At 63.3% G+C, this 57,671-nt stretch carries 53 protein-coding genes and 1 tRNA gene (2 of these 54 cut by a window edge); 37 read left to right on the top strand and 17 right to left on the bottom strand.

Translation table 11 applies throughout. From position 1 onward, the window contains the following. Positions 1–797, top strand: the 3' portion of a protein-coding gene (locus tag WC704_RS00565) for an NAD-dependent succinate-semialdehyde dehydrogenase (protein ID WP_372888058.1). It extends 550 nt beyond the left edge of the window; 797 of the gene's 1,347 nt are visible here — the last part of the coding sequence; its start codon lies off the left edge, out of view; it ends in the stop codon at positions 795–797. A 26-nt stretch (positions 798–823) separates the two neighbouring features. Here WC704_RS00565 and WC704_RS00560 read toward each other — a convergent pair whose 3' ends face one another. Then, positions 824–1,825, bottom strand: a complete 1,002-nt coding sequence (locus tag WC704_RS00560) for an NAD(P)H-quinone oxidoreductase (RefSeq protein ID WP_372888057.1) — start codon at positions 1,823–1,825, stop codon at positions 824–826. A gap of 70 nt (positions 1,826–1,895) precedes the next feature. Between WC704_RS00560 and WC704_RS00555 the strand changes: the two genes are divergently transcribed. Continuing rightward, complete coding sequence (locus tag WC704_RS00555; RefSeq protein WP_372888056.1) at positions 1,896–2,093, top strand: DUF1192 domain-containing protein; 198 nt, start codon at positions 1,896–1,898, stop codon at positions 2,091–2,093. 125 nt (positions 2,094–2,218) lie between these two features. Then, positions 2,219–4,549 (top strand): ATP-dependent Clp protease ATP-binding subunit ClpA, encoded by a 2,331-nt coding sequence (clpA, locus tag WC704_RS00550; RefSeq protein ID WP_372888055.1) that lies wholly within the window; start codon positions 2,219–2,221, stop codon positions 4,547–4,549. Between the two features lie 72 nt (positions 4,550–4,621). Here clpA and WC704_RS00545 read toward each other — a convergent pair whose 3' ends face one another. Genes WC704_RS00545 through WC704_RS00535 form a run of 3 tightly spaced genes read right to left on the bottom strand, consistent with a single transcriptional unit; the run spans position 4,622 to position 5,945 of the window. After that, complete coding sequence (locus tag WC704_RS00545) at positions 4,622–4,864, bottom strand: hypothetical protein (RefSeq protein WP_372888054.1); 243 nt, start codon at positions 4,862–4,864, stop codon at positions 4,622–4,624. Between the two features lie 14 nt (positions 4,865–4,878). Then, positions 4,879–5,652 (bottom strand): hypothetical protein, encoded by a 774-nt coding sequence (locus WC704_RS00540; RefSeq protein ID WP_372888053.1) that lies wholly within the window; start codon positions 5,650–5,652, stop codon positions 4,879–4,881. Then, positions 5,613–5,945, bottom strand: coding sequence for a hypothetical protein (locus WC704_RS00535; protein WP_372888052.1), 333 nt, complete (start codon positions 5,943–5,945; stop codon positions 5,613–5,615). The genes WC704_RS00540 and WC704_RS00535 overlap by 40 nt, the downstream gene beginning before the upstream one ends. A 316-nt stretch (positions 5,946–6,261) precedes the next feature. Between WC704_RS00535 and WC704_RS00530 the strand changes: the two genes are divergently transcribed. The 11 genes from WC704_RS00530 to WC704_RS00480 all read left to right on the top strand — a co-directional run bounded on the left by WC704_RS00530 (position 6,262) and on the right by WC704_RS00480 (position 19,058). Further along, on the top strand, positions 6,262–7,926 hold the full coding sequence (locus WC704_RS00530; protein WP_372888051.1) for a diguanylate cyclase domain-containing protein: 1,665 nt from the start codon (positions 6,262–6,264) through the stop codon (positions 7,924–7,926). Between the two features lie 77 nt (positions 7,927–8,003). Beyond that, entirely contained in the window at positions 8,004–8,201 is a 198-nt protein-coding gene (locus WC704_RS00525; protein ID WP_372888050.1) for a hypothetical protein, read from the top strand. 39 nt (positions 8,202–8,240) lie between these two features. Further along, on the top strand, positions 8,241–9,950 hold the full coding sequence (locus WC704_RS00520) for a long-chain fatty acid--CoA ligase (RefSeq protein WP_372888049.1): 1,710 nt from the start codon (positions 8,241–8,243) through the stop codon (positions 9,948–9,950). A 71-nt stretch (positions 9,951–10,021) separates the two neighbouring features. Continuing rightward, a complete protein-coding gene (locus WC704_RS00515; RefSeq protein WP_372888048.1) occupies positions 10,022–10,633 on the top strand; it encodes a glutathione S-transferase family protein in 612 nt (203 codons plus the stop codon). Between the two features lie 88 nt (positions 10,634–10,721). Then, the gene (locus tag WC704_RS00510) at positions 10,722–11,621 is read left to right on the top strand and encodes a UDP-2,3-diacylglucosamine diphosphatase (protein WP_372888047.1); all 900 of its coding nucleotides are present in this window, start codon (positions 10,722–10,724) and stop codon (positions 11,619–11,621) included. A 5-nt stretch (positions 11,622–11,626) separates the two neighbouring features. Then, complete coding sequence (locus WC704_RS00505) at positions 11,627–12,664, top strand: glycosyltransferase family 4 protein (protein ID WP_372888046.1); 1,038 nt, start codon at positions 11,627–11,629, stop codon at positions 12,662–12,664. Between the two features lie 109 nt (positions 12,665–12,773). Continuing rightward, positions 12,774–13,454, top strand: a complete 681-nt coding sequence (locus tag WC704_RS00500; protein ID WP_372888045.1) for a cell cycle transcriptional regulator TrcR — start codon at positions 12,774–12,776, stop codon at positions 13,452–13,454. Positions 13,455–13,636: 182 nt separating this feature from the next. Further along, a complete protein-coding gene (gene tgt, locus WC704_RS00495) occupies positions 13,637–14,785 on the top strand; it encodes a tRNA guanosine(34) transglycosylase Tgt (RefSeq protein ID WP_372888044.1) in 1,149 nt (382 codons plus the stop codon). Beyond that, complete coding sequence (locus WC704_RS00490) at positions 14,782–14,958, top strand: hypothetical protein (protein ID WP_372888043.1); 177 nt, start codon at positions 14,782–14,784, stop codon at positions 14,956–14,958. The genes tgt and WC704_RS00490 overlap by 4 nt, the downstream gene beginning before the upstream one ends. Before the next feature lie 136 nt (positions 14,959–15,094). After that, positions 15,095–17,929: a M16 family metallopeptidase gene (locus tag WC704_RS00485; RefSeq protein WP_372888042.1), complete on the top strand. Its 2,835-nt coding sequence runs from the start codon at positions 15,095–15,097 to the stop codon at positions 17,927–17,929. 103 nt (positions 17,930–18,032) lie between these two features. Beyond that, positions 18,033–19,058, top strand: a complete 1,026-nt coding sequence (locus WC704_RS00480; protein WP_372888041.1) for a cell wall hydrolase — start codon at positions 18,033–18,035, stop codon at positions 19,056–19,058. 27 nt (positions 19,059–19,085) lie between these two features. Here WC704_RS00480 and WC704_RS00475 read toward each other — a convergent pair whose 3' ends face one another. From WC704_RS00475 to WC704_RS00460, 4 genes are all read right to left on the bottom strand, one after another. After that, a complete protein-coding gene (locus WC704_RS00475; protein WP_372888040.1) occupies positions 19,086–20,993 on the bottom strand; it encodes a prolyl oligopeptidase family serine peptidase in 1,908 nt (635 codons plus the stop codon). Between the two features lie 108 nt (positions 20,994–21,101). Continuing rightward, on the bottom strand, positions 21,102–21,515 hold the full coding sequence (locus WC704_RS00470) for a holin family protein (protein ID WP_372888039.1): 414 nt from the start codon (positions 21,513–21,515) through the stop codon (positions 21,102–21,104). A 95-nt stretch (positions 21,516–21,610) separates the two neighbouring features. Then, a complete protein-coding gene (locus WC704_RS00465; RefSeq protein WP_372888038.1) occupies positions 21,611–22,129 on the bottom strand; it encodes a glycoside hydrolase family 108 protein in 519 nt (172 codons plus the stop codon). 188 nt (positions 22,130–22,317) lie between these two features. Further along, the gene (locus WC704_RS00460) at positions 22,318–25,575 is read right to left on the bottom strand and encodes a S41 family peptidase (protein ID WP_372888037.1); all 3,258 of its coding nucleotides are present in this window, start codon (positions 25,573–25,575) and stop codon (positions 22,318–22,320) included. A 132-nt stretch (positions 25,576–25,707) separates the two neighbouring features. On the opposite strand from WC704_RS00460, the gene WC704_RS00455 reads away from it, so the two are divergent. After that, positions 25,708–29,637 carry a PAS domain S-box protein gene (locus WC704_RS00455; RefSeq protein WP_372888036.1) on the top strand — a complete coding sequence of 1,310 codons (3,930 nt, stop codon included), beginning with the start codon at positions 25,708–25,710 and terminating at the stop codon, positions 29,635–29,637. A gap of 1 nt (position 29,638) precedes the next feature. Beyond that, the gene (locus tag WC704_RS00450; RefSeq protein ID WP_372888035.1) at positions 29,639–30,358 is read left to right on the top strand and encodes a response regulator; all 720 of its coding nucleotides are present in this window, start codon (positions 29,639–29,641) and stop codon (positions 30,356–30,358) included. Here the strand turns inward: WC704_RS00450 and WC704_RS00445 are convergent. Then, positions 30,334–30,957, bottom strand: a complete 624-nt coding sequence (locus WC704_RS00445) for a response regulator (RefSeq protein ID WP_372888034.1) — start codon at positions 30,955–30,957, stop codon at positions 30,334–30,336. The two genes, WC704_RS00450 and WC704_RS00445, sit on opposite strands and share 25 nt — an antisense overlap. A 267-nt stretch (positions 30,958–31,224) precedes the next feature. On the opposite strand from WC704_RS00445, the gene WC704_RS00440 reads away from it, so the two are divergent. Beyond that, positions 31,225–32,565 (top strand): hypothetical protein, encoded by a 1,341-nt coding sequence (locus tag WC704_RS00440; protein ID WP_372888691.1) that lies wholly within the window; start codon positions 31,225–31,227, stop codon positions 32,563–32,565. A 125-nt stretch (positions 32,566–32,690) separates the two neighbouring features. Beyond that, positions 32,691–32,882 (top strand): hypothetical protein, encoded by a 192-nt coding sequence (locus WC704_RS00435; protein WP_372888033.1) that lies wholly within the window; start codon positions 32,691–32,693, stop codon positions 32,880–32,882. Between the two features lie 5 nt (positions 32,883–32,887). Here the strand turns inward: WC704_RS00435 and WC704_RS00430 are convergent, their stop codons facing one another. From WC704_RS00430 to WC704_RS00420, 3 genes are read right to left on the bottom strand one after another with little or no spacing between them, the layout of a single operon-like run. After that, positions 32,888–33,250: a hypothetical protein gene (locus WC704_RS00430; RefSeq protein ID WP_372888032.1), complete on the bottom strand. Its 363-nt coding sequence runs from the start codon at positions 33,248–33,250 to the stop codon at positions 32,888–32,890. Then, complete coding sequence (locus WC704_RS00425) at positions 33,240–33,599, bottom strand: hypothetical protein (RefSeq protein WP_372888031.1); 360 nt, start codon at positions 33,597–33,599, stop codon at positions 33,240–33,242. The genes WC704_RS00430 and WC704_RS00425 overlap by 11 nt, the downstream gene beginning before the upstream one ends. Continuing rightward, on the bottom strand, positions 33,596–34,264 hold the full coding sequence (locus WC704_RS00420) for a hypothetical protein (RefSeq protein ID WP_372888030.1): 669 nt from the start codon (positions 34,262–34,264) through the stop codon (positions 33,596–33,598). Before WC704_RS00420 ends, WC704_RS00425 begins: the two co-directional genes overlap by 4 nt. A 372-nt stretch (positions 34,265–34,636) precedes the next feature. On the opposite strand from WC704_RS00420, the gene WC704_RS00415 reads away from it, so the two are divergent. From WC704_RS00415 to WC704_RS00380, 8 genes are all read left to right on the top strand, one after another. Next, the gene (locus WC704_RS00415; protein ID WP_372888029.1) at positions 34,637–35,896 is read left to right on the top strand and encodes a tyrosine-type recombinase/integrase; all 1,260 of its coding nucleotides are present in this window, start codon (positions 34,637–34,639) and stop codon (positions 35,894–35,896) included. A 342-nt stretch (positions 35,897–36,238) separates the two neighbouring features. After that, positions 36,239–36,544 (top strand): helix-turn-helix transcriptional regulator, encoded by a 306-nt coding sequence (locus WC704_RS00410; protein ID WP_372888028.1) that lies wholly within the window; start codon positions 36,239–36,241, stop codon positions 36,542–36,544. Positions 36,545–36,757: 213 nt separating this feature from the next. After that, positions 36,758–38,272: a DUF3987 domain-containing protein gene (locus WC704_RS00405; RefSeq protein WP_372888027.1), complete on the top strand. Its 1,515-nt coding sequence runs from the start codon at positions 36,758–36,760 to the stop codon at positions 38,270–38,272. A gap of 330 nt (positions 38,273–38,602) precedes the next feature. Next, a complete protein-coding gene (locus tag WC704_RS00400) occupies positions 38,603–39,310 on the top strand; it encodes a hypothetical protein (RefSeq protein WP_372888026.1) in 708 nt (235 codons plus the stop codon). Between the two features lie 253 nt (positions 39,311–39,563). Next, complete coding sequence (locus tag WC704_RS00395) at positions 39,564–40,316, top strand: hypothetical protein (RefSeq protein WP_372888025.1); 753 nt, start codon at positions 39,564–39,566, stop codon at positions 40,314–40,316. 186 nt (positions 40,317–40,502) lie between these two features. After that, a complete protein-coding gene (locus WC704_RS00390; RefSeq protein ID WP_372888024.1) occupies positions 40,503–40,844 on the top strand; it encodes a hypothetical protein in 342 nt (113 codons plus the stop codon). 82 nt (positions 40,845–40,926) lie between these two features. Next, complete coding sequence (locus WC704_RS00385; protein WP_372888023.1) at positions 40,927–41,346, top strand: hypothetical protein; 420 nt, start codon at positions 40,927–40,929, stop codon at positions 41,344–41,346. Beyond that, positions 41,339–41,491 carry a hypothetical protein gene (locus tag WC704_RS00380; protein ID WP_372888022.1) on the top strand — a complete coding sequence of 51 codons (153 nt, stop codon included), beginning with the start codon at positions 41,339–41,341 and terminating at the stop codon, positions 41,489–41,491. Before WC704_RS00385 ends, WC704_RS00380 begins: the two co-directional genes overlap by 8 nt. A 1,312-nt stretch (positions 41,492–42,803) precedes the next feature. Here WC704_RS00380 and WC704_RS00375 read toward each other — a convergent pair. Together WC704_RS00375 and WC704_RS00370 are read right to left on the bottom strand one after the other, a co-directional pair. Beyond that, positions 42,804–42,880 (bottom strand) — tRNA-Pro (locus WC704_RS00375). Between the two features lie 172 nt (positions 42,881–43,052). Next, complete coding sequence (locus tag WC704_RS00370; RefSeq protein WP_372888021.1) at positions 43,053–43,364, bottom strand: putative quinol monooxygenase; 312 nt, start codon at positions 43,362–43,364, stop codon at positions 43,053–43,055. A 135-nt stretch (positions 43,365–43,499) separates the two neighbouring features. Here WC704_RS00370 and yajC point away from each other — a divergent pair, with 135 nt between their 5' ends. Genes yajC through WC704_RS00345 form a run of 5 tightly spaced genes read left to right on the top strand, consistent with a single transcriptional unit; the run spans position 43,500 to position 48,026 of the window. After that, positions 43,500–43,844 (top strand): preprotein translocase subunit YajC, encoded by a 345-nt coding sequence (yajC, locus tag WC704_RS00365; RefSeq protein ID WP_372888020.1) that lies wholly within the window; start codon positions 43,500–43,502, stop codon positions 43,842–43,844. 4 nt (positions 43,845–43,848) lie between these two features. Beyond that, complete coding sequence (gene secD, locus WC704_RS00360; protein ID WP_372888019.1) at positions 43,849–45,438, top strand: protein translocase subunit SecD; 1,590 nt, start codon at positions 43,849–43,851, stop codon at positions 45,436–45,438. A 12-nt stretch (positions 45,439–45,450) separates the two neighbouring features. Continuing rightward, on the top strand, positions 45,451–46,404 hold the full coding sequence (gene secF, locus WC704_RS00355; protein WP_372888018.1) for a protein translocase subunit SecF: 954 nt from the start codon (positions 45,451–45,453) through the stop codon (positions 46,402–46,404). Next, positions 46,404–46,784: an Mth938-like domain-containing protein gene (locus WC704_RS00350; RefSeq protein WP_372888017.1), complete on the top strand. Its 381-nt coding sequence runs from the start codon at positions 46,404–46,406 to the stop codon at positions 46,782–46,784. The genes secF and WC704_RS00350 overlap by 1 nt, the downstream gene beginning before the upstream one ends. A gap of 54 nt (positions 46,785–46,838) precedes the next feature. Further along, complete coding sequence (locus WC704_RS00345; RefSeq protein ID WP_372888016.1) at positions 46,839–48,026, top strand: DUF3089 domain-containing protein; 1,188 nt, start codon at positions 46,839–46,841, stop codon at positions 48,024–48,026. Here WC704_RS00345 and WC704_RS00340 read toward each other — a convergent pair. Beyond that, positions 48,012–49,184: a glycosyltransferase gene (locus WC704_RS00340; RefSeq protein ID WP_372888015.1), complete on the bottom strand. Its 1,173-nt coding sequence runs from the start codon at positions 49,182–49,184 to the stop codon at positions 48,012–48,014. The two genes, WC704_RS00345 and WC704_RS00340, sit on opposite strands and share 15 nt — an antisense overlap. A gap of 63 nt (positions 49,185–49,247) precedes the next feature. Further along, entirely contained in the window at positions 49,248–50,072 is an 825-nt protein-coding gene (locus WC704_RS00335; protein WP_372888014.1) for a class I mannose-6-phosphate isomerase, read from the bottom strand. Positions 50,073–50,223: 151 nt separating this feature from the next. Between WC704_RS00335 and WC704_RS00330 the strand changes: the two genes are divergently transcribed. Both WC704_RS00330 and recN read left to right on the top strand, forming a co-directional pair. Then, positions 50,224–51,177 (top strand): outer membrane protein assembly factor BamD, encoded by a 954-nt coding sequence (locus WC704_RS00330; RefSeq protein ID WP_372888013.1) that lies wholly within the window; start codon positions 50,224–50,226, stop codon positions 51,175–51,177. A 64-nt stretch (positions 51,178–51,241) separates the two neighbouring features. After that, complete coding sequence (gene recN, locus WC704_RS00325; RefSeq protein WP_372888012.1) at positions 51,242–52,906, top strand: DNA repair protein RecN; 1,665 nt, start codon at positions 51,242–51,244, stop codon at positions 52,904–52,906. Between the two features lie 301 nt (positions 52,907–53,207). Here recN and WC704_RS00320 read toward each other — a convergent pair whose 3' ends face one another. Next, positions 53,208–53,537, bottom strand: coding sequence for a hypothetical protein (locus WC704_RS00320; RefSeq protein WP_372888011.1), 330 nt, complete (start codon positions 53,535–53,537; stop codon positions 53,208–53,210). A gap of 370 nt (positions 53,538–53,907) precedes the next feature. Between WC704_RS00320 and WC704_RS00315 the strand changes: the two genes are divergently transcribed. The 4 genes from WC704_RS00315 to WC704_RS00300 all read left to right on the top strand — a co-directional run. Continuing rightward, positions 53,908–54,114 carry a cold-shock protein gene (locus WC704_RS00315; RefSeq protein ID WP_010164742.1) on the top strand — a complete coding sequence of 69 codons (207 nt, stop codon included), beginning with the start codon at positions 53,908–53,910 and terminating at the stop codon, positions 54,112–54,114. A 50-nt stretch (positions 54,115–54,164) separates the two neighbouring features. After that, on the top strand, positions 54,165–54,392 hold the full coding sequence (locus tag WC704_RS00310) for a hypothetical protein (RefSeq protein ID WP_372888010.1): 228 nt from the start codon (positions 54,165–54,167) through the stop codon (positions 54,390–54,392). A 165-nt stretch (positions 54,393–54,557) separates the two neighbouring features. Beyond that, entirely contained in the window at positions 54,558–56,693 is a 2,136-nt protein-coding gene (gene ligA, locus WC704_RS00305; RefSeq protein ID WP_372888009.1) for an NAD-dependent DNA ligase LigA, read from the top strand. A gap of 176 nt (positions 56,694–56,869) precedes the next feature. Beyond that, on the top strand, positions 56,870–57,671 hold the beginning of the coding sequence (locus WC704_RS00300) for a carboxypeptidase regulatory-like domain-containing protein (RefSeq protein ID WP_372888008.1). Its footprint extends 2,528 nt past the window's final position; the window shows 802 of its 3,330 coding nt (coding positions 1–802); its start codon is at positions 56,870–56,872; its stop codon lies off the right edge, out of view.

Raw genomic sequence — 57,671 nt, 5'->3', positions numbered from 1 at the left:
AGGTCGCCGCGCTCATCGCCGACGACCGCATCGTCGCGGTCACGCTCACCGGCAGCGAGGGCGCGGGTATGCACGTCGCCGAGGCGGCGGGCCGTGCGCTGAAAAAGGTCGTACTCGAACTGGGCGGATCGGACCCGTTCATCGTCATGCCCTCGGCCAACCTCGATCTTGCCGCCAAAACTGCGGTCACCGCGCGCATTCAAAATACCGGCCAGTCGTGCATCTGCGCCAAGCGCATGATCGTCCATGCCCAGGTCTATGACGTTTTCCTCGAGAAATTTTCCGCCGGAATGCAGGCGGTGGTCGCGGGCGACCCGATGGACGCGGCAACCGACATGGGGCCCTTGTCGAGCGAGGCGCAGCTCCAGACCGTGCTGGACCAACTGCAGATGTTTCGCGAGGCGGGTGCCAAATTGCTGTTTGGCGGCGAACCCTTGCCCGGCAAGGGAGCCTATCTGTCGGCGGGCATCCTTGTCGATGTGCCGGTCGATCACCCCGTCGCGCAGGAGGAAGTGTTCGGGCCGGTGGCGATGCTGTTCAAGGCCGATGACCTCGATGCCGCCATTGCCCTCGCCAATGCCGTGCCATTCGGCCTTGGTGCCTCGGTCTGGACCAACGATCCCGCCGAGCGCGCGCGCTTCGAACGCGATATCGAGGCGGGGATGATCGCGGTCAACGCGATGCTCGCGTCCAGGCCCGATGCGCCCTTCGGTGGGATCAAGCGCTCGGGCCACGGACGCGAGCTTGGCCCCTATGGGTTACATGAGTTCATGAATTTGAAGACGGTGGTGGGGTGAGCGCCTGAGTGCCCCCCCCCCCCGGATCAATCCAGCGTCAGCACGATCTTCCCGACATGGTCGCCTGCCTCCATCCGCGCATGGGCGGCGGGGGCGTCTTCCAGGGTAAAGGTGCGATCCAGGACAGGCTTCAACCGCCCCGCCGCGACATGCGGCCACACCATGTCGTGCAGTTCGTCGGCGACCAGCCCCTTGAACGCCGCATCGCGCGGACGCAGCGTCGATCCGGTAAGCGTCAACCGCTTCCGCATGATGTCGAAGATCGGGATCGTCGCCATCAACCCGCCCTGCACCGCGATCGAGACATGGCGGCCATCGTCGGCCAGGCACTTGAGGTTGCGCGCCACATAATCGCCGCCCACCATATCGAGCACCGCCGCGCACCCCTTGCCGCCGGTAATCTCGGCGACGCGTTCGACAAAGTCTTCGGTCTTGTAATTGATCGCATGGGCGGCACCCAGCGCGACCGCCGCCGCGCATTTGTCGTCGGAGCCAGCGGTAACGATCACCTCCAGCCCGAAAATCGCCCCCAACGCGATCGCCATCGTGCCGATGCCGCTGGTGCCGCCATGCACCAGCACGGTGTCGCCCTCGGTCGCATAAGCGCGCTCGAACAGATTGGTCCACACGGTGAACAGCGTTTCGGGCAAGGCCGCCGCCTCGACCATCGACAGCGCGTTGGGCACCGGCAGCACCTGCCCCGCCGCCACCGCGACATATTCGGCATAGCCGCCACCCGCCAGCAATGCGCACACCGGTTGGCCTGTCATATCGATCGCGACATCGGCTCCCTGTGCGACGATCGTGCCGGACACCTCGAGCCCAAGGATCGAGGGTGCGCCGGGCGGCGGTGGATAGGCACCCTTGCGCTGCAACACATCGGGCCGGTTCACCCCCGCCGCGACGACGCGGATCAACACTTCATCGGCACGCGGTGTCGGCACCGGGCGCTGCACCACGCGCAGCACCTCGGGCCCGCCCGGCACGTCCGGGTCGATCGCTCGCATCGTTGTCGGAATACCGTCCATCGGTCGTGCGCCCTGTTTTGCTTTGCGCGCCTTATTGACATGGCGCGCCGCCGGGTCAACGATCCTGCTTATGGACCTCGACGAGATTCTCCCGAAACGCGCGGGCGATCCGCTCGCCGCGCTGATCGTACAGGACCTTGACCCGCTGTCGGTCAAGGAACTGGAAGCGCGCATCGTCGCGCTGGAGGCGGAAGTGGCGCGCACCCGAGCAAAAATACAAAACGCCGTTAACCATCGGGCAAGCGCGAACGACCTATTCAAGTCATGAGGGGTTTCGTCGCGGCGCCGAGGAAATGCCGCGACGTGTTTCAAGTGCTTGATGCGGGCGTCCTGCCTTCCGACATAGCAGGAAAGGGCCGCCCGTCTTTCGTGGCCCGCATGGAGTAAAGACAAATGCCATCCTTCGCCTCCGCGCTGGAAACCACGCTGCACAAGGCCCTAGAGGCTGCGTCGTCGCGTCGGCACGAATATGCCACGCTCGAGCACTTGCTGCTCGCGCTGATCGATGACGAACATGCCTCCAAGGTGATGCAGTCCTGCGGCGTGGACACCGCCGAGTTGACCGCCACGGTGAAGCATTATCTCGATACCGAGCTTGAGGCGCTCAAGGTCGACGCCGCGACCGACCCTTCGCCCACCAGCGGCTTCCAGCGTGTCGTCCAGCGCGCGATCCTCCATGTCCAGTCCTCGGGCCGCGACGAAGTGACCGGGGCGAACGTGCTTGTCGCGCTGTTCAGCGAGCGCGAGAGCTACGCCGTCTATTTCCTGCAGCAGCAGGACATGAGCCGCCTCGATGCGGTCAGCTTCATCAGCCACGGTGTCGGCAAGGGCACGCCTGCTCCGGAAGCCAGCACGCCCAAGGGCGTCGACGAGGAAAAGCCGCAAAAGCAGGGTGAGAAGGGCAAGAGCGAAAGCGCGCTCAAGCAATTCTGCGTCGATCTCAACGAAAAGGCCAAGAAGGGCAAGGTCGATCCGCTGATCGGACGCGGGCCCGAGGTCGATCGCACGGTGCAGATCCTGTGCCGTCGTTCCAAGAACAACCCGCTTTATGTCGGCGATCCCGGCGTCGGCAAGACCGCCATCGCCGAGGGCCTGGCGCGCAAGATCGTCGAGGGCGAAGTGCCCGAGGTGCTGTTGCCCGCGGTCATCTATTCGCTCGATATGGGCGCTTTGCTGGCCGGCACGCGCTATCGCGGCGATTTCGAGGAACGGCTGAAGGCGGTCGTCAACGAACTCGAGAAATTGCCCGATGCGATCCTGTTCATCGACGAAATCCACACCGTAATCGGCGCAGGCGCGACCAGCGGCGGCGCGATGGACGCGTCCAATTTGCTCAAGCCCGCGCTGTCGGGCGGAACGATCCGCTGTATCGGCTCGACCACCTACAAGGAGTTCCGCAACCATTTCGAGAAGGACCGTGCGCTGCTGCGGCGCTTCCAGAAGATCGACGTGAACGAGCCGACGATCGAGGATACGGTCAAGATCCTGACCGGGCTGCGCTCGGCCTTCGAGGAGCATCACAAAGTCAAATACACCCCCGACGCGATCAAGTCGGCGGTGGAGCTGAGCGCGCGTTATATTAACGACCGCAAGCTGCCCGATAAGGCGATCGACGTGATCGACGAGGTCGGCGCGATGCAGATGCTCGTGCCCTTTGCCAAGCGCAAGAAAACCATCACCAGCCGCGAGATCGAAGCCGTGATCGCGACGATGGCGCGCATTCCGCCAAAATCCGTCTCGACCGACGACACCAAGGCGCTCGAATCGCTCGAAACCGATCTCAAGCGCGTGGTGTTCGGGCAGAATGCCGCGATCGAAAAGCTTGCGTCCGCGATCAAGCTCAGCCGGGCTGGCCTGCGCGATCCGGAAAAGCCGATCGGCAACTATCTGTTCACCGGCCCGACCGGCGTTGGTAAAACCGAAGTCGCCAAGCAGCTCGCGCATATCATGGGCATTCCGCTCCAGCGCTTCGACATGTCCGAATATATGGAACGCCATTCGGTCTCGCGGCTGATCGGTGCGCCGCCGGGCTATGTCGGGTTCGACCAGGGTGGTCTGCTGACCGACGCGATCGACCAGCAACCGCATTCGGTGCTGCTGCTCGACGAAATCGAGAAGGCCCATCCCGACCTGTTCAACATCCTGTTGCAGGTGATGGACAATGGGCGGCTGACCGACCAGCACGGCAAGACGGTCGATTTCCGCAACGTCATCCTCATCATGACGACCAATGCGGGTGCCAGCGACATGGCGCGCGAAACGCTCGGCTTCGGCAACCTCACCCGCGAGGGCGAGGACGAGCAGGCGGTGCAGAAAATGTTCACGCCCGAATTCCGCAACCGCTTGGATGCGATCGTGCCGTTCGGCTACCTGCCGACCGAAGTCGTGGCGCGGGTGGTGGACAAGTTCATCCTCCAGCTCGAACTGCAACTGGCCGACCGCAACGTCCACATCAACCTCGACGATGAGGCGAAGACGTGGCTCACCGCCAAGGGCTATGACAAGCTCTACGGTGCGCGCCCGATGGGCCGCCTGATCCAGGAGAAGATCAAGCAGCCGCTTGCCGAGGAATTGCTGTTCGGCAAGCTGGTCCACGGTGGCGAGGTAACGGTGAAGATGAAGGACGGCGCGCTGTCGTTCGAAATCACTGCGGCGCCGCCGAAGAAGCCGAAGAAGAAGGGTGCCGCTTCGAAGGCCGAAAAGGACGCCACCCCCGCCAAGTAAACCTATCGGGCGAGTCCGCACACTGCGGACTCGCCGATTTTCTCAGGTTGACGGTCTCTCAGCGCGCGCCAATTACGGCTGCAAGTGCATCATTGCTGCGACAAGAATAAAAACGGCGGCGTTCCCGGGATCCGAAGCGATGAAATCGTGCCCGCCGGAGGTGCTGTAATCTTCAGCAACGAGCACCTTTGACGCTCCGCCATAGACATCCGCGTACGTGCCGTTGCTACGCAATCGATCTCTCGCGGCCAAAGCCACGGCCTTGTCATTGTAGATTGTCACATAGCCAATTGGTGGCGTTACATTGGCAACCATCGGGCATCCCCCAGTTATTGGAATTTATAGGCAGCCGCCACCGGCCAGACACGGGCAGGCATCGTCACCAAAGCGGGATGCTTAAAGGCTTCGATCTCGGTAACGCAGGCGGCTTTGGTCAAACCCGCACAGGCGATTCCGAAGCGACCGCTGGAATTGCTTGCCGTATCGAGTTTCGTCAGATCGCCGGCGAGGGTCGCATCCGTGACCGATGCCGCATCCGAAAGTGCCTTGGCCACCGATCCTGCATAGCTGACCCGGTCCGCGAGCGGCGCCGATGAACTCGCCGTCGCGGCGGCCTCCCCGGTTGCGACTGCGGCAGCACCGCCGCTCCGCGCCAATTCGCGCGCGGCGAGCCCGGTTGCGAAATATTGCGCTATGGCCCCACCTGCCTTGGCGTCGGTGCCCTCCTTGCTCGCGTCGAACTTGGCACCGAAGCTGGCCATAACGGACGGCACATCCTGCTTGTTGGGGCCGTCATTTCCGACGAACTTGCAATTCGTCGGCAGCGTCTCGCCCTTGTCGACCGCCGTTTCCACCGCGCACGGATAGAGTGTTCCGTCCGCCGCTCCGCCATTCACCCGGTGGGTATTGGCGAGCAGCGGCATCAATACCAGCTCTTGCCGATTATAGCCGACCTGGATGCTCGGGGATTGCGTCGCGTCGGCACCGACTTTCAGCCCGACCTGGGTGTTTGTGCCGAAAATCAGCAAATTCGTGTGCTGCGGTGTCGCGCATCCCGCCAGGATCAGCGCGAGGCCTGCGATGCCTGAGAACCGGTAATACATGCCCCCTCCGTCGATTTGGCGATCCTTTCGACGCTCGCAAGGTCGGCATGATCGCGGACAACAATGATTACGCGACACTCATCCGGCCGAGCAAAGACATAGTGACTGTCACGCCAGCCGAAAAACAACGCTCCATCGAAACCAAGGCCCAATGCCTTAACATCTTCTGTCGCAATGAAATTGTTATCAGAAGTATATTTTACACGTACAAAGCCGAAATACAGGTGATCGCCGTACCGTTTATTATGCGGCACTGCGACACATCCGCCAAGAACGGATAAAATCAAGATCAATGTACCGAATCTCATCGACCATGATGGTGTACATAAATTATCGGGTCAACACAAAACAATTATCGGAGCACAGGCTTCCTGCGGACCGATCCAATAACATCGGGCGTCAACCGTATTTATTCTGATATAGACCACGCTGGTGTTTGATAGCGACCTTAACCGCCTTATCGACCGATACGGCCCCTGCGCTCGCGGTATCGTGTCAAAATCGACGCGCCCCCTCCCCGGCAACGGCTCCCCCTGGGAGCCGGCGCTTCGCAGCATGACAAAGGTGCTCTTTACTCTATCTTTGGGTTAAGCAGGGTACGCCCCCACCATGTACCGTGTGATTTTGTCCAGCGTTCTGTTTTCGATTTTAGCACTGTTCGCGCCTGCGGCAGATGCGGCGGGGGTGAGCAAGGCTCTGCCTGTCTGTATCGTCCGCGCGCAGCCGGACATGACGGTGCACCAACTTTTACAGGATCGTGCCGCGTTCGACTGCCATTCGTCGCAAGGTGCCTTCAAGCGAGGAGACTTCTGGGCCATTTCCCCGCCAATCAGGCGCACCGGCCCCGTTGCCCTCCGCGTCGCAAGCCTGTGGCAAAACCGCGTTACGTTTTACGCCCTGTATGGCGATGGCAAAATTGTATCGGCGACGCTCGATCAGCACGGAGCCTCGCGCCACATGCAGCTCGGCGCGATCATCGAATTTCCTCTCGCTGCGCGCGCTGCGCCGCTGGTCCGGGTGCTCTGGCACGTTGAAGATGCCGGCAATTTACGCGGAATCCTGCGCGATGCACGGATCGAAACGCCCGATCAAAGTATCAGCGCCAACTTGCGGCTGGCCGCGCTCTATGCGGCATTCGCCGGGCTCTGCATTGCGATGCTGACGTACAATCTGGCGTTGTGGGTGGTGATGCGCCACCGTTTCCTCATCGCCTATTGCGCAATGGTTTCGGCCATGTTGCTGTATGCCTTGTCCTCGTCGGGCGCGCTTGCCTGGGCGTGGCCCGACATTGCCAATAATGACCGAATCCGGATAAATTACCTGGCGTTGGGCATCGCTGCGGTTGCGGCTTTTGCCTTTGCCCGCGCCTTTTTCGAGCCACGCGTGTTTGCCGGGCGCCTTGGACATCTGGCCCGGATCACCTCCGGCGGCATGATCGTGGCGACCCTCGCCTTCGCGCTCTTCGCGCCCGCCGCGCCTTGGGTGCTGGACCGTGTTTTCGCCTTTGCCTTTATGGCGCAAATGACGCTGGCGGCACCGCTCCTGTGGCGCGCCTGGCGAGTCCGGAGCGATTATCTGTGGATGTTCTGGCTCGCCTGGGGCGCGCCGATTGCACTGGCCTGTTTGCGCGTGGCCAGTTCGCTGAGCCTGATTGGCTGGAGTTTCTGGCTCGACAATTCGACAATTGCCTCGATGACGATCGAAGCATTGCTGTCGAGCATCGCGGTTGCCTACCGCATCCGGATGTTGAACCGCGAACGCGATGCCGCGCGGGAGGGCGAAATCGCTGCGCGCCTGCTTGCCGACACCGACCCGCTGACCGGCCTGCTCAATCGCCGCGCCTTTCTCAACGACGTAATCGGGCGGAGCGGCGAGCAGACGTTGCTGATCGCCGATCTCGACCATTTCAAGCGCGTGAACGAAACCATCGGCCATGATGGTGGCGATGAAGTGTTGCGCGTCTTTGCAAAAACGTTGCAGGATTCGCTTCCACCCGGAGCGGCCGTGGCGCGGATCGGCGGCGAGGAATTTGCCGTCGTGGCATCGGTGGAATCCTCGATCGAGCCCCGCGACATCCTTGCCAAGCTGCGCGCGGGGCGAATGCCCTATGATGTCACCGTGACTGCGAGCATCGGCACTTGCACCGGGCCGCTCTTGCGCGAAGTCGACTGGAAGGCGCTTTATGCCTGTGCCGACCGCGCCCTGTTCGAAGCCAAGTCCGCGGGCCGCGACCGCGTGCGCGGTCGCCAATTGCCCGACCGCTGCGCCGCCTGACCCGAATCATCCGAATCACCCGCGACCTTGCGACGACTCGGTATTAACGATAAGATGCGCGCAAGAAGGAGCCTGCCTTGCGCAATCGTCGCATCACGATTGGAATCCTTGCAGGTTTGGCGGTGATCGCACTTGCCCGTCATCCGACCGCCGACATCAAAATCCTGACGCATGACGCTACGGATCGCGCGCCGCACCAGATCAGGGCGGCACTCGACCTTGGCCTGGTGGCCGTGTCGGTGTTGGTAACCTGGACGGGCACCCACCTTTCCTGATGCTTGCGGGCGACGAAAAGCCTGCTTACACGCTTGTCAATGAGCTCTCCTGAAGCCATCTGGCGCCAATCCTATCGTCATCCAAACCCTTGGGAGAGCGCGTTTCCGCCGCTCTCGATGGTCGACCTGTTCGACCGCGCCGCTGCTGCGGCGGGCAAGGCTCCGCTGATCGATTTTCTCGGGCGCCATTTCAGCTATGCCGAGACGCTGGACGGGGCAAACCGCGTGGCCGCGGGCCTGCAAGCGCTCGGCTATGGGCCAGGCGACCGTATCGGCCTGTTCCTGCCCAACGTGCCGCATTATCTCGCTGCCTATTACGGCATCCTCAAACTCGGCGCGACCGTCGTCAATTTTTCACCGCTCTATACGGTCGCGGAACTGGAACATCAGGTCGCCGATTCAGGAACGCGTGTGCTGTTCACGCTCTCGGCCAGCGCGTTATTGCCAACGGCGTTGAAGGTGCTCGACGGAAGCGGGCTGGAACGCCTCATCGTCGGGTCGATCGCGGGTGCGTTGCCGAGTGCGAAATCCATTTTCTATCGCTTGTTCAAACGCGCGGAGGTGACACCGCGTCCGCACGACCCGCGCGTCATCGCCTTTTCGCACCTCATTGCCAATGACGGCAGGCACCGCCTCGCCACCATCGACCCCGAACGGGACGTGGCGCTGATCCAATATACCGGCGGCACGACGGGCGTGCCCAAGGGCGCGGCGCTCACCCACCAGAATCTGTCGGCCAATGCCCGGCAAGTGATGGCGATCGATCCCCATCCCGGCCCGCCCGACCGAATCCTTGGCGTGTTGCCGCTGTTCCACGTCTTCGCCAACACCTGCGTGCTCAACCGCACCGTGCTCAACGGTGGCTGTATCGTCATGCTGCCGCGCTTCGAGGCGGGGGCCGTACTCGCCGCCATCGGCCGCACAAAGGCAACCGCCCTGCCCGGCGTACCGACGATGTACCAGGCACTGCTCGATCATCCCAAGATCGCGACAACCGATTTTTCCTCGCTGCGCATCTGTATTTCAGGCGGTGCGCCGCTTGCCGCCGAACTGAAGGCAAAATTCGAAAAGGTGACCGGCGCGACCGTCGTCGAAGGCTATGGCCTGTCGGAAAGTTCGGGCGTGCTGTCGGCCAACCCCTATGAGGACGAAGGCAAAACCGGAACGATCGGCCAACCGATTCCGGGAACATGGTTGCGCCTGGTCGACAAGGCTGATCCGACGCAGGACCCACCGGAGGGCGAGCCGGGCGAGATCGTCGCGATGGGGCCGCAGATCATGCAGGGCTATTGGAACCGGCCCGACGCCGATGCCGACGTATTCCTGACGACCGCCAGCGGGCGTTGGCTGCGCACCGGCGATGTCGGCGCGATCGATGCCGACGGTTTCGTGCGGATCGTCGATCGGTTGAAAGACATGATCGCCGTGTCGGGTTTCAAGGTCTTCCCGAGCCAAATCGAGGGGATCTTGCATCACCATCCGGCGGTGAAGGAGGCGATGGTGATCGGTATCCCCGATCCCTATCGCGGGGAACAGCCCCGCGCCTATGTTACGTTGAACGACGGCGCCGACGTGACGGGGGAGGCTCTGCGCGACTGGCTTAATCCGCAACTCGGCCGTCATGAGCGGGTGGATGCGGTCGTAATCCGGTTGACCATGCCCAAGACGATGATCGGCAAACTCAGCCGCAAGGACTTGATCGCCGAGGTGATGGCGGAAACCCATCCGACTCCCGCCGCACGGGATTAAAAGCAAAACTGGTCCCACGTGATCGAACCGCCTACAGATCCGTCTCAGACGATCCAAGGCGCGCGCGAACAATGGCCAATCTGATCCTCCACGAAGACCCCGTTTCCGGAAACTGCTACAAGATTCGCCTGACTGCCGCGCATGTCGGCATCGCGCTCGAACGGCGTAGCTATGATATCCAGAACGGCGAAACGCGCTCGCCTGCGTTTCTCGAAAGCGTCAATCCCAACGGTCGCATCCCGGTGTTGCAGATTGGCGATGACTATTTGCCCGAGAGCGGCGCCGCGTGCCTGTACCTCGCCGATGGATCGCCGCTGATCCCGCACGAGCGGTTCGACCGTGCCGACATGCTGCATTGGATGTTCTGGGAACAGTATAATCACGAGCCTAACATCGCGACCTTGCGCTTCTGGCGCGCTTTCGTTGGGGAAGACCGGCTTACCGACTTTCAGCGCACACTCATCCCTGGCAAGCAGGCGGCGGGAGAAGCCGCGCTGGCGCTGATGGACGCGCATCTGGTGCAGACTCCGTTCCTGGCCGCCGGGCGCTTCACCGTCGCCGACATTGCGCTTTATGCCTATACCCATGTCGCGGAGGATGGCGGGTTCCAGCTCAGCCGCTATCCTGCGGTCACCGCTTGGCTCGCCCGCGTCGCCGACCAACCCGGACACTTGCCCATGTGACAGTTGCGTGAAGGTCCACGATTCCGATTGTAACATTCCGTCGCCATAGCTGGAGATCAGCCAAAGGTTTCGCGAAGGTTTCAACGCTATGGACGCTGTCACCAAGATTGCCATGAACGGCCTTTCGGGCGGCACGATCGCCGATTTCGCGGACTTCGCCAACTCGCACCCGACCATCCCCGAGCGCGCGACGAGCGAACGCCGCCGCTACCGCACGATCTGGATTTCAGACATCCACCTCGGCACGCGCGGCTGCAACGCCGACATGCTGATCGACTTTCTCGACCATGTTGACAGCGAGCGGATGTATCTCGTCGGCGACATTATCGATGGCTGGCGGCTGAAGAAGCGCTTCTACTGGCCCGCCGCGCATAACGACGTGGTGTGGCGCCTGCTCAAGCGCGCCAAGCGCGGCACCGAGGTAATCTACATCCCCGGCAACCATGATGAGGTGATGCGTCAGTTCACCGGGCTCGATTTCGGTGGCGTCGCGATCCGGCGCAAGGCGATCCACGAAACCGCCGATGGCCGCCGTCTGCTGGTGCTCCACGGCGACGAATTTGATGCGATCACGCTGGCGCATCGCTGGCTGGCGCATGTCGGCGATGTAGCGTATGAATTCATGATGGCTCTCAACCGCTGGGTGAATGCGTACCGCCGCTTCTTCAACTTGCCGTATTGGTCGCTGTCAAAGCACGCCAAGGCCAAGGTGAAGAACGCGGTGCAGTTCATCTCCAATTTCGAAGAGATCGTCGCGCAGGCCGCCGGTTCGCGCGGCGTTGATGGCGTGGTGTGCGGCCACATTCATACCGCCGAATTCCGCGATATCGGCGGGGTGGAATATTATAACGATGGCGACTGGGTCGAGGGTTGCACCGCCCTGGTCGAACATTTCGACGGACGGATGGAGTTGCTCCACTGGGCCGACGAGATCGCCGCGCGAGCGAAAGCGCGCCCGACGGCGAAGATCGAGATGATGGCGGCCTGACCGGCGTGCGCATCGCGATCGCCACTGACGCGTGGAGCCCGCAGGTGAATGGAGTCGTGCGCACGCTGCAGGCGGTGCGCGCAGAGCTTGAGCGTCAGGGGCATGAAGTGCTGATCGTCTCGCCCGACCTGTTCTATTCGCTGCCCTGCCCGACCTATCCTGAGATACGCCTCGCTTTCGCCAGCACGGGAACGGTCGGCAAAATGCTCGCCGATTTCGCGCCCAACGCCATCCATCTCGCCACCGAGGGGCCGGTTTGCCTGGCGGCGCGGCGCTGGTGCCTGACGCGCGGCTTTCCCTTCACCACCGCCTATCACACACAATTCCCCGATTACGTCTCGGCACGCACCGGCGTGAACCCGGAATGGGTATGGCGCTATATCCGCTGGTTCCATTGGCCGGCCCAATCGATCCTCGCTTCGACGCCATCGATCGCGGCGACGTTGAAATCGCACGATCTCACCAAGATCCGCCATTGGGGCCGCGGCGTCGATCTTTCGACCTTCAGCCCGCGTCTCGCGCCGCATCCGGCGATTCAGGCGCTGAAGGATGAAGGCAAAGGCCCGATCCAACTTTATGTCGGGCGCGTTGCGATCGAGAAGAATATCGAGGCGTTCCTTACCTCGTCTTATCCCGGCACCAAGGTGGTGGTGGGCGACGGACCGGCACGCGCCGCGCTGACCGCGCGCTTCCCCGATACCCATTTCCTGGGATCGCTGTTCGGGGACGATCTTGCCGCCGCTTATGCCGCCGCCGACGTGTTCGTCTTCCCCAGCCGCACCGACACGTTCGGGCTGGTGATGATCGAGGCGCTGGCCTGCGGCACGCCCGTTGCCGCCTTCCCGGTGACGGGGCCGGTCGATGTGTTGAACGCACAGGTCGGCGCGATGGACGAAAATCTCGATCGCGCCATCGAGGCGGCGCTAACGCGCGATCGCGCCGCCTGCGCCGCTTACGGCCAAACCTTCACCTGGGAGGCCAGCGCCCGGCAATTTCTCGGCGCGCTGGTGCCGGTCGATCATCCCGAGTCCATTGCGGCCTGATCTGTCCCAGCGACACGCTTGCCCTCCCCCGACAACCGCTCTACACTGTCGCCCAGCACAAGTGGCCGCTCCGAAAGGGGCGGCCCTTTCCGTTTTTAAGGAGTTTCCCGTGGCCCAGCCGCTCATGCCGCACGCGACCGCGTCCTGGCTCGTTGATAATACATCGCTCAGCTTTGAGCAGATCGCCGAATTTTGCGGTCTGCACATCCTGGAAATTCAAGCGATCGCCGATGACACCGCCGCGACCAAGCTGACCGGTCGCGACCCGATCCGCGCGCACGAACTGACCCAGGTCGAAATCGACAAGGGCCAGGCCAACCCCGATTATCGGCTGCAGATCCTGAAAGGGCCCGAGCAGGTCCGCCGCACCAAGGGCCCGCGCTACACGCCGGTATCGAAGCGCTCGGACAAGCCCGATGGTATCGCCTGGGTAATTCGCAATCATCCCGAAATCAGCGACGGCGCGATCAGCAATCTGATCGGCACGACGCGCACGACCATCGCCGCGATCCGTGACCGCAGCCACTGGAACATCGCCAACATCACGCCGAAGGACCCGGTGACACTCGGCCTGACGACGCAGCGTGAGCTTGACGCCGCAGTGTCCAAGGCGGCGAAGGCGGCGGGTCTCGAAGCCCCGGTCGATACCCGGCTGGAAGGCGACCGCGAGGCGCTGATTACCGAACTGCGCGCGCAACGCGACCAGCTTTCGCGCGACGCCGAAGCCGCCGAGCATGGCGAAACACCCAAGCCCGCCGAACCCACCGCCGAAACGCTGTTCAAGCGCTGAAAACCCTTCTCCCCTCCCTGACAAGGGAGGGGTTGGGGGTGGGTTGGTATGAGGCGGGTGCTGCGTTCGACAACGAACCGACCCACCCCCAGCCCAGCGTTGGATCGGTCATGCCCCCGGCATGACCTAAACAGCGCGAGGCGCTGTTTACCCAATGCTCTTCCAGGAAGGGCGAGCACGATATGACCGACCGACCCCGCTTCGCCTTCACCCTCCACGCCACTGACGGCAAAGCCCGCACCGGCGAAATCGCGATGCGGCGCGGGGTTATCCGCACGCCCGCTTTCATGCCGGTCGGCACCGCCGCTACCGTCAAGGGCGTGAAGCCCGCCGACGTGCGCGCGGCTGGTGCCGACATCATTCTTGGCAACACCTATCATTTGATGCTGCGCCCGGGGGCCGAGCGCGTGGCGCGGCTTGGCGGACTGCACGGCTTCATGGGCTGGGACCGCCCAATCCTGACCGATAGCGGTGGCTATCAGGTGATGAGCCTCAGCGACCTGACCAAGCGCGACGAAAATGGCGTGACGTTCAAGTCGCATCTCGACGGCACGCGCCACACGCTCAGCCCCGAACGCTCGATCGAGATCCAGCGTTTGCTCGGCTCGGACATCGTGATGGCGTTTGACGAACTGGTGCCGACCACTTCGCCACCCGAGGTGCAATCCGCCGCGATGGCGCGGTCGATGCGCTGGGCCAAGCGCAGCCGCGATGCCTTTGACAGCGGCGGTGCCCATGCCGAAAACGCCGCGATCTTCGGCATCCAGCAAGGCGCGCTCGACCAGACGTTGCGTGGCGACAGCGCGGCGGCGTTGATCGACATCGGCTTCGATGGCTATGCCGTCGGCGGTCTCGCGGTTGGCGAGGGCCAAGAGGCGATGTTCGGCTGCCTCGATTTCGCGCCCGATCAACTGCCCGCCGACAAGCCTCGTTACCTGATGGGCGTGGGCAAGCCCGACGACATTGTCGGCGCGGTCGAACGCGGGATCGACATGTTCGATTGCGTGCTGCCGACACGCTCGGGGCGTACCGGGCAAGCCTTCACGCGCGGTGGCCCGATCAACATCCGCAACGCGAAGTTCGCCGAAGACACCGGCCCGCTCGACCCGACCTGCGCTTGCCCGGTGTGCGCGACCTGGAGCCGCGCCTATCTGCATCATCTGGTCCGGTCGGGCGAAATGCTCGGCGCGATGTTGATGACAGAGCACAACCTTTGGTTCTATCAATCGCTGATGGCTGATTTGCGCCGCGTGATCGCCGAAGGACGGCTCAAACCCTTCGCCGATGCGTTTCGGCAAGAGTATCGCAGCCGAGGTGAGAGGGACCAATGAGCGAAATCAACGAAATCGAAGCCGCCGCCCGCGACCATAAGCGCGTGCGCGACGCAGCCGAAGCCAAGGGTGACACCGGCGGCAATTGGCCGCTGACGCCAATCGCAATCGGGATCGGATCGGCTGCGCTGGCGGCGGTGCTGCTCTACGTGAACCGGCCCAAGAAAAAGTAGCGCGCCTTTCTGCCCCTTTGCCTCCGCTCCCTTGCTGGGAGGGGAGGCACGCGGCAAGTGTCCCATACGATTGACACGGTGCCGGTCCCCGCGACACAAGAGCGCATACGCCTCTCCTTCCATCCGGAGTTTCCCCATGCGCTTGTATCGTGCCGCCCTTTTGCTGGGTGTTGCCCTGTTGCCGCTGCCTGCCATTGCACAGACGGCTCCCGCCACATCGGCCTCCGCGATCAAGCCGATCGCCTTTACCGAACGCACGCTTGCCAACGGTCTGCGCGTCTATGCGATCCGCGACACCTCGACGCCCAATGTCTCGGTGCAGGTATGGTACGATGTCGGCTCGAAGGATGATCCCGCTGGCCGCTCGGGCTTTGCGCACATGTTCGAACATCTCATGTTCAAGGCGACGCGCAACCTGGTGTCCGAGCAAATGGACCGGCTGACCGAGGATGTCGGCGGCAACAACAATGCCTCGACCAATGACGATTATACCGAATATCACGAGACGATCCCGGCCAACCACCTGCAGCGCCTGCTGTTCGCCGAGGCCGACCGGATGGCCGCGCTCGTCGTCGAGCCGAAGAGCTTCGCCTCCGAACGCGACGTGGTGAAGGAGGAGCTGCGCCAGAACACCAATGCGCGGCCCTATGGAAAGCTGTTCTCGCTCTATTTCCCGGCGATTTCATACACCCGCCACCCTTATGCGCGCGGCACGATCGGCAGCCTCGACAACCTCCAGAGCGCGCAGATCGATGACGTGCGCGCCTTCCACGCGACCTATTACCGGCCCGACAATGCCGTGCTGGTGGTTTCGGGCAATTTCGATTCACAGCAGCTCGATGCCTGGGTCGACCAATATTTCGCCGGGATCAAGCGCCCAACCACGCCGATCCCACGCGTAACCGTGGCCGAGCCCGAGCGCACCGCGGCGACGCATTATGTGGTGCGTGAGGCCAATACCCCGCTGCCCGCGGTGATGATAAGCTATCCGATCCCCGCCGACAGCGACCCGGATAACGCCGCGCTGACCGTGCTCAACGCGGTCCTTTCGCAGGGCGAAAGCTCACGGCTGTACGAGACTTTGGTCTATCGCGATCAACTCGCACAGAGCGCCGAGAGCGTGCTCGATTCCAAGCAGGGGCCGGGCAATCTCGCGGTGTTCGCGATCCTCGCCGGGGGCAAGCAGGCAAGCGATGGCGAAACCGCCCTGCGCCGTGAAGTCGCCCGCTTGCGCGACACGCCGGTCAGCGCGGCTGAGCTGGCCGAGGCGAAGAACGAGATCCTGACCGCCGCGCTTGAATCGCGCGAGACCGCCGAGGGCAAGGGGCGCACGATCGCTTCCTCGGTCATCATCGATCGCGACCCGCGCGCGGCGGACCGGCAACTCGCCGCGATCAGTCGGGTGACCGCCGCCGACATTCAGCGCGTCGCCACCAAATATCTGCGCGACGAACGCTCGGCGACGATCCAGTATCTGCCCGAGGACCCGGCAGCCAAAGCGCCGCAGAACGACCGGATCGAAGTCGCCAGCACCGTCGTGGTCAAGCCGCTGGTCATACCCGGCACGGTCGAGGTGGTGACGCCTGCAACCGCCGCCGAGCGGATCGCCCCGCCCCCGGCCGGCCCCGCCATCGCGGCGAACGCGCCTGCCCCGCAAGAGTTCAAGCTCGCCAACGGGCTGCGCGTGGTGGTGGTCGAAAAGCATGATCTGCCCCTGCTGAGCGCCTTGCTGATCGCGCAGGGCGGCGGCGCGCTGGACCCGGTCGATCGCGCCGGATTGGGCAGCCTCACCGCCGACTTGATGACCAAGGGCACCAAGACGCGCTCGGCCACCGAAATCGCCCGGCAAATCGAATCGCTCGGCGGGTCGATTTCGAGCGGTGCGAGCTTCGACGGATCGAGCGTCAACGTGACCGTAAAGTCCGATCAAGCCGCACCCGCGCTCGCCATCCTGGCCGATGTTGCGCGCAACCCGGTGTTCGCGTCCGAGGAAATCGAGCGGGCGCGGGCACAGACAATCGACGGCGTTCAGGTCGAGATCAAGAATCCGAGCCAGCTTGCCGGGCTCGTCGCCGCGCGCGCCGCGCTTGGCGATACCGCTTATGGCCACCCGCTATCGGGCACGCCAAGCTCGCTCAAGGCAATTACCCAGGCCGATATTCATCGCGCTTATGCCCAAGCATGGGCGCCGGGACAAAGCACGCTGGTGCTGGTCGGCGATGTGACCCCGGCGCAGGCGAAGACCCTGGCGGAAACCAACTTCGCCAACTGGACCGCTCCCGTCACGCAGGCCAAGGCGGCCACGCCAATCGCCGCTTATCCCAAACCGCGCGCCATCGTCGTCGACATGCCGGGTTCGGGCCAGGCGGGTGTTGTGGTCGCACGCCCCGGCATCGCGCGCAGCGACGCGGCATATTACCCGGCGGCGGTTGCCAACACGATCCTGGGTGGTGGTTTCTCGTCGCGGCTCAACCAGGAAATCCGCATCAAGCGCGGGCTGGCTTATGGTGCGGGCAGCAGCTTGCAAGTCGGGCGCAACCCCGGCGCGATTACCGCGCGCACATCGACCAAGAACCCCAGCGCGCCGGAAACGGTGTCGATCATCCTCGCCGAAATGAAGCGGCTTGGTGCCGAGCCGGTGACCGCCGCCGAACTTGAAACGCGCAAGGCGGTGCTCGTCGGCAATTTCGGTCGCGCGACCGAGACGACCGGCGGGATTGCCGGGACGATCGGCGGCTATATCGTGCAGGGCGTGCCACTGAGCGAGTTGGGACAATATACCCGAAGCGTCTCGGCGGTCGATCCGGCGGCGGTGCAGGCGGCAGCGGCAAAGCTGCTCGACCCGACCGTGGCCAGCGTCGTCGTGGTGGGCGATGCCAAGCTGTTCCTGGCCGAACTCCGCAAGACTTATCCCGATGCCGAGGTCATCCCGGCGGACGCGCTCAAGCTCGACAGCGCTTCGTTGAAATAAGGCCCGAGCGGCGAAATCCTTGCATTAACCAACAAGTGTTTCGCCGCGGGACGCCGCAAAATCGGCGGCATCCCGAAGCCGCAAGATCGGGTATGCGCGGCGCGTGCGCGTGTGGACGATCCTTGCCTGGGTACAGACTCGACGGCTGAGCAAGCTCGGCATGGCAGGGTTATGTGCGGTGCTGCTGGCAGGGGTGTCGGCGCACGCCGCCTTGCGCGCGATCGTCGATCAGCGCGCCAAGGCGGCGCACAGCGCAGCGCCGCCGACCGGGTACGAGGCCGAGGATCATTTCCCTGGCGCCGCCTATTTCTACACCGCCGACGAAGCGCCCGGACCGGCGCGGGGGGCTACGGGCACGATTGCGCTGCCCGATCTGCCTTTACCCCCCGATGCAACGCCGCAAATTCCCGATGCGTCGATCCACGCCGCGGCCCCCTTCTCGCTCGCCCGTGCCAGTGCGGTCGACCGCGGGCGGGCGCTGCAATGCCTGACCACCGCCATCTATTATGAAGCCGCGACCGAACCCGACGCCGGGCAGCAAGCGGTCGCGCAAGTAATCCTCAACCGCGTGCGCCATCCCGCCTTCCCGGCGACGGTGTGCGGCGTGGTGTTCCAGGGTTCCGACCATGCCGGATGCCAGTTCAGCTTCGCGTGTGACGGTGCCCTGCAACGCGGCACGCCCGGCAGCGCGGCGTGGCTGCGCGCCCTGAAGGTCGCCGCTGCGGCGCTGAACGGGCATGTCATGCCGCAAGTCGGGATGGCGACGCATTACCACACTTACGCCGTCACCCCGGCGTGGAACCGCAGTCTGGTGATGACGGCGGCGATCGGCGCGCATTTCTTCCACCGCTGGCAAGGCTGGTGGGGCACCCCCGCCGCCTTCCGCCAAAGCTATGCCGGAGGTGAACCGGTGCCGGGACCGCTCCTGCACCCGGCGGCACCCGTGCCCGCGATTGTCGCAGCGCTGCCGCTACCAACGGCAAAGCCGGTTACCCCACCCGCCACCGTTCAGGCGGCCTATGCGCAAAGCGGTACGCCGATCGCCCCGTCCAGGCCGGTCACCGAGGCGACAATGGGCGACTCGCAAATCCTCGACCGCTGGAAGGATTCGGGCAAGCCGCTGCGGTAACGCCCTCCCGGCGGGAGGGCGTCGCGCTTACTTCTTCTCCGCCAGATACGTGTCGAACCACGCCAGCGTGCGCCGCCGCAGATCCGCTCCGTTGACGGGATTGCGGATGCCGTGGCCCTCTTCGGGGTAGATCACCAGGCTGGTCGGCACGCCCATGTCGTGCAGGCCATGCCAATATTCGACCGACTGCGTGGGCGGCACCTCGATGTCGCGTTCGCCGACATAGATGAAGGTCGGGGTGTGCGCCTGCTTGATGAAATTGACCGCCGAGACATCCTCATAGGCCTTGCGGTCCTCATACAGCGTCTTGCCGAAGAACGGCAGCATCCACTGGTCGATGCCGTTGGTGCCATAATAGCTGACCCAATTGCTGAGCCCCGCGCCCGCGACAATCGCCTTGAAGCGATTGGTCTGGGTGTTGGCCCACATCGACATGAACCCGCCATAGCTGCCGCCGGTCAGCCCCAGTCGCGCATCGTCAACCGGCGCGACCTTTTCCACCGCGTCGATCCCGGTCAGGATATCGCGCAAGTCACCGCCCCCAAAATCGCGCTTGTTGGCGGCGGTGAACGCCTCGCCCTGGCCATAGCTGCCGCGCGGATTGGGCAGGAAAATATAGTAACCCGCCGCCAGCAGATCACTATAGCCACCGCCAAAGCTCGGCACGTTTGCCGCCGATGGCCCACCGTGGACGATGGTAATCATCGGCGCCTTCTTCGCCGGATCGGCGTTCAGCGGCGACAACAGCCAGCCCTGCACGGTGAAGCCATCATTCTTCCAGGTGATGCTGCGTGCGGCCATCGCCGCCGGGATGGTGTCATTATCATGGGTAATCTGAACCGGCGCTGCCACCGGTCCAGCAAAGATGGCCGGGGCGTGGGTGAAGTCCTGCGCGATCGTGGCAACGTTCAGCCCATCCGCGCTGAACGCAGCCTTGGCATCGCCTGCACCAAGGCTGGCGGCGCGGCTCCAGCCGAGGCCGTCCGTGCGCTCCCCGGTCAAGCTAAACAGACCCATCCGATCGCCGCTGAGCGCGGTGCCGCGGATAAACCGCCCCTTCCACACCAGCGACGTAACCGTCAGCGTGCTGTGCGGCATCAGATTCTGCGGCTCGCCACCGGCGAACGGCACCGTCCACACATCACCGCCAACCGAGCCGAAATCGCTCATCAAGCCGCCAATATAGGCGACCGTCTTGCCGTCGGGCGAGACGCGCGGAAAGTTGAGCTGCGTCGTCGGCTTGGCAATCGTGCGTACGGTGCCGGTCTGCGCATCGACGGCATCGAGTGTTGCCACCCACCAATTGTTGTCGCCATTGCCCAGCGCTGAAGTGACCACGAAGCCCTTGCTGTCGGGCGTCCAATCATATTCGTAAATGTAACGATCGGCCGGGGACACCGGCTTAACGGCGTCCGCCGCAACCGGCGCGCCCGCCAGGTCAAACACCGCGAGCCGCTGTTCGTCGCTCTTCTCGCCAATCTCACCGACTTGACGCACGCCCGCTTGCGCCGCGCCCGCTTCCTTGGCCGCGCCAATCGTCACCAATAGCGCGATCTGTTTGCCATCGGGCGAGAAGCGTGGGGTTTGCGCGATGCCGCTGATCGTCGCCACCGTCCGCGTCTTGCCTTCATGATCGAGCGCCAGCGTGACCGTGCCCGCCTTGCGATCCCGCGCGAGCCAGGCAAGGCTGCCATCCGGCGCAAAGGTGAGCCCCGACAGGCCACAGGCGCTGACGCACGGATCGAAGCTGCGCTGGACCTTGCCGGTCTTGGCGCTGCGCAGCGTAATTTTGCCCTTGCCCAACGCATCGCTTTCAACCGTCGCGATCGTGTCGCCCTTTGCCGACAGCGCAAGGCTGCCATAGCCGTGGACGGGTGCCGCGAGCGCCGGCGTGGCGACAGCGGAAAGCAGGAGGGCGAACACAGTGAGGCGCATGAAGGGGAGGCTCCGTCGAGGTGATGGAGCGATGTAGCACAGCGTAGCGGCGAGGCAACCGGGTGGCAGTACGCCTCCCCTCCCCGGCAAGGAGGGGAGAAGAAACCCTTATTTCTCCAGGCCCTTGGCTTTCCCCCACGACCGGGCGGCAGTGTACCCCAAATAGCCCGTGCCGAAGAGCGCGTAGAGTGGTTCGGGGATACCATTCAAATACGCATTCATACCTGCGGCAATGTCCCTGGCCATTTGCGGTTGCGCAGCGGAGATCAAACCCATCGGAATCGCCCACAACAGCAAGGTGTACATGACATAGAGAAAGCTCGGTCGCGCGCGGCTGGTCCAGGGATCGGCGCTTTGCGCTTCGGCCATGATCGCCGAGATCTGCGTTTTGACCTGTTCCATCTCCTGCGTGCCTTGCAGCGTCAGCAATTTGAGCTTGGCTTCGTCCCGCGCCTTGGGGTCGGGGATGATCTTGTCGATGATGCCGGTAATGGGGCCGATCAGGCCGTCGAGAAGTCCCATAATCACACTCCTGTTGAAAGTCGGAAGTCCACAAAGTCCACGCTACGTCCCCCCAATTTCGGGGTTCATGCGCGTTAACCGATACGGTTGGCGAGTCACCCGTAGAGAAAGGCTTCATTGGCCGGGCGGCTTTCAGCCAGCGCGACATAGCGCTCGCCCTGCAGGGCCTCGATCGCCTTGAGCAGCACCGCCTCGCCCCCCGCCCCGCGCCGCTTGAGAAACGCCGCGAGCGCGGTGAGCGTTACCGCGCCGATCCGCCCATCCACGGGCATGTCGGGATAATCGGTGGCTCCGCGATTGAGCGCGTTGAGCGCGCGTTGGAGGAAGGCGGCGACGACCGCTGGGCCCATATTGACGCCGCTGTCGAACAGTTCGGCGGCGAGACTCGGCGCGCTATCGGCAACGGCGTCGAAGCGCGGCGCCTCCCAATAAAGCCGCCGATACAGCGCCCGCGCCTGCTCGACCGGAAAGCTGCGCATCGGCCCGTCATAGCCGTTCGCGCGCGCCACGGCGGCGGTAATCCCAAATCGCGTTTCGCCGCCGCGATCGGCGGGATGGTTGACGTATCCCCCCTCGCGATCCAGCACGGTGTCGATCAAACTGTCTATGGTCATGGCTACCTCCTGATCGCAGGAAATAACCTATTTGGTTTTTGTAGGACAGCGTTGCTCCTCCCCTCCCTGGAAGGGAGGGGTCGGGGGTGGGTCGGCCGATGGCGGAGGGCTAACGCCCGATAACGGGCCTACCCACCCCCAGCCCCTCCCTTTCAGGGAGGGGAGGAGCTCACCCCCCAGCTACGGCCTTACGGCTTCCCCGCGCCCACTTGCGCCAGCAACACATCCACCGCCGCGCGCAACTGCGCATCCTGCCCAGTGGCCGTCTCGCCCAATGGTCGCTCGACCGCGACATCAACCGGGCGTGGATGCATTTCCATGTCCTGCCCACGCCCGTCCTGAACGCGCGTGCTGGGCGTGCGTACCGAGGAACCATCGATCAGTGGTTCTGCGCCGGTGAAAATGATCCACCCCGCCGTCGCTTGCCCGACAACCTTGCCAAGCCCGAGCGTGCGATACCCCTCGGTGAAATCCTCCGCATCCGACAGCGAGGATTCGTTGGTGACGAGCACGGTCGGCTTGCCGAGCGCGCGTTGCCCCAGTGCCTGACGACCGGGCAGCGAAAAGAGATCACGCGGCGTCATCGTCAGATAGTTGCGGCGCGCGAACACGTCGATCGCATAGCCGTTGATGAAGCCGCCATTGTTGTTGCGGATATCGACCACCACGCCCTGCTTGCCCTGATTTTCGGCATCGAGATCGAGATAAAGCTGGTCGAGCGATTCGGACGACATGTCGGCGATGTGGACGTAACCGAGCTTGCCGCCCGACAGCCGGTCCACCAACGCGCGGCGATCATCGACCCACTGCCGGTAAGCAAGCCCCGCCGCACTCCCGACCGAAACCGGACGCACCACGACCTCGCGACGACCATTCGCGCCCTCGACGCCCAAGCGCACGCGGCGGCCAACGGTGTTTTCCAACAGCGCATCGAGATTGTCGTGCGCGCCGACCGCGACGCCGCCGACGCTGACGATGCGGTCACCCGGCACGATTTTTTCGATCGCCGCTGGCCCCAGCGTCACCACCTCGCGCACAACCAGCCCGCGCCCGGCTTCATAAGCAGCGCGGTCGAAGCGCAAGCCCAGATCGCCGACACGGCTGGACGGCAATGCGCCCGCGCCCGCGAACGGGCGATTGATGCCCGAATGCGACGCGTTGAGCTCGCCGATCATGAGATTGATGATCCGCCGAACTTCGTCGGGCGTGCGCGCGCCCGCAACATAAGGCTGGAAGCGCGCGCGCAGCGCCGTCCAGTCATGGCCGTTGAACCCGGCATCGAAGAATTTGCGGTTGAGGATGCTCCACGCCTCATCGAACACGATCTGCTTTTCGCTGGCAAAGTCGATGTCCATATCGGCGGCGATGGCAATCGGCTTGGGCTTGGGCGTGTCGAGCGGTGTCGAAACGACGCGGCCACCGTCGAGGTAGAACAGCGTCTTGCCGTCGCCCGACAGCGCAAAATCACCCTTGGGACGATCGCTCTGCGTCAGTTGCTGCGCGACCGGCGGCTCATCGGCGAGCTCGTCGAGAGTGTAGCTATAGAGATTGGCGCGCCCTTTTTCCGATGCACGGAAGACCAGCGTCTTGCCGTCGGCACTGATGACCGGGGTATCGGCGCTGAGGCCGAGCGGCAGAATCGTCGCGCGCCCGCGCAGGCCCTGCCATACGATGGTAACGGGTGGCACTTTGGGTGCGGGCGACGGCGCGGCGCCCTTCTTCGCCGCGACCGGGAGCGGCTTTGGCGTGGCGGGCGCGGGCGTATCGGCAGGGGCGTCGGGCGTGCCTGGCTGTTTTCCGGGCTTGAACAGATCGCTGAACTTGTCCTCGCGGAACTTGGGCACGTGCGGCAGCAGATCGATGCGGACGATCCGCGAATCCTCGCTGCGCTGCGCGGTGTCGAACAGGATGTACTTGCCGTCGGGCGACCAGGCGATGCCACCCATCTCGCCATTACCGAGGAAGCTGACCGGACGCGCCGCACCGCCTGCCGCCGGCACGACATGGACGTTCACGAACGAACGCGCATCGCGCAAGGGGAAGGCGACATATTGGCCATCGGGCGACCAGGTCGGGCGCGGTCCCTCACGCCCCTCGGTGGCGACGGCGCCGGTGAACAACGTGCGATCGGCCCCGCCTGCCCCCAGCGTGACGACATGCAGTTCGCGATCGTTGAGCACATAGGCAACCGACTTGCCATCGGGCGCGTAAGATGGTGCCGAGGCAATGCCATGTGTGGTGAGCATCGTCTCGCGACCGCTGGCGACATCATATTCGACCAGCGCATGATCGAGCCCGCGCTCGGAAATGACCAAGGCGCGGCGGCTGTCGGGCGACCACACCACTTCGCGCTCGGCCCCTGGCGTGTTGGTGATGCGCTGCGCCGGGCCGCCATCCTTGGCGGGGGCCGCGAAGACCTCACCGTGGCCGATTACCGCAACCTTCTGCCCGTCCCCCGACACGGCGAGGCGACTGAAGTTTTGCAATTGTTCGTGTCGGCGCGGCGTAGCGCTGGCGGCACCCCGCAGCGTAATCGGCACCGCGCTCACCTGGCCGGTCGCAGGATCATAGCGCCACACGCCGAAATCGCGTTCGAATACGATGGCGGATCCATTCGCCGCCATCGACGGGTAGAGCAAGCGGCCATCGGCGAAGTGCGTCAGTTGTTCGGGGGCAGCCCCCTCGCCCAGCCCGACGCGCCACAGATTTTCGGTGCCGCCGCGCGCGCTCATATAAACGATGCTGCGGCCATCGCGGCTCCACATCGGCCAGGCGTGCTTCTCACCGCCGGGCAGCAAGCGGCGATACGCGCCACCCTCCGCCACGGGCTTCAGCCACAGTTCGGTCTCATCGATATGCGAGGTGCCGTTGCGCCACCATTGCCCGCCGCTCAGGCCGCGCGCGTTGATCGCCAGCGTGGAGCCATCGGGCGAGGGCGCCGCCTGAAATTCGGCGAGGTATTTCTCGCGGCTGACCTGCATCGGCGTACCGCCCGATGCCGCCACGCGAAAGATATCCGCCTGCCGCCCGACATCGGCAACGCCCGAGGCGAAATAAAGATATTTGCCGTCGGGCGACCAGGCATCGAGTTCCTCGGCGGCTTCCGCATAGGTCAGCCGCGTCACCGCGCCGCTGGCGAGATCGAGCACGTACAGATTCTGGCTACCGCCACGGGTCGAGGTGAAGGCGAGCCGGGTGCCATCGGGCGAATAAAGCGGGCGCCCCTCGGTCGCGGCATCGGTGACGAGCGGGCGCGCGGTGCCGCCGGTTGCGGCCACTTCCCAAATGTCGCCGCCCGAAGCAAAGGCAATGAGGCTGCCATCGGGGGACAGGCTCGGTTCGGCGAAGGCCGATTTGGTGCCCTCTTGCGCCAAAGCTTGCGGTAACGCGAAGGCAGTCGAGCTGAGCAGCGTTGCCACTGCGAGGGCGAGACGTCGGAACATCATGAAATACCGCCTTTTTATATTAGAGATTTGCTTGTCGCCAATTTCGCGCAACAAAGCGCAAAAGCGTGTTTCCCACAAGCGCGGCATGGTGTGTTAGGCAGCGCTTAACCGAAGAGGTTCAACAGGGCCGAAATGGACCCTATCGCTCTCCCGACTTCTTCCGACAGGGCAGCAACCCGCCCACCGCGCCTGGCCGCGCTGCTGCTGTTTGCCGGGTTCGCCACGCTTTTGGCGTGGGGCGGTGCCACGGTGTCGCGCGGCAACGGCTATGTTTCGCCCTTGTGGCTTCCCAATGCCCTGCTCGCGGCGATGATCTTGCAGGGCGGTTGGCGCAATGCCTGGTACTGGGTGGCAGCGGCGTTCGCCTCCTTGTGCCTCGCCGATGCTTTGAACGGCGACCCGCTTTTTCAAACCCCCGTGCTCGCTGCGGTCAATTGCGCCGAAGCCGTCATCGGCTGCTGGCTGCTGCTCCGGTGGCGCAATCACGTTCCAGACATGGCGAATTTTGCCGATCTCGCGCGGTTCACGGTGTGTTGTTGCATAATTGCGCCGGCTCTGTCGGGGATTGCGGCTACGCTTTGGCTGGACCCACACGGCCCCTGGTTTGGCATTTCAACGTGGCGGTATTGGTTCCTCGCCGACGGCATGGGTATGCTCATCGCCGGGCCCACCATGCTGATTGCGATCGACACCTGGTATAAGCGCCGCCCGCTCACCCGGCGACGCGCGCTGGAAATTACGCTGATTCTCGCGGCCAATGCCGTCGCCGGTGCGATCGTCTTCCTGCAACCCGCTTATCCAATGCTGTTCTTTGCCCTGCCGATGATCATCTTCGCATCCTTGCGCTTTGGCGTTCCGGGGGCGGCGGCGGCGATCACGGTGGTTGCGGTCTTCGGGGTCATCGGCACGCTGAACGGCCTGGGGCCAGCCTATCTGGTCAGCGGCACACTCGCGACGCGCATCCACATTCTGCAATTGTTCCTCGCCACCTGCTTTGCGATCAGCCTGCCTTTCGCCGCGACGATCGCCGGAATTGAGCGCATCAGTAAGGAGTTGAAACGCAGCCGGGATTTCTCCGAGACGCTCGTTTCATCGATGCAGGAAGTGGTATTCCGTACCGATGCGCAACGCCGCTGGATTTTCCTGAACCCGGCCTGGGAAACGCTCACGGGTTATACGGTTGCGGAAAGTATTGGCCGCTCGCCCGACGCGTTGCTTCCACCCGAAGAACGCGCTGAAAGCAACGAACGCTTTGCCAAGATCATCAGCGGCGAAATCACCGAAACGACGTTCCGGCATCGCTTTATTATTGCCACGGGCGAACACCGCTATGTCGAGGTCACGCTGCGCCGCCTGGCCGATCCGGATGGCACTTTTGCCGGGACGATCGGCACGACCCGCGACATCACACAGGCGGTCGCGACGCAGCACGCGCTCAGCGAAAGCGAAGCGCGTTTCCGAAGGCTCGCCGAAACCGCTCCGGTCGGCATCTTCCGCGCAGGGGCATCGGGCGGCCTCACCTATGTCAACCGCGCCTGGGTCGACAAGGTCGGGCTGACGATGGAGCAAGCGCTTGGCAATGGCTGGATGCGCGCACTCGTCGACCGCACACCGTTTATCGAAAGCCCCCCCTGGCAGGGTTTCAAACCTGGCGAAGTGCGTGTCCGCGACCTGGCGCTACGCCGCCCCGACGGACGCGAATTGTGGTTCCAAACCGTCAACAGCGCCGAATTCGATGAAAATGGCGTGCTGACCGGCTTTATCGGCGCGATCATCGACATCACCGAACAGCGCGAATCGCGGATCGAATTGGCCGAGAGCAAACGCCTGTTCGAAACGCTCGCGGATCTCTCCCCCGCTGGCATCTTCCGCACCGACACCGAGGGCCGGATCACCTACGTCAACCGTGCCTGGATGGAATTTGCCGGGCTGAGTTTCGAACAATCGATGGGATATGGCTGGAGGAAGGCGATCCATCCGGACGATCTGTCGCGCGTCTCGGAGACCTGGACCGAAGCGGTCCGTGGCGCCAAAAAAGTACGAATGGATTTCCGTTTCTCGCGTGGCGGCGTCTCGCGCTGGGTCGAGGTGCTGGCGGTCAACGAATATGATGCCGATGGAAAACGGATTGGTTTCCTTGGCGTCGATATCGACATTACCGAGCGCAAAGCCGCCGAAGCGGCGCTTGCGGCAAGCGAGGAGCAACTGCGCTTGCTCGCCGAAAACGCGACCGACGCGGTATTCCGCCTGTCCCTGGACGGCGTGTGCCTCTACGCATCGCCTTCGTTCCGCGACATGCTTGGCGTCGATCCGCAAAGGCTGATTGGACAAAATATCCTCGTCCGCTTCCACCCCGAGGATTCAGAGGCGGTCTTGGCCGCGCACCGGGCCCTCGCTGCCGGAGAAATCGAGCGATCGGTTACCGCCTTTCGGTGGGAATCGATCAAACGACCGGGGGAATGGGTCTGGCTGGAAGCCAATAATGGCCTGTTGCGCGACCAGGAAACACGTCGGCCGCTCGAGATTATCAGCTCGATCCGCGATATTTCTGTCCGCAAGAAGCTTGAGTTCGACCTCGATTCGGCACGTCGCCACGCCGAAGTTGCCGCCCAGGCAAAGTCGAGCTTCCTCGCCAATATGAGCCACGAAATCCGCACGCCGATGAACGGCGTGCTGGGCTTTACCGATCTGTTGCTGGCGGAAGACCCGCGCCCCGACCAGTTGCAAAAGCTGCAGATGATCGCCGAATCCGGCACGGCAATGATGCGGCTGCTCAACGACATTCTTGATCTGTCGAAAATCGAGGCGGGGCATGTCACGCTGGCACAGGACCGCGTCGATTTGCGGCATCTGGCGAAAAGCTGCGTCAAGCTGGTCATGCCGATCGCGATGCGCGGGGGGTTGGATTTGCGGGCCGACATCGCCGACGATGTTCCGAAACTGGTGATTGGCGACGGGCTGCGGCTGCGGCAGATCATCCTCAACCTGCTCGGCAACGCGGCAAAATTCACCGAACGCGGCTCGATTTTGCTGAGTGTGGCGATGGTGGATGGCGACGTCGCGATTTCGGTCGGCGATACCGGTATCGGCATCGCGCCCGATCGGCAAGCCGCCATCTTTGGGGAATTCGTTCAGGAAGACACCTCAACCGAGCGCAAATATGGCGGCACCGGGCTGGGCCTGTCCATCTCCTCAAAGCTCGCCAAACTGATGCAGGGTTCGCTGTCGCTGTTCAGCGCGGTCGGGATCGGCACGACGATCACGCTGCGCGTGCCGTTGCCGGCAGCGCTGCCTGAAGCGCCCATCGCCAGGCCGACTCCAGCCGCGACCCTGCCCCCTGTGCCCGGCGCACGCGTGCTCGTGGCCGAGGATCATGAGGTCAATCAATTGCTGATAAAGGCAATGTTGACGCGGTTGGGCTACGATCCGGTCATCGCAAAGGGCGGTATCGAGGCGATCGCAAAGGTGCAGGATGCGATTGCTGTCGGAAACCCGTTCGGCTTGGTGCTGATGGACATGCAAATGCCGGACATTGACGGCCTGATCGCCACGCAACGCATCCGCGAAAGCGGCATTTCATCCACCACCCTCCCGATCATCGCGCTGACAGCGAATGCCTATGCCAGCGACATTGCGGCGTGCCGCGCTGCGGGAATGCAGGACCATCTGGCAAAGCCCGTGCGGCTAGGCGCGCTCGACCATGCCGTGCGGCGCTGGGCGATCCCGCCCGCAACCGCTCCGAAACCGGTGGCACTTCCCGCCAGCGCCGACCCAGAATTGATTGCGCAGTTCGAAGCGCGTGTGCAGCGCGTTTTTACCGCGCTCGACACGGCGCTTGGCAAATCCGACACAGCGCCACCCGACCCGAAGCGTGCGATCGACGACGTGCGCGACGCGCTGCATCTGCTTGCGGGGACGGCCGCCTTCTTCGGCAAGGCTGCGCTCGGCACCGCCGCCGCCAATCTCGACGATCAGCTTGGTGCCGGCCACCATATCGCCACGCCGGCATTTCTTGAAACCGCCCGGACGCAATTGCGCGACGCGGCGACAGGAGCCGAATAAAATGGCGACGATCGTCATGGTCGATGATGACGAGCTGCTGTGCGCCATTGTCGCGCGGACGCTGGCGCCGGTCGGCCATACCGTCGTGGCGGTGCGCGATGGCGACGATGCACTCGACATCTTGTGGGAATGCGGCCCCGATCTGGCGATTTTGGACTGCGCCCTGCCCGGCAAGACCGGGCTCACCATTTTGCGCGAAATTCGCCAATCGGCGATGTTCCACACGCTTCCCGTGCTGATCCTGACCGCCCGACGCAGCGAATGGCACTCGAAGGTCGCGATGGAGGCCGGCGCCAACGATTATGTCCGCAAGCCCTTCGATCCGGGCGAGTTGGTCGACAAGATCGAGCACCTTCTGGCAACCGCTGCGGGCTCATCCGATATGGGCACGCTGATCGACCTAGCGCGGCTCGCCGATTTGCGCGCGGCGGTCGGCCACGCCCAGGCTGACACGTTGCTGGCGATGATGACGACCGATATTGCCGAGCGGACCAGCCGCATTGCAGCGTTGCTTGCCGATGGCGATATCGCACAAGCGATCAAACAGGCCCATGCCCTGCGCGGCGCGGCGGACGGGATTGGCGCGCTCGACCTTGCGCATCACTGTCGCGCGATCGAACAGCAAACCGAGCGCGGCAGCGAGCAGATTGCCGCCTGTGCGACCGCGACCATCGCCGCGATCGCACAAGCGCGTGGTCAGGCGGTGACGTCCAGCGCCTGAAGCGCAAGAATTGCCTGTGTGCGGTTGGTGACGTGCAATTTCTTGAAAATCTGCGCGAAATGCGTCTTCACGGTCGTCTCGGCGATGCCCAGTTCATAGGCGATCTGCTTGTTCTGGCTGCCATCGGCGGCGGCGCGCAGCACGCGAAACTGCGCGGGTGACAATTCCCCGATCAGCGACGGCACCTCGACCGGATCCGCCCCCTCCAGCATTTCCGACGGGAAGGACGTTTCGCCCGACAGCAACGTCGTGATTGCCGTTACCATTGCCGACATCGGCTCGCTTTTGGGAATGAAGCCTTTGGCCCCTTCGCGCGCCGCGCGGCGCATCATCGCGGGTTCATCGCTGCTGGTCACGATCGCGATTGTCGCATCCGGCTGCAGGCGCCGCAGCATCAGCAATCCGGCCAAGCCTTGGACATCGGGCAAACCGAGATCGAGCAGGATCAAATCGAATTTGCGGCCCTGCGCCAGGCCGGTCGCATCGGATATGGTCCCCACCTGTTCGATGACGGCATCGGGTTCCACCTGGCGCGCGGCCATCCCCAAGGCAGCGACACACATCGGATGATCATCCGCAATCAAGATCGTTCGAGCCAAACCCCTATCTCCCCTGCTTCATCGGCCAGCGGAAGGGCATTGTGAAAAACGATGCCCCAATCCGCCATCCGATATCCCCCCCCAAAAAATACAACGGAAGTTCAAGCTGTTCAAATGATGGTAGCCGAATTTTTTCGCATTTGTCAGGGGAAATGTTACGTATTGACGTACGATGGATTTCACTGTGCGAAATGATAGTCTGGCGACGTGCCACCGATAATGTCAGCCCGGTGGAGCAGGAGTCGGCGATCGTTTGCGCTGTTGGTTGTGCTCCTCACGGCATTGGCTGGCGCGCACGCGGCCTTGTTTTGGCCGGGCATCCTGACTTGGGATGCAATTCGCCAATATAGTCAGTCCCTTAGTGGACATTATGACGATTGGCACCCGCCAGCGATGAACTGGCTGTGGCGACAATTGGGCGTTTTCGCTGCGGGGCCTGCGCCGATGCTTGTCGGGCAGATCCTGCTATATTGGGGCGGGACGGCCCTGTGGCTGCGCGCGGCGTGGCGCGATCGCCCGTGGGCAGCGGTGATGATCGCCGCGCTGGCAGTGTCGCCAATCGCGGTGGTGCTGGTCGGCACGATTCTGAAAGACAGCCTGTTCGCCGGTGCCTTGCTGCTGGCGAGCGGGCTGCTCGCGGTGGCGCGGCCCGATGCGCGGTGGCTGCGGAGTTTGGCGGCGGCGCTGCTGGTGGCTGCGGCAACCTTGCGCTTCAACGCCGTCCCCGCCTGCCTGCCGCTGCTGGTGCTCGCCCTTCCGGCGGCATGGCGACGGACGGCCCCGCGCCTGGCGGCCACAAGTGTGTTGGCGGCAATACCCCTGGCGCTCGCGCTGCCCGCCGCCAATGCGGCCCTGCGGGCGGAGCGCAGCGGGGTCGAACTGTCGCCGGTGATTTACGATCTCGGCGGAATCGGGCGGTTCAGCGGCGTCGACGTCTTTCCCGCAGCGGGTGTGGCGGATGCGGTCGCGGTCAATGCCGGTTGCTATACCCCGGTTTCGTGGGACCGCTATGCCTGGTGGGGGGCGGAGCCGTGCGCGATTGGCTTTGCCAATCTGCGCGCGCCGCTCAAGGCGGGGCATGGCCCTTATGCCTGGTGGGCAGCGGCGGTGCTGGCGCATCCGCTGGCCTATACGCAGCATCGGCTGGCGCATTTCAACAACAACACGCGCTTCCTGGTGCGCGACGCGGATTTACCGAAGCTGTCGGTCGCGTCCGATCCCAATCCCTGGGGCTATACGCTGCCAGCCTATGCCGCGCGCGATGCGGTGGCGATGGCGGCACAGGCGCTGCTGCAAACGCCGTTCGGCTGGCCGCTATGCTGGCTCGCGCTGGGGCTCGGGCTACTGGTGCTGCGGCCTGCGGTGCGGACGCTCGACCCGGCAGCGGCGATGGCGTGGTCGGCGGTGCTGTATGGCTTCAGCTATCTGCCGCTGAGCGTGGCGTCCGAAGTGCGCTATCATTTCTGGACGATCACCGCGACCGGCATCGCCGCCGCGCTGACGCTCCCGCGCGCCGATATCCGCGCGCTGCCGCGCTGGCGGTGGGTGCTGGCGGGGGTGCCGTTGGCGGTGGTGGTGATTGGTGGGGTGGTGGCGCGGGCGCTGTAATGCTTGGCAGGGTGGCATCGGGGTGAGCAGACATGCGGAATGCGGCGTCACCGTTGCGCCTGCGACTGGCATCGAGGTGCTGGTTCGCGTCGGGTTCAAGTGGCGGAAGATCGCGCAGGGCTGAAATGGCATCGCCGCGCGCCCTCCTCGCCCGTGTTGCCCGCTTGGAGCAGGCAAAGGTATCGGTGCTGGTGCGCCTGATTGGTTCAATAGAGCAATTCGAGGTGAGTGTGATATCGGGCATCGAGAATGAAACGCTAGACAGTCGCGATATGCCTATTGTTTTGGCTTCGGTCCGACGCTGGGCGGATCTGTGAATATTTTAATGTCGATGAATATCCGCTAAGGCCATCACCAGCTTCAATGCAGTCACTCGGGTATTGAGGGTATAATGCTTGCAAAGATCATCAATGTTTTCAGTTGAAACTTCAATGGTTTCCGTCAACTGATAGAAAGCAGAGTTATCAACCAAAAACAAACGGTTAAGCTTTTCGAATGCTTGACTTATGCCATGAAGCACATGAGCCTCCACGTCTTCGTGGAAAATCATCTTTCTATAGCAAAAGCGTTCCAAATCCAGCATTGGGCTGGCCTGAGCGGCTTTTTCAATGATGGTCGCGATTGTTGCAGGGGGCATAGGCTGGGCATCATACCCAGCCCAAGTGGATACTTTCTTAAGCGGCATATGCCGCCGCCACCGGCGGGGGGGCTTCATTACCTTCGTAAATTTCTTCTACGATAAAAAGATTCCGCCTCATCTTTATTCTGAAGATAAGCCCCACAGCACTTACGTGAGTATTGTCATAGCAACAGAAGTAAGAGCCTTGAGGGTAGCCTGGAATTGAAACGATACGGTATCCTGGAATTACAAGCCTGCCGTCCTTCAGGTCATCAGCGTCCATTTTTGTAACAGCATAATAAACGGCGCTAGAGATTTTTGTTACATGACCGTTCGGAAATTTCTCTTGCAGCTCATGCCAAGAGTTTGAGGCGTTGGCCGAGTATTTGAATTTCAGTTTCCACATACTGCTCACTCCGCCCCTCCAGCGTTTGCCATCAATGTCTCGTTAACCAAATCCTTAGCACGTTGCATCTCAGCATCCAAGGTGCGAAGTTGCGTTTGAAGCTCAGATAGCTGTTCAACAAGTCCGCTGCCTTGGGACAAGGTCATAGCGAGGCTTTGGAATTCCGTAAAAATCCCATCTCGCATTGAGATTATTGAACCGACAGCGTCAATAATGGGCTGGCTTGTGTAAGCTGGATCAATGTGCATCCAGAGGGTGTCTGTATCAAGCCAAGCTTCGAGAAGAGAAATAAATCTATTTCTCTCAACCTTGAAACCTCTATTCATTAATAATGCAATGAGGCCTCTTCCAGAATTTATTTGTAGTTCGTCGGTATTTATTAAAAGTTGATCAACACCTTTACTCATGCGAAATAGATCGAGAGCAATCATTTTTAGAACGCGCTGCTGTCGCTCGTTGCGGTCTTGTTTTGACTGTTGCCTGAGCCGATTACCCTCTTTTTGCCATAGGACAATTGCTATTGCCGCACCAATGATGGCGCCGATGAATGCGCCTATAATTTGCGACAATGCACTAGGGTCAAGCCAAGACGATTGAGCGACTGGCAAGTTCACAATTTTGACAGGAATTGCCGACCAATATTGCAAGGTGTGCCCCCGTGCGCTTCCAGCCATCGAGGCAACTGATCGCATAGCGATGTCGATTGCGCAACTATCGCCTTAGCTTGTCGGCAGGTGCTGTCAGTCACAACGGTTGCGGCGGTGTTGCTACACATACGTTAGACAGTACCGCGCATACGGAAACGGGCAGCTCAGGGCTGCCCGTTTAAGTTACTGTCTTAATTGTAATCCATTGGTCGGGGCGACAGGATTCGAACCTGCGACCCCCACACCCCCAGTATGGGACACATGAATACTTAGCTGCACGTCGTAGCACGCAGACACCTGTAAAAGCCTTTTAGTTCAACGGCTTGAAGTCCTTGCAAGGTCGCAGCAACTCGTCGTAACCCGTTCTTCCGTGCTAGATATGTGCTAGAGGAATTGGGAATGGCGAAGATCACGAAAGCATTCATTGACCGGGTCAAAGCACCGGAGACTGAATACGACAATCACTGGGATGAATCGGTGAGGGGGTATGGGTTGCGCGTTACTTCGGGCGGGAAGAAGGTGTTCTTCGTTCAGGGGCGCGTGAGGGGGAAAGCCGTTCAGTTCACGCTCGGTCCCTACGGCGTGCTGACCGAGGACTCCGCCCGCAAGAAGGCGCAGAGCGTGCTCCAGCAAATGCGCGAGGGGATCGACCCGCGTGACGCGCAAAAGGAAGATGCCGCTGCCAAGGTGACGCTCCGCGAGGTGGCGGACGCATATCTCTATGAGCGCCCCGGCATGTTGCGCGAAGCGACGGTCGTTGAGAAGAACCGCCATATTGAGACGGTGTTCGCTGCGTGGAAGGTCAAGCCCATCGCGTCCATCACCGAGGCGGACGTGCGCAAGCGCTACACCGAGATGGCGACAAAGGGGCTGCGCGGCACCCCAGCGCCAGGGCAAGCCCAGATCGCTATGACCACGCTGTCCGTCCTCATCAATTTCGCCATGCGCCGGTATAAGCGGGCAGACGGAACGCCGCTCATCGCGCATAACCCGGTCGCCGCCATGAAAGGTGACTGGCCCGGTTTCAAACCCCGCACCCGCGACATTGACGAGAAGCATGTCGGCGCGACGTGGAACCTGCTCACGGAAATGCGCGCCCATCCGAAGAATCAGGATGCACTTGCCGGTATTGACCTTGTGCGCTTCCTCATGCTCACGGGGTGTCGCCGGTCGGAAGCGGCAAGCCTTGAGTGGCGGAACGTCAATCTGGACGAGGCTTGGTTCCACCTCCCGAACACCAAGAACGGCAATCCAGTTTGGCTCCCGCTGTCGTCGCAGGCGGTGGCGTTGCTCAAGGCGCGCAAGCCGAAGGACGATGACAAGGAGGCCAGCGCATATTGCTTCCCGTCTCGTGCCAAGGGTGGCTTCGTTACCGACACGCGCGCCCCGCTGGAGCGCATCGCCAAGCTGATCGACCAGACCATTTCGGCGCATGACCTGCGGCGCACGTTCGTATCAACGGGTGTGGCAACGCTGGACATCGCCCTCCATAAAATGGAGTTGCTGACCAATCACGTGCCGCAGGGTGTCACGGCGAAGCACTATCTCCGCACCCAGCGCCTCCAATACCTCCTGCCCGAAGCCCAGCTCATCTCGGACTGGATTGAACAGCAGGCAGCAAAGGCGAGCGGTGCCAATGTGGTGGCTCTCCGCGCTTGACGCACGGCGGGGAGCGCACAGCCTCGCGCACAGCGGCGATCGCGTAGCGCTGCCGGGGTAGGGGCGACAGCGCAGCGATTGCGCCCCACGCCGCCTTACAGCGAAGGTCCAAAAGGCACAGGTGCTTAGCCTGTCCCTTTTCGTGACAGGCTGGGCGACAATCGCCGCATTAAGGGGCTTGCACGACTTACTGCGAGCCGTTTAGGGTAACTGCCGTTGCCTACGGGTGACCGCGGCCTAGCACGCGCCCACGAGGGAAGACCTAGGACCGAAGCCGGATATACGGGAGGGTGGAAGTGCCCTCTTAGTCCCCCGGCCAGTCTGCCAGAAGGGGTTCTTCTGGTGCTGCTGACCACAGCTCATCTCATTCGAGTTGAAGGTCACGCCATGAATCCCGATCACATGAGCTTCGAGCAGCTTTGCGAGCTGTTCAACTACGCGCCAAAGGGGCGTCCCCTCGATCCCAAAGAAGCTGCCGAACTGCTCGGCCTCTCCGTCGATACGTTGGAGGGCTACCGCACGCGCGGCGTGCCGCTTCGTCACTTCGCGCCGCCCGGTTCGCGCATCATCCGGTATGCCGAGCGCGACGTGCTGGGATGGCTGGCGGTCGGTGCCCGCTACAGCACCAGCGAGCAGGTCGCCGCCTGACCCATTCCCTCACGAATGGAGGCAGGGCGCGACCCCTGCCTCCGAAAGGTATCAACGTGAACACCGCTACATTAACCGATCTCGCGGAGAGGTCGCAAACATCGACATGCCCCGAAGTTTTTGGGCAAAACTATGCACCGCGTAAAAATTCGCCGAGTGCGGATGGACGCGCGCGTAAATTGACTACCGCCCCGACCGGCAGGGAGGCGCGTAATGGTTGATAAGTCCGTCGATGGTGTGTCCTTCAGCGCAGCCTTCCTAAACGGCGGGGAAGCTGAGCGACTGCGAATTGCTGCTGAGATTGAAGCAGAGCACAAGGCGAAGCTGGCTCAAGCGGCAGCGCGGACACCGAATGGCGGCGCGTATGTCGCTGATGGTCCCGCGCTGCCAGTGCAAGGTGCGCTGCCCATGCCGCCGGGCTTCGTCGGGGACATGGCGCGCTTCATATATCAGAGCGCGCTGCTCCCGGTCCCCGAGGTCGCCATCACCGCCGCCCTTGGGTTCATGGCGGGCATCTGCGGCAAGGTGTGGGTGATCCCTAAGAGCGGGTTGAACCTGTATATCGTCCTCGTGGCCCGCTCCGGTGTCGGGAAGGAGGCGCTGCATGATGGCATCGCGGACCTAATTAACGCCGCCCTGCCGCTCTGCCCGGTGGCAGGTAACTTCGTGGACTTCACAGAGTATGCGTCCGGGCCAGCTTTGTTAAAGGCGTGCGCGCACAACCAATGCTTCGTGAATGTGAGCGGCGAAATCGGGCGAAGGTTCCTTGCCATGGCAGCGAACAAAGACCCGAGTATGCAGACCCTCCGAACACAGATGACGAACCTCTATAGCAAGTCCGCACCGCACAGCATCACGGGAGGCATCACCTACAGCAGCCAAGAGAACAACGTCGAGTCGATGAAGGGTTTGGCGTTCAGCATCGTTGGCGAGACGACACCGGGGACGTTTTACGAATCCCTGACGCCCGCCATGATGGAAGATGGCTTCATGTCGCGGTTCTGCGTCATCGAATACCAAGGGGACCGACCTGAGAAGAACGGCGCTCCAATCTTGAACCCGCCAGAGAACCTAGTCCGTGCGCTTGCCGCACTCATGACCCATTCCGATTTGGCGCTCGCGGCGGGCAACAATCAGATGGTGGCATTCAGCGCGGATGCGGCGGAACTGCTCGAACAGTTTGACCTGCGGTGCGCTGCCGGGGTCCGGGCGACCGACGACGAAGCCAAACGGCAGGTCTGGAACCGCGCCCATTTGAAAGCGCTCCGGGTCGCCGCGTTGCTGGCTGTCGGTGATGCCCATCTCAATCCCATCGTGACCGCCGAGCAGGCGCAGTGGGCTATCGGTCTTGTCGAATACGGCAACGGCACGTTCTTGGGTCGCATTGAGTCCGGCGAGGTGGGCGTGGGCACTGACAGCGGGCGCGAGCAGAAGGTGATTGACGTTTGCGTCGAGTTCACGGGACTGGCTGATAACCACAAAAAGCTGGGCGAGTATAAGCATGGCAAGGCGATGCGGGATGCGGGTATAGTTCCGCGCCGATACATCCAGCAGCGGACCCAGCGGTTCTCAATGTTCGAGAATCACCCCCTCAGGCACACCGGGTCAATGATGGGCGCGATCAAGTCAGCCATTGCGAACGGCAAGCTGATGGAAGTGAAGAAGGACAAGATGGCAGAGAACTATAACTACCACGGGGAGGGTTACAGGCTGATCGACCCCGGTTGAGCAACTAGGCGAAGGCTACAGCCAGCGGCTACGTTAGCCTGCGTAGCCCGGCCACCGGCTCGACCTCAGGCTAACTGTAGCCCGCGTTAGCCTTCCCGAGGCTAACGCAAAAAACCGGCAAAACCCTAGGGATTCTATATGAAATATGTGTGTGTTAGCGTGTTAGTTACACTGTCCCCGATCTCACGAAATCTCGCTGAAAGAGGGTGCATATACTCTCTCTCCCGAGGCTAACGGCTTACAGGCTACAGCCGGTCATGTCGTGTAGCTTGTGTATGGTGTGGTCAAACGCGAACGATTTCTTAAACCCTACACATCATACACGACGATATGGCAGGAAAATGGCTCTATTCCGTGGATTCCGAAGGACTGAGGGTCATTCCTGAGTTTATGGAAAAGCTGCAAAATGGTAATGCGGCGGCGCTGCGCGCGCTGCGAAAGCAAAACCTCTCCATTCTTTACCGCGCCAACTTTACTCGCGCACCCCGCCGGGCCGACGCGCATGGGTTCTTCTGGTCCGACATACCCGCCACCGCGCTCATACCGCTCGTGCGCGGGGCTCGGTCCCGCCTTCGCCCATGGTTGCCCGACTACCTCTTAGCGTCCCATGAGGCGACGACCGCGCGGCGACGCAAGGCTGTTGCCCGATACGTGGGATGGCTTCGCAGGTCGCTGGCGCCAGATGAGGGGCTGTATGTCAGATTCGAAAAGGGAGGGAGGAAAGTGACCGCCACCAAGATGAAACCGAACCCGAAGTTTGAACTGGTCGTGGTCAATAGGTTCGACAAGGCGGCGTTGCTGAAACTGCTCGATGAGTTGGATAGCGCGGAGAACGTCGCGCAGTGGCTCAAGGATCGCACAGTGCGACGGGGTGCCACCGCTCATAAACTGCTCCATACCGACTACAGCGCATGGTGCGAACAGCGCGGCGAAGCGGCTGCCGGGACGAAGAAATTCGCCCAAGCCCTGATCGCCGCTGGTGTGGTGCGGCTGACACGTAGCAATGCCGCGCAACCCTACCAGCTTGAACTACGGTAGAGCCGGGTAGCCGCCGCGCTGGGGCGCGAAAGCACCCCGCTCGCCACTGGGGTGCCGGCAACCCCGTGCCACCGCTACAGCGCCAGGCACAGCGGCCCGCAAATTGCCGACCCGCACATATGCTATGTCACGGCCTGCCGCGCCTGAACTGACCTAAGCGATTGTTATAACTTATTTTTCGCTTGCGTGACCTTCACCGGCCTCCCTAGCCTGTAGCCAATATCCAGCCGCATCCAGCTTGGGAGTTCGATAAATGGCCGATGACACAGACATCCGTATTTCGCCCACTTTGCATCCCGGTATCGCCGGTGAGATTGCCGATTATGACGACGAGACGCGCCCGCTACTTGGGCAGACCGAAACGGCGGTCGATGCTGCATTCAAGGCGTTGCAGTCCATCCACAATGCCAAGGAGGGCGCGAAGCTCAACGTCACTCTGAACGACTTCGAACAGCTCGTCGCCGTAGACGATCATGCCACCAAGGTGATGAACAAGGTCTATGGCTCGTGGTCACGCGCGGTCGATACGCTGAACAACAATATCGCGGCGATGGAGAAAGACCTTTACGCGCCGGTCGAGCAGCGCGCCACCGCCTCCATGGCGTCGGAAATTCGACGGCACTTTGCTAGCCTCGAACAGGGACCGCGCATGAACGCGCTGCGGAAGGCGATTGAGGCGGGTGACGCGACGACCGCGACCGCTGTGCTGGGCGCGCCCGCATACCTGTCCGGTCTCGATCCCGACCTGCACGCCGAATATCTGCGCGACTGGCACAACGCCCAGCGACCCGTCGAAGCGAAGAAGCTCCGCGCCATGCGCGCCGCTGCCGACATGCTCAACAACCGCTATCAGCTTCTCACGAAGGCAGTCGAGAAGGCGGTCGGCGTTCATGAGGAATATCATGAGGACCGGCAGGGTCGCCGCACCCTCGCTCGGACGTGGACGGCCGGGGAGATACGCAATCGCGTAAAAGCGTCAAATGAACGCTTCGCCGTGCCGGTCTGACGCTTGTTCTAATCAAATCGAGATAGTTCGATGAGCACTGACATCACACCCCCTTGGGGGACGGACTGGAAGCCTGCGCCTCCGCCCGTTCCATCGGAACCGCGCGGTCCCGGCAATCCCTCATGGGTAGCTGGTGGACCATCGCCCAACCCCTCTGGCAGACCCCCTGGCATTCCAGATCGGCGCTTGCTGGCCACACAGCAGATGCTCGACGAGATGCGCAACATCGTGGCGGTGCTGATCGGCAAGGCGCTGGAAGGGGATTCCAACTCGGCTGCGATCCTGATGGCGAAGTGTCTGCCCAGCATTAAGGCTCAGGCGGAGAAGGTGAACTTCGAGTTCGATGCGACCGCGCCGATCAGCGATCAGGTGGCCGCTGTCCTCGACGGGGTAGCGCGCGGGCAACTGGCTCCCGATGTGGCGCGGCTCATCATCGACAGCATCAAGTCGCTGGCGGACGTTCGGGCGACCGAGGAACTGGCCGCTCGGATCGAGGCTCTTGAGGAGGCTTCCGATGCCCGGCGCTAATTTGGAATTATTTGCACTTCGGTTGCGAAAGTCGGCGATGCGACCGGCCTTCGTCCAGATTGACACATAGGGGCACCGGCTCATGACGACGATAACCACACAGCGGAACAAGGTCGTAACGGACCAGCCAGAACCGGATGACGTGATGGTCTATATCGGCTGGACAGGTCCGACCGATCAACCGGGCGTGCGCCGCGCTATCTCAACCCGCTATCTTCCCATCGCCTCCTATCAGGAGTGCTTGGACTGGGCGGTAGGCATCGCGGACCAGATGACGCATCCGCTCTATGTCGTGCCGCTCAACCATAACGACATTCTCCGCACCGACCGCTGGACGCCGTTTGCCGACATGCTCGCCACCCTGAACGATCAGGAGCGCGGGGCGCTGCGCCGGGATGTGGTCAACAGCATGTGCGAGATCATGCGCGACTGCGACGATTGGCACGTCCGCGCCGAAGCCCACGACATTCTCACTCAACTGAAGGTGATCCACCATGACTGACAAGACTGAAGAACTGAAAGCTGACATCTCCCTTGAGGAGCGCCAGCGCATCGACCGCGAGAAGCAAAACGAGATCCGCGAAGGCATTCGCAACCGGCACTTGAACTTGCCCACCGAGGCATGTGCTGTGGATCGCCGGTCCTGACCACATGAGCCTCCGCGCCCTCCAACGTCGCGTTAAGCGGATTGAGGAGGGCCGGAAGCCGCGACCGTCGCTCATCGTGATATGGTTCGGTTCGTGGGATGCCTTTGTCGATAGTGCGTATGCGGCGGTGAGCACGGGCACGCTGGACGCGGAATTCCTAGACGTGGTGGATGCCCTTCGCTCTTGGGAGGGGCTGTATGATCGCTGACGGTGAGCCAGCGTGGCTACTAGCGTGGCGGCACGAGCAGAGTCAGCCGCGCCCCGCACCAGCGCCACCCGCACCTCGCCCCAAGTCGGACGGTCCCCATGTGCCGCTCCGTATGCGCGGGCAGGCTGCGGCCATTGGCATCGTTGAGCCGGACCCGTGGCCCTTCGATGGGTGCGTGCGCCGCGAGCCTGTGCTGGACGCGGAATCGCGGCGTGTGGTCAGGAAGGTAGGCTGGCACCGCTGTCTCAAGTGCCGCCGCCCATTTTTCTCAGAGGACGTGATCCGCTTACGCCTATGCAGCGGCGCGCAAGGCTGCCGGGGAGACGAGGACAGATTCAGATAGAGGTTGCGGGAGGTTCTTGCTTAACTCCCGCGATGAGGGTCAAGGCCACCGACCCCTCGCCTTCACAACATCGGGGCCAGCAGCGGGGAACGGACACTCCTTTTCGTCCTGACGCTGTGCACCGCCTCGCGCCTTCGGGTGCGGGGCGTTGCTGCGAAGAGCCGCTCTATGTAGATTGGCGCTATGTGGGCAACAATCATCACGGCGCTAGTCGCACTCGTAGGTTCAGCGGGCGCTATTCTGCTGACCAAATGGCAGGAACGAGAAGCCACATGGCGCGCAAAGAAGCTGGCATACTATGAAGAGTTCTTCGGCGCGGCGAGCGGAATTGTCGGAAACGCACCCGTGCCTGCGAAGATTAGATTCGCCACTGCCGTCAACAACCTGCATCTGATTGGGTCAGCAGACGTGATCCGTGCGCTGCACGCTTTCACGGACGAAATTGCCGAATCCAATTCGCCGGGCATGACTAAGGAGAGGCATGACCAGTTATGGTCTCGTTTAGTCTGGGAGATACGCGCTGACCTAGGCGATCCGCCCGGAGAGCAGTCCACCTTTACAGCCCGGCTTTGGGCGTCGGGGGCAGGGACCAATTCATTGTCGCCACCCTGAACTGGCGAAGGAGGTGGAATGCCAGCCCGACAAAGGGTTGGCCCGCCGCCGGTCTAAGCGGCGCCGCTAGAAATACGCTAGAGTGCGGCGCGCAAAAGCAAACGGGCAGCTTTCGCTGCCCGCTAACCGCTTGAAAATACAAGGTAATTTGGTCGGGACGAGAGGATTCGAACCTCCGACCCCCACACCCCCAGTGTGATGCGCTACCAGGCTGCGCTACGCCCCGACCGAGGGAGGCGCGTCTAGGCTGGCGCGCGCCGCGATGCAAGCCACTTCCGCGTTACCACCGCTTATTGCGTCATCGGAACCTTGGGCAGCGGGCGTTCGCGGCACCATAGCGGCGTGGCGATGCCTCGCCTGCCATCAGCAGCATCCGGTTGGGGGGTGAGTCGCAGCCGTTATTCGCCGCGTAAGGTCCGCCAGAATGTGCCGTCCCATGCCTTCACGCTGAAATCGACAATCGCGAAGTCGCCAAGCGCGCGGCCGAACGCCTTTTGGTGCGGCGCCTCGCCATGCGCGGCCAGCGCCTCGACCGAGGCCCAGCGCTCCGAAATGTGCAGCAAGTCGGGGTCGGCGACATCGACCGCGAAGGCGTAAAGCTCGCACCCCGCTTCGGCGCGGACCTTTTCGACATGCGCGGCGAGCAGCGCGGTCATCTTTGCCAGATCGCCCGGTGCCGTCTTGATATGGCCCATTACGATGATCGTCATCTGTCTGTCTCCAACCGGCATGTTGCGCGAACGCACATGAGATGATAGCGCCCGCCGCTTGTAACGAGGTCGCAAGATCTCGCCATCCCCGCGTGCCGCGATGCGCAGGCGGGTCCAGCTTTACCAAGGTAGCCCATGTTCGCCACCCCCGCCTTCGCCCAGACCGCCGGTGCCGCTGCGCAGCCCGATGGAATTCTTCCGATGATCGTCAGCTTCGCGCCGTTGCTGCTCGTCTTCGTCGTGTTCTACTTCCTCATCCTGCGCCCGCAGCAAGCCCGCGCCAAGGCGCAGGCCGCCGCGATCAACGCCGTGAAGAAGGGTGATTCGGTCATCACGGCGGGTGGCGTGGTCGGCAAGGTGACCAAGGTCGAGGACAAGCTGGTCGAGGTCGAAATCGCCCCGACGCTCAAGATCAAGGTCGTCAAGACGACGCTGGCCGAAGTGACCCCGCTCGGCGCCGCCAAGCCCGCGAACGACTGATCCGATGCAGGATTTCCCGCGCTGGAAGGTCGCTTCGATCCTGGGGTTCCTCGCCTGCCTGATGGCGCTGGCGATCCCCAGTTTCCTGCCCGATTCGGTGACCGATCGCTGGGGGCGTTTCCCGCACCCCAAGGTCAATCTCGGGCTCGATCTGGCGGGGGGCAGCTATTTGCTGCTCGAAGCCGACACCAAGGAGCTGGTCAAGAACCGGGTCGAGGCCAAGCGCGAGGAAATCCTCAACGACATGAACAGCGCGACGCCGCCGATCCAGATCGGCGATATCGCGACCGATGGCGGAAAACTGAGCTTCCTGCTGCGCGACGTCCGCCAGCTTGAGGCGGCGCGCGAATTGCTTAGCAGACATATCGGCGGTGCTGGCTTGACCGGGCAGCGCGACTGGGATCTCAGCGTCGTCGACGGACAGCGGATTGTGCTGACGCCGACCCCGGCGGGCATCACCCAGGCGGTCAACGATGCGATGTCCACCGCCACCGACGTGGTGCGCACGCGTATCGACAAGCTCGGCACCAAGGAGCCGACGATCGTCCGCCAGGGCACCGACCGCATCGTCGTGCAAGTGCCGGGGTTGAAGGACCCCAAGGCGCTGAAGGAACTGCTCGGCAAGACCGCCAAGCTCGAATTCAAGATGGTCGATGACACGCCCTATGTGCCGGGCGGCATCGTCCCCGCGGGCAGCCAGGCGCTGCCCTATCCCGAAGGCGGGCCGCAGGCGAAGATCCTGGTCAAGCGCCAGGCGATCCTGACCGGTGACCAGTTGTTGACCGCAAGCCAGGGCTTCAAACCGGATTCGACCGAAGCGATCGTCAATTTCGGCTTCAATGCCGAGGGCGGGCGCAAGTTCGCGCGCATCACGCAGGAAAATACCGGCAAGGCCTTTGCCGTGATCGTCGATGGCCAGGTGATTTCCGCGCCGCGCATCAACACGCCGATTCTGGGTGGTTCGGGCTATATTGAGGGCCGTTTCACCGTCGAATCCGCCAACAACCTCGCCATCGCGCTCAGCTCGGGCAAATTGCCGATCACGCTGAAGCCGATCGAGGAACATAGCGTCGGCTCGGACCTTGGCACCGATTCGATCCATGCCGGCATTCTCGCCTCGAGCATCGCGGTGGCGCTGGTCGTGCTGTTCATGATCGTCACTTACGGTCGCTTCGGTTTTTATGCCGATTATGCCGTGGTCATCAACGTCGTGGTCATCATGGGCGTGCTCGCTTTGCTCAACGGCACGCTGACGCTGCCGGGGATTGCCGGTTTTGTGCTGACGATCGGCACTGCGGTCGACGCGAACGTGCTCATCAACGAGCGTATCCGCGAGGAACGCCGCCGTGGCCGCAGCGTGATCCAGTCGGTCGAACTCGGCTATAAGGAAGCGAGCCGCACGATCTTCGAGGCGAACGCAACCCATGCGATTTCGGGACTTATCATGCTGTTGCTCGGCTCGGGCCCGGTCAAGGGCTTCGCGGTCGTGCTGCTGATCGGCATCATCACCTCGGTGTTCACCGCCGTCACCTTCACGCGGATGCTGGTCGTGTTGTGGATTCGCAAGAATCGCCCGACCGAAATCAATATTTGATCGGCCAGATATATGCGCCTGCTGAAACTCGTTCCCGATAACACCAACCTGCCGTTCGTCTCGCTGCGCAAATGGGCGTTCGGGCTGACGCTGCTGCTGTCGATCGCAGCCGTTGGGATCGTCTTTGCGCGCGGCCTCAATCTCGGGGTCGATTTCGTCGGTGGTCTGTTGATCGAGGAAAAGTTCGATGCGCCGCCTTCGCTTGACCGGCTGCGCAGCACGGTCGACCGGCTGAACCTTGGCGAAGTGCGTCTGCAAAGCGTCGGCACCGACGGCAAGACCATCTCGATCAAGCTGCCGCCCCCGCACAGCACCGATGAGGGCGCCGCCAACCGCGTTGTCGCGCAGGTACAGGCGGCGGTGACCAAGCAGTTTCCCGACGCCAAATTCTCCAAACAGGATGTCGTCGGCGGCAAGGTTTCGGGCGAGCTGATCGGCAAGGGCATCCTCGCGGTCGTGCTCGCGGTGATCGGCATTGGCCTGTTCGCGATCCTGCGTTTCGAATGGCAGTTCGGCGTATCGACCGTGGTCGCCATCGTCCACGACGTGCTGATGACGCTCGGCTTCTTCGCGCTGACCTGGTTCGAATTCGACCTCAATATCGTCGCCGCCGTGCTGACGATCATCGGCTATTCGATCAACGACAAGATCGTGATCGACGACCGTATCCGCGAAAATATGCGCCGCTATCGCAAGATGGATATGTCGGCGATCGTCGATCTGTCGGTCAACGAAACGCTGCCGCGCACCGTCATGACCTCGGTCACGATTCTGCTGGCGCTGTTCGCGCTGCTCATCTTTGGCGGGCATGTGCTGCGTGGCTTCACCGCCGCGATGATCCTCGGCATCTTCGTCGGCACGTATTCGTCGATCTACGTGTCGTCGTCACTGCTGATCTCGCTCGGTCTGCGCCCCGATCCCAAGATCGACGACGCCCCTGTCGCCGGAACGCCCAAGGTCGGCTAATGCGAATCGAACGCGAACGTGGAGTCGGACCGATCATCACCGGCTTTTCGCAAGGCGGGTTCAAGGTCGAGGCGGAGGCGTTTCGCGGTGTCTATCGCGCGTTGCTGATCTGGCCCGAGGGCTCGGCCGAATGGACCCCGCCTTCGTTGGACGCGCTGGCCATCGATGCGGTCGCGCCCTTGCTGACGATCGATCCCCGGCCCGAATTTCTGCTGCTCGGCACCGGTGCGACGATGCAGCGTCCGTCGCCCGGCTTTGTCCGCGCGCTGGAGGCGCAGGGGATCGGCGTGGAAGCGATGGACAGCCGCGCCGCCGCGCGCGCCTGGGCGGCGCTGCGCGGCGAGGGTCGCTGGGTGGTGGGCGCGCTCTATCCGCTTTGACGGGCGCACAGGCGGCGTTATCCTCACCCGCAAAACACTTGGGGAGAGACGCCGATGACCAAGAAACTGTATCTGGCGGCTGCACTAGCCGCCATCCCTGCTCTTGCCAGCGCGCAAGCCGCCCCCGGCATCCCGCTCGCACCTGCTGCTGCGCCCGATTATGGCAAGCCCGAAAGCTGGCTGTGCCGCCCCGGCAAGGTCGATCCGTGCGACGCCAACCAGGACGCGACGATCATCAAGGCCGATGGATCACGCAGCACCGAGAAATTTTCGGCGGCCAGCGATCCGAAATTCGATTGTTTCTACGTTTACCCGACCGTCTCCAACGATCCCACGCCCAATAGCGATATGGTCGCGGGGCCCGAGGAAAACACCGTCGCCGCCTTCCAGGCCGGACGCTTCGCCAGATATTGCCGGGTGTTTGCACCGCTCTATCGCCAGGTGACGCTGGCCGCGTTGCGCGCGAAGCTGCTGGGCAAGCCCGACACTGCCGACCGCGACATGGCCTATCGCGACGTAAAGGCGGCGTGGGACGAATATCTCGCTTACGACAATCACGGACGCGGGGTCGTGCTGATCGGCCATAGCCAGGGCGCGGGTATCCTGAAGAGCTTGGTCGCCAAGGCGATCGAGGGCACGCCGGCGCAACAGCAGATCATCTCGGTCTTGATTCCCGGCACCAATGTTGCGGTCCCCGACGGCAAGGATGTCGGCGGCGATCTGCAATCGACCCCGCTTTGCCACGCCGCCAAGGACGTCGGCTGCGTCGTCAGCTATGTCACCTTCCGCGCCGATGCGCCGCCGCCCGCCAACAGCCATTTCGGGATTGTCAGCGAGCCTGGCATGGTCGCGGCCTGCGTTGATCCGGCTGGGCTAACCGGCGGTGCCACGACCGATGCCTATCTCGGCGCGATGGGGGCTGGCTCGAGCAGTTTGCCGATGGGGCCGTGGACGACCGACGGCGCGCCCGTCACCACCCCCTTCGTCAAGGTGCCGGGCCTGCTCAGCACCGCCTGCGCCAGCACCGGCAAGGCCCAATATCTCGCGCTGACGATCCACGCTCAGCCGACCGACAAGCGTACCGGCACCATCGTCGGCGACATCGTCTATGGTGGGCTGACGCTTCGCGACTGGGGCCTGCACCTGATCGACATGCCGGTGGTGATGGGGAATCTGGTCGAGCTCAGCAATGTGCAGGCCAAGGCCTGGCTGGCGAAGCAACCGGCCTCACCGGCGGGTTGATACCAACCCGCTGAGATGATCGTAGAGCGCGGCGGTATTGGCCGCCCAGGTAAAACGCGCCGCGCCACGGCGCACCTGCTGCGCACTCGGCGGATCGGCCAGCACAGCGCCGATTGCTTCTGCAAAGGCGGGAGCCGTCCGGTTCACGATGCGACCAACGGCACGCTCGGTCACCACCTCCGCCGCCCCGCCAGCGCCGGTAATGACAATCGGCGTGCCGCACGCCAGCGCCTCGACCCAGGCATTAGCAAGGCCCTCCGAAGCCGACGCGAGCGCCATCACATCCGCCGCGCCGAGCAAGGCGGGAAGGTCACCATGCGGGACACTGCCCAACAGCCGCACGCGATCCGCCAGGCCTAACGCCGCAATCTGCGCGGTCAGTGCGCCGCGCGCGGGCCCCTCGCCCGCGATCAGCAGCGTCGCGCCGGGCAAGGACGCCATCGTCGACACGACAAGGTCGTGCCCCTTACGCGGGATCAGCGCGCCAAGCGAGACGATCAGCGGCCCCGCGACACCGTAAGCCGCCTTGGCCGTGACGCGGTCGCGCGGCCCGAAACGATCGAGATCAACGCCGGTATGGTGCACCCGAATCCGCGACTCCGCGAGGCCAAGCGCCGCCATATCGGCGCGCATCGCTTGCGATACCGCGAGCAGCCCATCCGCCGCCTGCCCCGCCGCGATCACCTGCGCTGCCGTCGCGGGCGCCCCCCCCCAATGATGGATGTCGGCACCGCGCGCCTTGATCGACACGGGCACCCCGAAATGCCGCCCCAGCGCAACCGCTGCCGGGCCATCGGGGAAAAAGAACTCCGCGTCGATTACATCGAAGCGAAACTCGCAGCGCAGCGCGGTGAGCAGCGGTATCAACCGTCGCACCAGCGCGCCCGCATGGAACCGCCCGGCTGTCCCCGGCCATGTGCGAAAGCGCGGGCGAAGCGTGTCGAGCCCCTTCCACACCTCGCGCTCCGGCAACGCCGCCAGCGGCGCATAATGCCCGTGTCGCGACAAGGGCCACGGCGGCACCCCCAAGGGCGCGACGACACGCAAATCAACGTTCGGATGCGCCGCCAACCCCAGCGTCTGCCGCTCGACAAACACCCCGAAATTGGGCCGCGACGCATCGGGAAACAGCGTCGAAAGGGTCAGCACGCGCAGCATTGGAGCGATGTAGCGCGAAAGGCTTACCGTTTCCCTCCCTCAACCTTTGGGTGGGGGAGCGGTTTAGATGCGGTTGGCGCCCGGATAGGCCAGCAACAGGTCGCTGCCGACATCCGCCGCAATCTCGCAGCGACCGGCCAGCGTCAGGCATTCGCCCGCTTGCCAGGCGACCCCATCAACGACACCCGCGCCCGCAACCGGCACCAGCCACGCGGTCACCCCGTCGGGCAATGCGATCACGCGGTGGCCACCGGTAAAACGTTCGACCACGAATTTCGGCCCCTCGGCCAGCACGTGATGATCGCCACCATCGGCATCGGGCGTGGGCAATGGCACGAACGGCACCGGGTTGGACACCGCCACGCCCGCATCGAGATGCAGTTCGCGGTTGCTGCCATAATCGTACAGGCGATAGGTCAAATCGACATTCTGCTGCACCTCGATCACCGTAATGCCGGCGCCAATCGCGTGGATCGTGCCTGCTGGCGAATAATAAAATTCGCCCGCCTTGACCGGTTTCCAGTCGAGCAGATGCTCGATCGAACCATCGAGCGACGCCGCGCGCAATGCCGCGTGCGTCATCGGCTCCAGCGTGCCGAGTGCGATCGTCGAATCGGGTTCCGCCGCCAGGATCAGCCACGCCTCGTCCTTGCCGCGCGGATAGCCCGCCGCTTGCGCCGCCGCATCGTCGGGGTGAACCTGCACCGACAATTTTTCGCTGGTGAACAGATATTTGATGAGGAGATCGGGCTCTCCGGCGTGGGGTGTCTGGAACCATACCTCTCCGATTTTTTCGCCGCCCGGCGCAGGGTTGGCGAAACCGGGCCATAGCTGCGCGCGCCCCCAGGGCTTTTCGACGCGTTTGGTGGCGAGCAGGGTGGCGGTCACGGGGCGGATACTCCAATGGAATCTGAAGGCGGCAACGCCCCGATAGCGCGAAGCGATCCCCAAGAAAAACGCTCCCTTGCAAAGCCACGCCGGAAGGCCCCCGTCGAAAAGGATTGTTCGCGCATCCGGGGTTAGGCTAAGGCTACCGCCGATGCGTACCCCCCTTACCCGCTCGCCCCTTTTCCGCAGCCTCGCGGTCGGCCTGATCGCCGCGACCGTGCTCACCTCCACAGGGTGCGCGCGCAACCGGACCAAGGGCGATATTCCCTATGTCGCGCGCGACGTCGGCACGCTGTACACAGCGGCGAAGAAGCGGCTCGACAATAAGGAATATAAGCTGGCGGCGGCGCTGTTCGACGAAGTCGAGCGGCAGCACCCCTATTCGGTATGGGCCCGCCGTGCGCAGTTGATGAGCGCGTTCAGCTATTATCTGGCGCGCGATTATACCGCCTCGATCCAGTCGGCGCAGCGCTTCATCTCGGTCCATCCGGGCAACCGCGATGCGGCTTATGCCTATTATCTCGTCTCGCTCGGCTATTACGAACAAATCAGCGACGTGACGCGCGACCAGAAGATTACACAGCAGGCGCTCGATTCGCTGGGTGAATTGACGCGCCGCTACCCCAATACGCGCTATGCCGCCGATGCGCGCCTGAAGATCGATCTCGTGCGCGACCATCTGGCCGGCAAGGAAATGGAAATCGGTCGCTTCTACGAAACGCGCGGCCAATGGCTCGCCGCGACGATGCGCTTCCGCAAGGTGGTCGATGACTATCAGACGACCACGCACGCACCCGAAGCGCTGATGCGGCTGACCGAGACCTATCTCGCGCTTGGCGTTCCCGACGAAGCACGCAAGGCCGCCGCCGTGCTGGGGGCCAACTATCCCGGCACGCAATGGTATAGCCGCGCTTACAAATTGTCGGAGGGGCACCCGCCCGTCGCCGTTGCGTCGATCGCGCCGGGCCAGTTGATCGTGCCACCGGTCGATAAAACACCGATCGACACCCCGCGCAAACACCGCGAGCCGAAGCGCGACTCCGGCGCTTTGCCGACCACGGGCGGATCGTCGACCAACCCGGGCAATCCGAATCCGGGTAGCTGATCGCGCGCGACAAAAAGAACGATACCGGAACATTGATTGTTCGGGTAAAGCGGGCGGCAGACCCATGCTGATCTCTCTCGCCATCCGTGACGTCGTGCTGATCGAAGCGCTGGACCTGCATTTCGGGCAGGGCCTGGGCGTGCTGACCGGCGAAACCGGGGCGGGCAAATCGATCCTGCTCGATGCACTCGGCCTGGCGCTCGGCGCGCGCGGCGAGGCCGGGCTGGTGCGACAGGGTGCCACGCAAGCCGTGGTGACCGCGACCTTCGACACGCCCCACGCCACCGGCCCGATCGCGGTTTTGCTCGGCGAAAACGGCTTCGATGTCGATCCGGGCGAGCCGCTGATGATCCGCCGCATCGTCAAGGGCGATGGCGGCAGCCGCGCCTTCGTCAACGATCAGCCCGCATCGGCCGGTCTGCTCCGCGAACTGGCGACCTATCTCGTCGAAATCCACGGCCAGCATGATGATCGCGGGCTGCTCAACGCGCGCGGGCACCGCGCCCTGCTCGATGCGTTCGGGCGGATCGACGCGAGCGCCACCGCCACCGCCTATAAGACCTGGCGCGATGCCGAGGCCGCGCTGACGGCGGCGCGCGCCACGATCGACACCGCCGCGCGCGACCGCGAGTGGCTGGAACATGCCGTCGCCGAATTGCGCGCGCTTGCCCCGGAACCGGGCGAGGAAGAGACGCTGGCCGAGCGCCGCCGGACGATGCAGCGTTCGGAAAAGATCGCTGCCGATCTTGCCGCGATCGACACCTGGCTGGAGGGATCGGATGGTGGCCTGGCCCAATTGCGCCAGGCAGCGCGCGTACTCGAACGAATCGCCGGCGACCATGCCGCGCTGGCCGAAGCGCTGGCGGCGGTCGATCGCGCGGTGATCGAGGGTGCGGTGGCCGAGGATAAGCTGCGCGAAGCGAAGGCCGATTTGTGGTTCGATCCGGCCACGCTGGAGGAGGATGAAGCAAGGCTGTTCGAGCTGCGCGCGATGGCGCGCAAGCACCGCGTCCAGCCCGATGCATTGGCCGAATTGGCGGACGAGCTGACCGCCAAGCTCGACGCGCTCGACGCCGGTGAAGAGGGCATCGTCGCACTGGAGGCAAAGCTTACTGCCGCGCGCGCCGCTTATGACAAGGCTGCCACCGCGCTGAGTGAGGCGCGCACCGCCGCCGCGCTGCGGCTCGATGCTGCGGTCAAGGGCGAACTGGTTCCGCTGAAACTCGATGCCGCGCGCTTCCGCACGGTCGTCGCGCCCGCGCCCGGCGAACAATGGTCGGCGGCGGGCAAGGACCGCGTCGAATTCGAGATTTCGACCAACCCCGGCGCGCCGTTCGCGCCGCTGGTCAAGATCGCCTCGGGCGGCGAATTGTCGCGCTTCATCCTCGCGTTGAAGGTCGCGCTGGCCGAACAAGGCGGGGCCGCGACGATGATCTTCGATGAAATCGACCGCGGCGTCGGCGGTGCCGTGGCGAGCGCGATCGGGGAACGGCTGGCGCGGCTGGCGCAAGCGACGCAATTGCTGGTGGTTACGCACAGCCCACAAGTCGCGGCACGTGGTGGGCATCATCTGCTGATCGCCAAGAGCCATGACGGCACCGTTACCCGCACGGGCGTAACGACGCTCGACGACACCGCCCGGCGCGAGGAAATCGCGCGGATGCTGTCGGGCGCGACGATCACCCCCGAAGCACGGGCGCAAGCTGATCGGTTGCTGGAGACGGCGTAAAGCCATTCGCATCGACAACCCGCAAACCCAGCGCCAACCCCGTCACCCCGGGTTTATCCCGGGGTCCACAGTGCCGCCTCACCTCGGCCCGCAGAAAGTGCATCCCGGCGGCCCCGGGACAGGCCCGGGGTGACGGAACGATGGCCGGTCGCCCCGCCTCTCTCCTTCCCCCTACTTCTTCCCCGGCGAAGGCCGGGGCCCAGCAGCGAAGGTGTTTGCAAGCGAAAGCAACGCACGCCTTCGGGCCGCTCCCAACTGGGCCCCGGCCTTCACCGGGGAAGAAGTAGGGGGAAACCCACCCTCAAAACGGCAGCGTCACCGTAAACAGAATCCGCTGGGCGACCTTGCCATCGATGGTTCCACCCGGCTCGGTATGGAGATTGCCGCGCGCACCCTTGCCCAGATCAATCCCAATGCCCGGCCCACCGACTTCCGCATATTTCTCCGGCAGCGGGCGCGCGCGAAATTTCTCATTCGCGTCGCGTTTGCCGCACACGACGATGTCGTTCCCGTCCTCCGCCCTCACGCATGAAGCTGTGTGCCAGGTGGCAGGCAAATCGATGCTTGCCCCACGCTGCGGCGCGGCCTCGGGCGGATCAGCCTGCGCGAGAACCAGCATCGTCAGGATCATGGCCAGCTTCTCCACAGCGATAGCCCGGACAGGCTAATCCGCTTCTTAAAACGACACAATCACCCCGCCGACGCAAACCCTGCGACATTCTCGCCACAACCTGCTATGCCTTTTCTATCGCGCGAGTCCGCTCTCAAGCATCGCGCGGCTGAGAGACGTCCCGCGCTCCCGCTTGCCTGGCATCGGATGCGCACTCTTGGCTCGCCTTTCCCGCTTTCTCGCACAGCCCGTCCGCTGCGGACGTTCCGCGCACGGCTGATGCGCCCGCGATCGGATGCGCCGGCCGGGGCCGGACGTCGCATCCGTCTTTGATCTCGGCCCCACCCGGCACCGACGCTGCGGCGCGGCACCGGCACGTAAGGAATTAGGTATGGCTATCGGCACCGTTAAGTTCTTCAACGCCGACAAGGGTTATGGTTTCATCGCGCCTGAGGGCGGCGGTGGCGATGCCTTTGTCCATATCAGCGCGGTGGAAGCCGCCGGCATGGCCACGCTCGACCGCGACCAGCGCGTTTCGTATGAGCTGGAAGAAGACCGTCGCGGCAAGGTTTCGGCGGTAAAGCTCGCCCAGGCCTGAGCGACAGCGGGGTGTCGCCAAGCGGCGGCACCCTGCATCATCGCCCCCATTTGCGGAGACACCCAACGAACACCACCGCCCTCTTCTATCGCGACCGCGCCCGCCAGGCCGAGTCCGATGCCGCGTCGGCCACGCTCGACAATGTCCGCAGCCGCTGGCTGCGCGCCGCCAAGGCGTGGGACGAAATGGCCAGCCGCGCCGAAAAAACCGCCGAGCGCCGTTCGGTCAACGAGGAAGCCAAGCACCTCGCCGAAATGGATGCCAGCGAAGACGATTAGCGGGCTCTTCTTGGCCGTTCGCCCTGAGCTTGCCGAAGGGCTTGCGCGCCACCTTCCGGAAGCCTGCGCGACCGGGTGCTTCGACAGGCTCAGCACGAACGGTTCCGCGTGGTGCCACCCAATCGCGCTTGATCCGGGTTGGCGCAGTCCGCTACCCCGCCTGCCATGACCGCGCCCCTCCCCACGACCGATGACGCCGCCGCAACCGAGCTGGCCCGGCTGGCCGAGCTGATCGCGCACCACAACCGCCTGTATCACACCGAAGACGCGCCCGAGATTTCCGACGCGGACTATGATGCGCTGGTGCGGCGCAATATCGCGATCGAGGCGACATACCCACATCTCGTGCGCAGCGATTCGCCGAGCGTGCAGGTTGGTGCCGCACCCGCTGCCCATCTCGCCAAGGTCGCCCATGCGCGACCGATGACCAGCCTCGACAATGCCTTTACCGACGAGGATGTCGCCGATTTCGTTGGGCGCGTCCGTCGCTTCCTCGCGCTCGGTGACGCTGTGCCGGTCGAACTGACCGCCGAACCCAAGATTGACGGCCTGTCCTGTTCGCTGCGCTATGAGAAGGGGCAGCTCGTCCAGGCGCTCACGCGCGGCGACGGACAGGTTGGCGAGGATGTCACCGCCAATGTCCGCCACATTGCCGATATCCCGCAGAGCCTCCCCGCCGACGCGCCCGCGATCTTCGAGGTGCGCGGCGAAGTCTATATGGCCAAGGCCGATTTCGCCGCCCTCAACGCACGCCTGCTCACCGAAGCCGAAGGAACGGGCAAGGAGGCGCGCCAATTCGCCAACCCGCGCAATGCCGCCGCCGGATCGCTGCGCCAGAAGGATGCCGCGATCACCGCGACGCGGCCCTTGCGCTTCTTTGCCTGGGGTTGGGGCGAGGCGAGCGCGCTGCCCGGCGAGACCCAGAGCGGGGTGATCGCGGCGATCAAGGGCTGGAGCTTCCCGGTCGCGCAAGGCTTCACCCACGCCGCGACCACGGGGGATGCGCTCGCCGTGTATCGCGCGATCGAACACCGCCGTGCCGACCTGCCCTTCGATATCGACGGCGTCGTTTACAAGCTCGACCGGCTCGACTGGCAGGAGCGACTCGGCACCGTCGGGCGCACCCCGCGCTGGGCGATCGCGCACAAATTCCCCGCCGAACGCGCCGAGACGACTTTGCTCGCGATCGACATCCAGGTTGGCCGCACGGGCGCGCTCACCCCGGTCGCGCGGCTGGAACCCGTCACCGTGGGCGGCGTCGTCGTCGCCAACGCGACGCTGCACAATGCCGACGAGATTGAGCGGCTCGGCGCGCGCATCGGCGACCGCGTCGTGCTGCAACGCGCAGGCGACGTCATCCCGCAAATCGTCGAGGTGCTGACGCGCGCCGAGGAGCGCGCGCCCTTTATCTTCCCGACCGTCTGCCCCGAATGCGGCTCGCTCGCCGAGCGTGGCGAGGGCGAAGTCGTGGTGCGCTGCACCGGCGGGCTGATCTGCCCGGCGCAACGCGTCGAGCGGTTGATTCATTTCGTCTCACGCCACGCTTATGACATTAGCGGCCTCGGGCTGGTGCGCATTGAGGAGTTTTTCCGCGACGGGCTGATCGCCTCCCCCGCCGATATCTTCCGTTTGCACACACACCGTGACGCGCTCGTCACCCGCGATCGCATGTCCGAACTGGTCGTCGACAAACTGCTCGCGGCGATCGACCTGCGTCGCAAGATCGGGCTCGACCGCTTCCTGTTCGCGCTTGGCATCCGCCATGTCGGCGAAATCACCGCGCGCGACCTGGCGCGTCGCTATGTCAGCATGGCGGCGTTTTCGGAGATGATCGAACGCGTGCTGGCGGTGCGCGCCGAAATGGTGCCGGCATTGGGCGAAACCGACGCGAAATTCGTCGTGCGCCGCGGCAAGGCACTCGCCGCCGCGATCGAGACGGCGGGAATCGGTCCTGAAGTCGCCGACGCGCTGATCGAATTTTTCGCCGAACCGCACAATCGGGAGGTGGTGGCGGCACTGCTGCGCGAGGTTGAGCCGCTCGATGTTGTCCACAAAACGTGCGAATCACCCGTCACCGGCAAGACGATCGTGTTCACCGGCACCCTGGAAACGATGAGCCGCGACGAAGCCAAGGCCCAGGCGGAGACGCTTGGCGCGCGCGTGTCAGGTTCGGTTTCCGCCAAAACCGATCTGGTCGTGGCGGGCCCGGGCGCTGGCTCCAAGCTGAAAAAGGCCGCCGAATTGGGGATTTCCGTCATCGACGAAGCGGGCTGGGCGGAGATTGTCGCCGCTTCGCAATAGGGGGGCATGACCCGGAATTTGGTCGGTGATGCCATTTTGCAACGCATCATAACGGAATGCGTCCGATACCTTGCGGAATCGTGATTGTCATATAACCGAAATATCCAAGTCGCATGGGGGCGCCAGGCGACGAAACAGTCGCATTCTCCGCGACCAGGGCACCAGGGGCAAAAATCATGCGTAATAGTCTTTTTTTCGGCGTGGCAACGGCCGCGCTAATGATTCCGGCTGCGGCGAGCGCACAGGAAACGACCGCAGTCATTCGTGGTTCGGTCACCGCGAACGGCGCGCCGGTTAACAACGCAACGATCACCGTTACGGACACGTCGTCGGGGACGGTATCGCGTGCATCGACCGATTCGTCGGGCCGCTTCTCGGCTTCTGGTCTGCGCGCCGGCGGCCCTTACACCATTGAGGTTGCCAGCACTGCGGGTAACACGCAGATCACCGGCATTTTCACCGTCATCGGCTCGCCTTACGATCTGCCGATCGAACTCGGCGCCAAGACGGACAGCAGCCAGGACATCGTTGTGACGGCCAGCTCGATCAAGCGCGCAGGCATCACCTCGGACGGTCCCCAGACGGTTCTGAACGCGCGCGCGGTCAGCAAGGTCGCTTCGGTCAATCGCGACATTCGCGACATCGAGCGCCGCAGCCCCTTCGCAACCTTCGACCGTAGCAGCGGCGGCGGCAGCGCGGTGTCGTTCGCCGGCGTCAACCCCCGCTTCAACCGCTTCACCATCAACGGTGCGCAGGTTGGCGACACTTTCGGTCTCAACCCCGATGCCAGCCCGACCAAGCGCGGGCCCGTTCCGTTCGACGCAATCGGCCAGGTGTCGGTGTCGATCGCACCGTTCGACATTCGCCAGAGCAACTTTCAGGGCGGCGTCATCGACACCACGCTGCTCTCGGGCACCAATTCTTACCATCTGAACGGCTTTTATTCGCAGAGCACCGACGGCCTGCAGGGCAACCAAA

The sequence above is a fragment of the Sphingomonas sp. genome, assembly GCF_041661885.1.
In the GTDB taxonomy this organism is placed as follows: domain Bacteria; phylum Pseudomonadota; class Alphaproteobacteria; order Sphingomonadales; family Sphingomonadaceae; genus Sphingomonas.
Note: the sequence above shows the minus strand (reverse complement) of the source record. Positions and strands in the feature narration are given on the sequence as shown.

Excerpts from the sequence above, each read along its gene's own strand:
- WC704_RS00320 (WP_372888011.1), bottom strand. The coding sequence starts at position 53,537 with ATGATCCTGACGATGCTGGTTCTCGCGCAGGCTGATCCGCCCGAGGCC.
- WC704_RS00380 (WP_372888022.1), top strand. The coding sequence starts at position 41,339 with ATGACTGACAAGACTGAAGAACTGAAAGCTGACATCTCCCTTGAGGAG.
- WC704_RS00485 (WP_372888042.1), top strand. The coding sequence starts at position 15,095 with ATGCGCTTGTATCGTGCCGCCCTTTTGCTGGGTGTTGCCCTGTTGCCG.
- WC704_RS00520 (WP_372888049.1), top strand. The coding sequence starts at position 8,241 with ATGAGCTCTCCTGAAGCCATCTGGCGCCAATCCTATCGTCATCCAAAC.
- clpA (WP_372888055.1), top strand. The coding sequence starts at position 2,219 with ATGCCATCCTTCGCCTCCGCGCTGGAAACCACGCTGCACAAGGCCCTA.
- WC704_RS00555 (WP_372888056.1), top strand. The coding sequence starts at position 1,896 with ATGGACCTCGACGAGATTCTCCCGAAACGCGCGGGCGATCCGCTCGCC.
- WC704_RS00430 (WP_372888032.1), bottom strand. The coding sequence starts at position 33,250 with ATGCCGCTTAAGAAAGTATCCACTTGGGCTGGGTATGATGCCCAGCCT.
- WC704_RS00420 (WP_372888030.1), bottom strand. The coding sequence starts at position 34,264 with ATGGCTGGAAGCGCACGGGGGCACACCTTGCAATATTGGTCGGCAATT.
- WC704_RS00405 (WP_372888027.1), top strand. The coding sequence starts at position 36,758 with ATGGTTGATAAGTCCGTCGATGGTGTGTCCTTCAGCGCAGCCTTCCTA.
- WC704_RS00560 (WP_372888057.1), bottom strand. The coding sequence starts at position 1,825 with ATGGACGGTATTCCGACAACGATGCGAGCGATCGACCCGGACGTGCCG.
- WC704_RS00315 (WP_010164742.1), top strand. The coding sequence starts at position 53,908 with ATGGCTATCGGCACCGTTAAGTTCTTCAACGCCGACAAGGGTTATGGT.
- WC704_RS00395 (WP_372888025.1), top strand. The coding sequence starts at position 39,564 with ATGGCCGATGACACAGACATCCGTATTTCGCCCACTTTGCATCCCGGT.
- recN (WP_372888012.1), top strand. The coding sequence starts at position 51,242 with ATGCTGATCTCTCTCGCCATCCGTGACGTCGTGCTGATCGAAGCGCTG.
- WC704_RS00340 (WP_372888015.1), bottom strand. The coding sequence starts at position 49,184 with ATGCTGCGCGTGCTGACCCTTTCGACGCTGTTTCCCGATGCGTCGCGG.
- WC704_RS00510 (WP_372888047.1), top strand. The coding sequence starts at position 10,722 with ATGGACGCTGTCACCAAGATTGCCATGAACGGCCTTTCGGGCGGCACG.
- WC704_RS00400 (WP_372888026.1), top strand. The coding sequence starts at position 38,603 with ATGGCAGGAAAATGGCTCTATTCCGTGGATTCCGAAGGACTGAGGGTC.
- WC704_RS00465 (WP_372888038.1), bottom strand. The coding sequence starts at position 22,129 with ATGACCATAGACAGTTTGATCGACACCGTGCTGGATCGCGAGGGGGGA.
- WC704_RS00345 (WP_372888016.1), top strand. The coding sequence starts at position 46,839 with ATGACCAAGAAACTGTATCTGGCGGCTGCACTAGCCGCCATCCCTGCT.
- WC704_RS00490 (WP_372888043.1), top strand. The coding sequence starts at position 14,782 with ATGAGCGAAATCAACGAAATCGAAGCCGCCGCCCGCGACCATAAGCGC.
- WC704_RS00370 (WP_372888021.1), bottom strand. The coding sequence starts at position 43,364 with ATGACGATCATCGTAATGGGCCATATCAAGACGGCACCGGGCGATCTG.
- tgt (WP_372888044.1), top strand. The coding sequence starts at position 13,637 with ATGACCGACCGACCCCGCTTCGCCTTCACCCTCCACGCCACTGACGGC.
- WC704_RS00350 (WP_372888017.1), top strand. The coding sequence starts at position 46,404 with ATGCGAATCGAACGCGAACGTGGAGTCGGACCGATCATCACCGGCTTT.
- yajC (WP_372888020.1), top strand. The coding sequence starts at position 43,500 with ATGTTCGCCACCCCCGCCTTCGCCCAGACCGCCGGTGCCGCTGCGCAG.
- WC704_RS00470 (WP_372888039.1), bottom strand. The coding sequence starts at position 21,515 with ATGGGACTTCTCGACGGCCTGATCGGCCCCATTACCGGCATCATCGAC.
- WC704_RS00530 (WP_372888051.1), top strand. The coding sequence starts at position 6,262 with ATGTACCGTGTGATTTTGTCCAGCGTTCTGTTTTCGATTTTAGCACTG.
- WC704_RS00545 (WP_372888054.1), bottom strand. The coding sequence starts at position 4,864 with ATGGTTGCCAATGTAACGCCACCAATTGGCTATGTGACAATCTACAAT.
- ligA (WP_372888009.1), top strand. The coding sequence starts at position 54,558 with ATGACCGCGCCCCTCCCCACGACCGATGACGCCGCCGCAACCGAGCTG.
- WC704_RS00455 (WP_372888036.1), top strand. The coding sequence starts at position 25,708 with ATGGACCCTATCGCTCTCCCGACTTCTTCCGACAGGGCAGCAACCCGC.
- secF (WP_372888018.1), top strand. The coding sequence starts at position 45,451 with ATGCGCCTGCTGAAACTCGTTCCCGATAACACCAACCTGCCGTTCGTC.
- WC704_RS00415 (WP_372888029.1), top strand. The coding sequence starts at position 34,637 with ATGGCGAAGATCACGAAAGCATTCATTGACCGGGTCAAAGCACCGGAG.
- WC704_RS00450 (WP_372888035.1), top strand. The coding sequence starts at position 29,639 with ATGGCGACGATCGTCATGGTCGATGATGACGAGCTGCTGTGCGCCATT.
- WC704_RS00460 (WP_372888037.1), bottom strand. The coding sequence starts at position 25,575 with ATGATGTTCCGACGTCTCGCCCTCGCAGTGGCAACGCTGCTCAGCTCG.
- WC704_RS00435 (WP_372888033.1), top strand. The coding sequence starts at position 32,691 with ATGGCATCGCCGCGCGCCCTCCTCGCCCGTGTTGCCCGCTTGGAGCAG.
- WC704_RS00540 (WP_372888053.1), bottom strand. The coding sequence starts at position 5,652 with ATGTATTACCGGTTCTCAGGCATCGCAGGCCTCGCGCTGATCCTGGCG.
- secD (WP_372888019.1), top strand. The coding sequence starts at position 43,849 with ATGCAGGATTTCCCGCGCTGGAAGGTCGCTTCGATCCTGGGGTTCCTC.
- WC704_RS00475 (WP_372888040.1), bottom strand. The coding sequence starts at position 20,993 with ATGCGCCTCACTGTGTTCGCCCTCCTGCTTTCCGCTGTCGCCACGCCG.
- WC704_RS00515 (WP_372888048.1), top strand. The coding sequence starts at position 10,022 with ATGGCCAATCTGATCCTCCACGAAGACCCCGTTTCCGGAAACTGCTAC.
- WC704_RS00385 (WP_372888023.1), top strand. The coding sequence starts at position 40,927 with ATGACGACGATAACCACACAGCGGAACAAGGTCGTAACGGACCAGCCA.
- WC704_RS00330 (WP_372888013.1), top strand. The coding sequence starts at position 50,224 with ATGCGTACCCCCCTTACCCGCTCGCCCCTTTTCCGCAGCCTCGCGGTC.